Raw genomic sequence first — 56004 nt, forward strand, 5'->3', positions numbered from 1 at the left:
GACCGACCAGGTCAGGTGGGTGGCGCGATTGGAAATCACCGCGGCCCGCACCCCGCGCTCGTCGGGGGATGAGGCCTCCAGGATCCCCGTCGCGGCTACCAGTTGCTCGGACACGCGCCGGATCTGGTTCTCGCGGTCGGGATAGAGGCGACTGTTCTCGAACAGGATCGAACTGCCGATGAATTCCAGGGCCACGGCCAGCATCAGGACCAGGGTGACCTGGCCGACAAGACGCTGCGGCCATAGCCGCCAGGACTTCATCGGCGCTCGACGGCGGCGGTGAAGATATAGCCGACGCCGCGCACGGTGCGCAGCAGAGGTTCGGACTGGCCAACGACGGCCAGCTTCCTCCGTAGGCGGCTGACCAGCACGTCGATGCTGCGGTCCGAGGCGTCGGAAAGGCGGGCGCGGGACATCTCAAGCAGGCGCTCGCGGCCGATCACCCGCTGGGGCGAGCTGACGAAGGCCAGCAGCAGGTCGAACTCGGCGCCCGACAGGTCGACGAAGGCCCCGTCCGGCGACAGCAGCTCGCGACGGCCGGGATCCAGACTCCAGCCTGAGAACGTCATCCGCTGGTGGCCGCGCGGCTGGCTCGATTGCGAGCCGGCCTGAGTCCGGCGCAGGATGGCGCGGATACGGGCGATCAGCTCCTTCTTGCTGAAGGGCTTGCCGATATAGTCGTCGGCGCCGAGCTCCAGGCCGATCAGGCGGTCGGTCTCGTCATGGCGGGCGCTGAGCATGACGATCGGCACGTCGCTCTCGCGGCGCACCAGGCGGCAAAGATCGAAGCCGTTGCTGCCCGGCAGCATGACGTCCAGCAGAATAAGGTCGACCGCGTTGGTTTCCAGAACCCGGGCCATTTCCGCGCCGTGGGACGCGCTGAGCGGCTGGAAGCCTTCCTCGCGCAGCAGACGCATCAACAGCGTGCGAAGGGCCGGATCGTCCTCGACAACGAGCACCGTGGAGGCGAGCGGCGCGGTCGCCAAGTCGCGCGGCAGCGCGATCATTCCGTGGCCTGAAGTATCCATATGCTCGGGCTAATTAGGCGCCATGGCGCCGGGAACAAGGCCGGAGCCGACGATTTCTCGCCGGCTCCGCGCCTAAACTGGGGATACCCTGGCATCCCAGCGAAACTGGGCCCTCGCGCGCATTTTGCAGGTAGGGGAGCACGCGAGGGCGGGCCGCCGCCGACGATGAAGCTACGGCGACCGTTCTGTACGCCGCGCTAGCTGGCGCGGCAGGTGTCGGGGGGAACTTCTTCGGGCGCGACGTTGGCTGCGGGAGCCTTGGGCTTGGCGCAAGCGAGGGCCGTCTGGGCCTTGGCGGCGCGCTTCTGCAGGTTCTTCTTGGCGACCTCCTCGGTGAAGGTCAGGCCGGTGCCGGCGGGACCCGCAAGGGCCGGAGAGGCCAGCAGGCAGGCGGCGGCGAGGCCGAGGGACGCGAGGACTTTCATACGAAACAGACTCCGGGAACTTGAACGAGGAAACTCAGCCGCCAGCGGCGGTGTCGACTTGCGCCTGGATGGCGGGCAGGGCGCGGCGGTAGGTGTCGACGGCCTTCAGCAGGCCCTCGATCTCGGCGTGGGTAATGGCGGCGCGGTGCTCGTAGCCCTTGGCCGAGGTGAACTTGAAGGCCCAGGCGCCCGGCGTCGCGGCGGCGCGGCGCAGTTCGTTCTCGGCGACGCCGAACGAGACCTCCTCGCGGCAGACTTCCGGCGCTTCGAACAGGAAGCAGTGGCTGGCGTTGTCACGGATCTTGGTCAGTGGCGCCGCGACCGGCCATTGGCCCGTCTGGTGCGAGACTTCGCTGTAGCCGCGGATCGAGCCCGGATAGGTCAGGGTCTGACGCACCTCGAAGCGCGTGGCGCCCGAGCGCTTGTCGACGATCGCCCGCAGGTGGTTGTCGTTGCTGGGCGACTTGAAGACACCCTTGCCCGTCTGGAAGCCGCGCTCGGTGCTGATCACCGTCTCGATGTCCAACGGGTCGTCGATGACTTGAGCGCGGGCGTGAAAGTGGTCGGCGGTCAGGGCGGTCTGCTTGGCGGGCAGGCGGACGGTTTCGGCGCTCGCGGCGCCGGCGACGGCGAATCCCGCGACGGCGACCAGGGCCAACAGGCCGGTTGGGGTTTTGCGCATCCTTGTTCTCCCGAACAGGGGCCGCGCCATCGGGTGCGGCCTTTCAACGGTTCGAGAGTGGCGAGGCCGCCTTGCGGCTCTGCATCGCGATTGTGACAAAGCGTGACAGGCGAGGCCGGCTCGCCGAAAGGTCTGAGGCTATGCCGGCAGGCGCACCGCTCCGGCCTCGCGCAGGGCCTTGATCGTCGGGAAGCCGTCGACCGCCATCAGCAGGTCCGCCTCGGCCAGTAGCGAGCGCAGGACATGGACCGCGCCTTCGGTTCCGCCCAGGGCCAGGCCGTAGGAATAGGGACGCCCGACGCCCACGGCCGTCGCGCCGATCGCCAGGGCCTTGGCGACGTCGCTGCCCGAGCGGACGCCCGAGTCGAACAGCACTGGCGTGTCGCCCGCCGCCTCGACCACCCCCGGCAGCATATCGATCGCGGCGATGCCGCCATTGGCCTGCCGGCCGCCGTGGTTGGAGCAGTAGACTCCGTCGACGCCCTCGTCCTTGGCGCGGCGTACGTCGTCGGGATGGCAGATGCCCTTCAGCACGATCGGCAGCTTGGTCAGCGACCGCAGCCATGGCAGGTCGGCCCAGGTCAGCACCTTGCCGAAGGTCGCCGCCCAAGTCATCACCGAGGTCTGGAGGTCCGTCTTTGGATCCTTGCCGACCATGGCGCGAAAGCGCGGGTCCGAGAAATAGTTGGCCAGTACGGCGCCGCGCAGTTGTGGGAAGTTGGAGTCGTTGAGATCGCGCGGCCGCCAGCCGGTGACCCAGGTGTCGAGGGTGACGACGATGGCCTTGTAGCCGGCCGTCTCGGCGCGGCTGACAAGGCTGGCGGCCAGTTCGGGATCCTTGGGCGTGTAGAGCTGGAACATCCCGGGCGTGTCGCCCATGGCGGCGGCGACGTCCTCCAGCGGGTCGTTGGTCAGGGTCGAGACCATGAGCGGCACACCCGTGGTCGCGGCGGCCCTCGCGGCGGCTAGGTCGCCGTGACCGTCCTGGGTGCAGAGCCCGGTCACGCCGATCGGGGCCATGAATAGCGGGCTGGCCAGCTTCATGCCGAACAGGTCGATGGAGAGGTCACGCGCCGAGCAGTCGACCATCATCCGCGGGATCAGCCCCCAGTGCTTGAAGGCCGAGGCGTTGCTGTCCTGGGTGTGCTCGTCGCCGCAGCCGCCCTGCACATATTTCAGGGTCGAGGGCGGCATCGCCGCCTGGGCCCGCGCCAGGAGGCCGGCGAAGTCGACGGGATACTTCGGCAGCACGCCGTGCAGACCCTGAAAATAGATCTCGGTCTGATAGTCGCCGTAGTGCGGCATGGTTCGCTCCCCAGGGCTGCTCGACGGTCTGGGCGTCGATGCGTCGATCCGATTTGACGCGATCGCGCCGCCGACCGCTAGTCCCTCAAGCGCGTGATCGGCGCTCCAGCCACCAAAGAAGGCCAAGCACGGCCAGAAGGCCGACGGCCCAGGGCCAGGACGAACCCGGTGTCCGGCGGAGGACGCGGGCGTCGTGCGTGACGCTGGCCGCCACCGCGTCGAGCGTCGCCTGCCGGTCGGCGGCCCGCGCCAGCGAAGGCGCGGCGTCGGCGGCATGGACGTAGAAGCTCGCGCCGTCCGAGACCCTGCGCCATCCGGCCTGGCGAGGCCAGTAGGCGGCGCAGGCGGAGGGGCCGGTCGCCGGATCGACGACAGGCCGGCTTTCGACGCCATCCGGGTCGACGACTCGGATCGGTCCGATAACGCCGCAGAGCGCCGCGCGTTGGCCCGCCCGGGCGATGCCGTCCAGGCGCACGCCCGGGCCATCGCTGGGACGCGCCAGGGCCGAGAGCAGTTCGCTCCAAAGCTCTCCGTAGCGATCGGCGTGGCCGGTCAAGGCAAGACTGTAGCTGTCGGCCACGATCCAGAGGCCCACGCGGCCCTGGCCGCGCGGCCGCCAGATGGCCAGCGGCGCGCCGGCCTTGTCGCGGATCAACGGCACGCCCTCGCGTTCGGCTTGCGCCAGGTCGTAGCGGCTGAGTTCCAGGTCGGTCGGACCGCCGAGCCGGAAAGCCTGGACCTCGCCGTCGCCCGAGGTCGCCATGCCGAGATTCGTCCAGTCGCGTCGGGTGGCGGCCGAGAGCGGTCCAGTCGGACGCAGCAGCAGGCCGAGGCCGTCCTGCGTCGCCGCGGCCAGGGTGGCCCGAGCGCCGGGTGACAGGCTTTCCCAGCGCCGATCGTCGACCACCACGAGGTCGATCTCGGCCACGCTCGCGCGCGTGACCGGCGTCGGCGGATCGCCCAGGACCACGCCGCCGCCAACGTCGATGTCGAGGCTCAGGGCGATGCCGGCGTCCTGGGCCCAGCGGCGCAGATACTTGGTCTCGGCGCCCGGCGCGCCGGCCAGGACCAGTACGCGCGGCTGGCGCTGAGCGCGGGTCTCGACCGGGATGTCGATGTGCTCGACCAGACGACCGGCGCCGTCCCTCAGGCGCAGGTCGAACAGCGCCAGGCCGGGTGCGCGAGTGGCGGCCGACAGCCGGAAGCGGCCATTGGCGGCCACGGCGGTTTGGTCGACCACGGCGCCGGACGGATCGAGCAGTTCGACGGTTCCGGCGCCCTCGACCTGTCCGGTGACCATGAAGCGCGCCCCCGGGGCGACGGGCTTCGGCGGGGTCAGGTCGACAAGACCGCGCGGGGGTGGCGAGGGCGCGAACGTGGCGGGGCGATCCAACGGGATCTGGTCGCGCGGCGTCAGGCCGTCGCCCTCGATCAGAAGGCGGCCAGGCTCGGGATATAGCCGCAGGGCCGAGCCGAGGTCGGGCAGGCGGACCGCGCCCGGTAGCGGGCCGGCTTCAGGCAGGGCGACGAGCACGCCTCCCGAGGCGGGCGCCGGCTTCGCGCCATGGGTGGCGACCACGAGACGACCGGGCGTCGTACCGACCGAAGGCGGGAAGAGCGTCGGGTAGAGCAGCGCGCCGCCCAGGATCTGCAGAGCGATCAGCGCGGCGAACCGTCCGGCGGGACCGCGTGCGTCGGCGGACCGCCGCCGCAGAACCGTCCGCGCGATCCCGCCCAACGTGGCGACCGCGATCAGGATCGCCGTCCAGAGTTCGAAGCTCCCCGTCATCGCAGCGCGTCCAGATAGCGCCGGCCCCGCGCGTCAGCGGGACCGCGGCGGCTGACGGCGGCGGGCGGGCGCTCCAGCGCGGTCCACAGCAGGGCGCGCAGCTTGCGGCGGCAGTCCTGGCACTGGGGTTCGTTGCGGACCGTGTCGATCGCCGCCGACAGGGCCAGCGGATCGGCCAAGCGCTTCGGGTTGGCGTTCACCCAGCGGGCCAGGGCCTCGAGCTGCAGCGGTGCGTCGGGGCGGTCCCCCAGCGCGCGCCAGACCTCGACGGCCGGCGTGTCGGCGGGATCGCGCGTCGCTGGCGCCAAACGACCCGGCGCGATGCCCTCGCGCTTGCCGGACAGGCGGCGGGACAGGTCGACCGGCGGCAGCTTCGGCGGGGCGCGCGCCAGGAAGATACGCCCGGCCTGCTGCGCGGTCTTCAGCAGGTTCAGGGCCTTGTAGGCGTGGGGCAAGGCGTCCTTGGGCTTGCCCTGTCGCAGGGCGCGCTCGGAATCCCACATGGCGTCCAGCGCCTGGGCCAGGGTCGAGCGCGTGCCCGGGTCGAACAGCGTCGCCGCATCCCCCGTATCATGGGCGTGGCCGTACTTGGCGACGACGTCGGTCATGTCGTTGAGATTGGCCCCGCCGCCATGGTCGTGGCCGTCATCGTCGTCGTGGTGCTCGGCCTTGGCTGGCGCGGCAGGAGCGTCGTCGGTCGGCAGGGCGGGAGCGTCATTGGTCGGCAGGTCGAGGCCGCCGCCGCTGCTTTCGCCCTCGGCCTTCTCGCCCATGAACTGGCCGTAGCGCAGGCGCAACTGGGCCTGGTCGGCGCCGAGGCTGTTCGAGCGGTCCAGGAAGGCGTCGGGCGTGATCTTGCCGCGCTGGGCGATCAGGGCCTCGGCGTCGATGATGATCTGGCGCTGGCTGCGGAAATAGACGGGCATGACCTGCTTGGCCATGCCGTCCAGACCCTCGGCCAGGCCCATGGCGGCGGGCCAGCGCAGGATGACGCTAGGTCCCTCGACCGTCTGGCGGCGCGGGCTGCGATTGTCGCTGACCACCAGCTGCACGATCATGTCGCCACCCGGCGCCAGGCCTTCGCGCGCCAGGTCCAGCGCGGCGGTGAAGCGCTTGAGCCGCGCGGCGCCCTGGCCGGCGAGCGGCTGGATCCGCTGGGTGGTGGTGATGTTCTCACCCTCGCCCTTGGTGACGGTGATGCGTAGCTGGGCGGCGCCGTCGACGCCGTAGTCGTCGCGGACCTCGAACACCGGCGCCCACCGGCTCTGGCCGGGCGCAATGAGGGTCAGCGAACTGTCGGGCGTCACGACGCGGACGACCGGCGGAGCGTCGGGGACGATCTCCAGACGGTGCAGGCGCTGGCGGGCCAGTCCAGGGGCCTCGACGCGATAGAGCGCCGAGCGCTCGAACGCACGCCCGCCCAGCCAGCGTCCGCCGTCGCGGCGCAGCGACAGCGAGGCCTCGCCTGGGAAGTTGAGGCTGGCGGCGTCGGGATACGGCCGGAGGGTGATCGTCCACTCGATGCGCGACCCCTCCGGGGCCCGCGCGTCGAGGCCGCCTTGGTCGTAAGGGCGCTGGCCGGTATAGGCCGGCGGCGTGATCCGCAGCTTGGCGTTGGTGACCCTGGGCGCGCCGGGCGGCGATGCGGTCTCCGCCTCTTCGGGGCCGAGCGCGACGCCGGATGCGGGCGGCCAGAACAGGGCGGTGAGGATCACCAGCGCGCCGAAGCCGGCGGTCCAGGGGATCCAGCGACGGGACCAGTCTGGCCGCAGGTCCACGGCGGCGGCTTCGGCGAGGCGGGCCTCCAGGCGGGCGCGCTGCAGGGCGGCCAGGCCGTCGACGGTAGATTGGAACAGGAGGGCGCTGCTGTCCTCCAGGCCGGGCGCGTGGGCGTCGAGGGCGGCGATGAGCCAGGCCTGGTCGAAGCGTCGGCTGCGTCGGATGGCGATCCAGCCCAGCACGAGGACGCCGATCACGAGCGCGACAACCGCCCCCACGATCTCGAACCCGCGCAGACCCAGGGCGGCGATTGCCAGGACGACGGGCAGGCCGACGGCCAGCGTGTCGAGAACGCTTCGTTGCCGGGCCGCGCGGAGATGATGGGCGAGAGCGGCGATCATGCGGCCACCGGCCGGTCGCGCCGCGTCGCCAGCCAGCGCTCGACGGCGAAGATCAGAGCGATGATCAGGGCCAGCCAAGGCCTCAGGCCGACGGGATGCGGGTTGTAAGTCCCGCCGCCCGCCGCTGGGCGAACGCCGGGGGCATAGTCGACCGCCGCGACCCGGCTTGGCGCGGGCGGCGGGGCCAGCAGCGTCCAGAGCTGGATGGGGAAGTCCGGCTCGACCAAGACCGGCATGGCGCTAGGTTCGAGGGGGCGGGTCAGGCGCAGCACGCGGCCCTTGCCGAAGCGGCCGGCCGTGGCCTGGGGCGCGCCTTCGGCGTCGCGCCAGATCGTGGGCTGGGAACCTTCGACGGGCGAGGGCGCGTCGTGAGCCAGCAAGGCGACGCCGCCAGCCTCGATCCAGTCGAGCGTCGCCGTCGGCATGGGCGCGCCGGAGAGCCAGACGAGATACCGCGCACCGCGAGGCGTGGGGCTATCGGCAGGCGCGGCGTCGAAGGCGGGCGGCTTGCCGGCCTCGGCGTAGGCGGTCGCCGCCGCACGGAAATAACCGACGGCGCGTTCGTTGCCCGGGGCGTAGCGGACAGTCAGCGCCGGCGGCGCTGGTGCGGTGACAGTCTTCGCGCGCGCGGCCGCCGCGCCGATCCGCCAGTCGACCTTGCGTGACAGGTAAAGCCGTTCAGCGTCGCCGGTCAGTTCCGGCGGCGCGACGATCGTGATCGCCGTCCTGCCGGGCGTCTCGGCGTCCAGTTGGCGCACGAGGCTGGCGAAGTCCGCCGATGGCGCGGGCGCGGGTCGGTCGAGGCTAGGGAAACCGGGCGCGAGCCAGACGCGCCGCTCGCCATGGTCCGGGACGCTCCTGGCGTCGACGGCCGGCGAGACGGCGATCACGGCGCGGCCATCGCCGGTTGGCCGCAGCGCGGGCTCGGCCAGCGCCAGCACGATGGCGACCACCAGCGCGATCCGCACCGCCAGCAGCAGCCTCTCGTCGAGGCGCAGGCGACGGACCGGCCTGGGGTTCGGGTTCAGCCAGCGCAGGGCGGCGAAGTCGATGACTTGCGTCTCGGTGCGGCGGGCGATGTGGATCGCCAGCGGGACCAGGACCGCGAGCAGGGCGCCCAGCGCGGCGGGGGCGAGCAGGGCGGGGATCATCCGCGCGTCGCCGGGCGGGAGAGATCCTGGATCGGCTGGTCAGGATCCCGATCGCTGAAGTGCTCGACGAACCGCGCGCCACGCGCTTCCAGCTGGGCGCGCAGGGTGGCGCGCGCTTCGGCGAAGCGGGCCAGGAAGTCGGCGCGCAGCGCCCGGCCGTCGCCGGCGACCTTCGCGTCGCTCTCCGGATCGCGGAACAGCAGGCTCCGATCGAACGGGAAGTCGCGCTCGTCGCCGGTCAGGAGTTGGACGAACGAGACGTCGCGACCGGACGCGGCCAGCCGCTCGGCGGCCGCCACGCAAGCGTCGTCGAAGCCGTCGGAAATGAAGACCACCAGGTCGCCGGGTGCGATCCGTTCGCCCAGCACCTTCAGGTCCCGCTCCCACTGGGGGACGCCCTCGGGCCGCAGGGGACCCAGCGCCAGGCGGATGCGGTCGCGGTGGCGGGTGTCGCTGGACGGCGGCAGGATGATCGGCCCCTCGGCCCGAGCCACGACCACCCCGAAGCGGTCCCCCTGCTGCAGCGCCACCTCGATGATCGCGGCGGTCAAGCGGCGGGCGGCGTCGAAGCGTGTCCAGGCGGGCTTGCCAAGATCGGCCTGGCCCATCGAGGCGCTGGCGTCGAGGACGATCCAGATCGCCACCGGGCTCTCACGTTCGGCGTCGCGGACGAAGAACTTGTCCGACCGCGAATAAAGCTTCCAGTCGATGCGCCGCAGGTCGTCGCCGCGCTCGTAGGCGCGGTACTGGGCGAACTCCATGGCCCCGCCGCGATTGCGGCTGGCGTGGTGTCCGTCCCCGATCAGCACCGCGGCCGCGCGGGGCGTCAGCGACAGACGTCGCAGACGGCTACGCAGGTCCGGGGGCAGGTCGAACGGGGACATGGCCGCTCTTAGTCGCGCGCCGGCGCGGGCAGGGCGGCCAGCAGGGCGGCGACCACGTCGTCGGTCGACTTGCGTTCGGCCTCGGCGGCGAAGGACAGCAAGATGCGGTGGCGCATGACCGGCGCGGCCAGGGCCTTGACGTCGTCGCGCGTGGCGGCCAGGCGTCCGTGCAGCAGGGCGCGGGCCTTGGCGGCCAGCACCAGGGCCTGGCCGGCGCGGGGACCCGCGCCCCAACGGACATACTCCTGGACGGCGGCAGGGGCGTCAGGCCCGGGGCGGGTGCCGCGGACCAGCGCGGTGATCCAGGTCAGCAGGCCATCGCTGACATGCACCTGGCGCACCCACTTCTGAAGTTCGACGATGTCTTCGCCCGTCATCACCGCCGCCGGGGCGGCGATCGCGCCGCCGGTGGTCAGAGTCAGGATGGCGCGCTCTTCCTCCGCCGTCGGATAGCCGACGCGGATGTTGAGCAGGAAGCGATCGAGCTGGGCCTCGGGCAGGGGGTACGTGCCGGCCTGCTCCAGAGGGTTCTGGGTGGCCAGCACGAAGAACGGCTCGGACAGCCGATGGGTGACCCCGGCGTAGCTGACCTGGTGCTCCTGCATGGCCTCCAGCAGAGCGGCCTGGGTCTTGGGCGGCGTGCGGTTCAGTTCGTCGGCCAGCAGCAGGTGGGTGAAGACCGGGCCGGGCTGGAAGCGGAAGTGACGGTGGCCGGTGCCATGGTCCTCTTCCAGCACCTCGGTGCCGAGGATGTCGCTGGGCATCAGGTCGGGGGTGAACTGCACGCGGCGGAAGTCCAGCGACAGCGCCTGGCCCAGGGTGCGGACCAGCAGGGTCTTGCCCAGGCCCGGAACGCCCTCGATCAGGCAGTGACCGCCGGCCAGCAGGCCGATCAGCAGTTGCTCGACGACCTCGTCCTGGCCGACGATGGCCTGGCCGATCGCCGCGCGCAGCTGGCCCAGGCGCTCGAGCTTGGCCGCGATATCGGCTTCGGTGGGGGTGACGCTCATCGGAACTCCGGACAGGTCGTAAGGCGGATCAGGCCGTTAGGGCGTAGAGGACGATATTGACCGCGAACTTGGTGTTGTCCTCGGCCAGGAAGCGCTTGTTGCGCCAGTCGTAATCCCACTCGCAGCCGTAATCCTTGTTGCTGTAGAGCACCCCGAGGCGCCCGTTGATCTCGATGCCCTTGAGGTAGTCATGGACGAGATCGTCGCCCCATCCGTTCAGCTCGAAGCTGGTGGCGGGCGGGCCGTCGAACTTGAAGAAGCTGCGATAGATCGGATGGTCCTTGGCCAGCTTCTTCAGGGCGTCGCCGCCGAACAGCTTGGCCATCTGCCGCTCGAACGACTTGGCGAACAGGCCGTCGATGTCGTGGTTGCAGTCGTCGACCAGAACGAAGCCGCCATTGCGGACGTAGCGCTGGAAGTTCGCGGCCTCGGCGGGGCTGAACTCGACCAGCTTGTGGCCGGCCAGATAGCAGAACGGCGCGGTCAGCATGGCCGGGTCCGAGAGGCGCACGACGCGCTCCTCGGTGTCCACGCGCAGGTTGGTGTAGTCGACCAGCGAGGTCAGGATGTTGGACGGCATCCGCTGGTCGACGTCCCAGTCGCCGGAATCGTAGCGCAGGCGCGTGAACCAGAAGTCGTAGGTCGGCGCGGCCTGGACGGCCGACGGGCGGCTGGCGAGCCAGCTTCCCATCGCGCCGCCCGCCAGCAGACGCAGGCACTCGGTACGCGTTACGCTTCTACTCGGCATGTCGAACGTCAGACGGCGTCCGACAGCGAGGTGAAGGTGAAGTCCCGCAGGCGCATGGCGGGGATCATCATCTGCACGCGACCACCTTCGCTGACACGGACCGGACGGCCCAGGTCGTCGATGTTGTTCAGCATGATCACCGGCGACTCGTTGAAGCGGAAGTTCTTCACCGGGTGCTTCAGCTGGCCGTTCTCGATGTAGAAGGTGCCGTCGCGGGTCAGGCCGGTCAGCAGCACGGTCTGCGGGTCGACCATGCGGATATACCAGGTGCGGGTCACCAGGATGCCGCGCTCGGTCTCGCGCACCAGGTCGGCGGTCGATTTCGTACCGCCCGACATGACGATGTTGCCCGGCCGGCCGGTGACCTTCTTGCCCTGCTTCTGGGCCCAGTAGGGGCTGTAGAGCAGGTTGGCGATCTTGCCGTTCTCGACCAGAGGCATGCGCTCGCGCGGGCGGCCCTGTTCGTCCCACGGGAACACCGGCAGTTCCTTGTCCCACGGGTCGGCCATGAAGGTGACGCGCGGATCGAAGACTTGTTCGCCGAGCTTGTTGCCGCCGCCCTTCTTGGACAGGAAGCTGCGGCCTTCGTCGGCCTGGCGGGCGTCGAAGTAGTTGAACATGAACGAGATCAGGCCCGAGGCCGCGTTCGGCTCCAGGATCACCGTATACTTGCCCGGCTCCAGCGCCTGGGCCTCGGCCGAGGCGCTGGCCTTGCGCATGGCGATCTCGATGTCGCTGGCCGGCTTGAACCCGCTGGAGTCCTGCAGGTTGCGCGCGACCCAGCCCGAGCCGCGGCCGTCGGCGGTGCGCACGGTGCAGGTGTAGTCCATCGCCGTGGCGCGCTGATAGCCGAACGCGCCCTTGCTGTTGGCGAAGGCCACGAAGCTCTGCTCGTCCTGCAGAAAGCCGGCGGCGACCAGCTTCTGGGCGCGGCACGGGGCGATCGAGGCGCGGGCGACCTCGGCCCGCTGATCGGGCGTGATCGCCGCGGTCGCGGCGCTGAAGGTGTCGCTGGGCTTGTAGGTCGTGGCCTCGACGGCGGGGACGAACTCGGGGTTTTCCGGCGCCAGCTTGGCCAGCTCCTCGGCGCGCTTGACCACGCGGGCCAGCGCCGAGTCCGAGAATTCGTTGATCGTCGCCGTGCCGACGCGACGCCCGAAGGCGACGGTGACGGCAAGGTCGATGTTGCTGACGACGCCACTGGTGGAGACGTTGTTCAGGGCGAAGCGGATATTGCCCTCGATCGAACCGGTCAGCTGCGCGGTGCACTCATCGGCCGTCGACAGCTTGATGACTTTCGCGAGGATCGTCTTGGCCTCGGCTTCGGTCATGATGCTCATTGGATAATCTTCCCCGAACCGATCAACCGAGCGAACGCGCGGTGTTGATGACGTTGATGCCGTTGAACCGCGTGGTCGACGAGCCGTGGCTTACGGCCGAGACCTGGCTGGGCTGGCCCTTGCCGTCGAAGAAGGAACCGAACAGGCGATAGTCGCGCTCGTCGCAGATCGCCGAGCAGGCGTTCCAGAACTCGGGCGTGCGCATCTGGTAGGCGACGTCTTCCAGCGGCTGGGTGATCTTGCCGTTCTTGATCTCGTAGAACAGCGTGCCGCCGAACTGGGCGTTGTAGCGCTGCTGGTCGATCGAGAACGAGCCGCGGCCCAAGATGTAGATGCCGTCCTCGACGCCCGCGATCATGTCGTTGAGGCTAAGCGGCGTCTTGCCCGGCCGCAGCGAGACGTTGGGCATCCGCTGGAACTGCACGGTCGACCAGGAGTCGGCGTAGGAGCAGCCGTCGCTCTCGGTCTTGCCCAGGATGTGGGCCTGGTCGCGGGTGGCCTGGTAGTCGACCAGCTTGCCGTCCTGGATCAGCGGCCACTGCTTGGTCTTGACGCCCTCGTCGTCGAAGCCCACGGCCCCGAGGCTGCCCGGCTGCAGCTTGTCGGCCATGATGTTGACGAGGTCGCTGCCGTACTTGAAGTGCGCCGCGCGCTTGTCCAGCGTGGCGAAGCTGGTGCCGGCGTAGTTGGCCTCGTAGCCCAGCACGCGGTCCAGCTCGAGCGGGTGGCCGATCGACTCGTGGATGGTCAGGCCCAGGTGGTTGGGATCCAGAACCAGATCGTAGCGGCCCGGCTTGACCGACTTGGCGGTCAGCTTCTCGCGCGCCTGCACGGCGGCGGCCTGGGCGTCCTCGACCATGTCGTAGGAGCGGCCGTAGCTGATGATGCCGTTGGGCGAGAGGGTCTTATCCTTGGCCTGCGGGTCCAGGTATTCGTAGCCCATGCCCATCGGGGCCGAGAGGCCTTCGCGCGAGCGGAACTTGCCGGTGGTCTTGTCGACGGCCGTGACCGTGAACGGCGACCAGATGCGGTGAACGTCCTGGTCGATGTACGAGCCGTCGGTGCTGGCGAAGTACTTTTGCTCGTTGATCAGGAACAGGCTGGAATTGACGAAGTTGGCGCCGGCCTTCATCGCCGCGCCGTTGACGCGCATCAGAAGGTCGACCTTTTCCTGCAGCGAGACTTCCATGCCGTTGCGGCGCAGCGGCGTGGCCCACTTCACCTCGCCGACGCCCTTGGTCGGGGCTAACTGCACTGGCGCGGTCTGGTTCTTGGCGTTGGCCTTGGCGATGGCGACCGCCAGGCGGGCGGTGTCGGCCACGGCCTCCGCCGAGAGGCTGTTGGTCGCCGCGAAGCCCCAGGCCCCGCCGGCGATGACGCGCACGCCGACGCCGCTGGATTCGGTGTTGGTCACGCCCTGCACATTGGCTTCGCGCGTCTGGATGAACTGGCGCAGGTAGCGGCCCACGCGCACGTCGCAATAGCTGGCCCCGGCGGCCTTGGCGGCGCTCATGGCCGCGTCGGCCAGGCGCTTCTTGACGGCCACGTCGAGGGTCTCGACCAGCTGTTCGGCGGCGATGGCGCGGCCGAAGCCGGGCAGCAGCACGCCGCCGGCGCCGATCCCGCAGGCGGCAAGGAACTGACGTCTATCCAAGTTTCTTCTCCCCAACGGCCCAACAACACAGGCGCTCGCGTGACCCCCCTCACGGCGGGAATCTTGCGCGAACGAAGTTCTGTAGCGCCCCGCCGCCGAGGTCAAATCTTTCCCGTATATTGTAGTCGATATGATCAGATTGCGCGCATTGGCGACGAAGCGCGATGCAAAGCCTCCCGCCCGGATCCCGAAGCGGCGACCGGCCGCGAAGGCGTGGCCTAGGGTATCGTGTCCCGGATATAAGGCCTGAGACTCGGGAACAGGGGCGGACGATCATGGATCGCTGGCAGGCGATGAGAGTGTTCGTGAAGGTCGCCGAGACCAAGGGCTTCGCCGAGGCCGCGCGACACCTGCACATCAGTCCGCCCGCCGTGACCCGCGCGGTCGCGGCGCTGGAGGAGACGATCGGCGCGCGCCTGCTGGTCCGCACGACCCGCTCGGTGACCCTGACCGACGCCGGCGCGCGGTTCTTCGACGACTGCTCTCGGATCCTGGCCGAACTCTCCGAGGCCGAAGCCAGCGCCGCGGGCAGTTTCGCCACGCCCAGCGGCACGCTGACCATCACCGCCTCGGTGATGTTCGGCCAACAGTACATCCTGCCGATCATCATGGACTACCTGGCCGAATATCCGGGGGTCAGCATCCGCACCCTGTTCGTCGACCGGATGGTCAACCTTGTCGACGAGGGCGTGGATCTGGCCGTGCGGATCGGCAACCTTCCCAATTCAGGGTTCAGCGCCTTGCGGGTCGGCTCGGTGCGCCGGGTCGTTTGCGGTTCGCCCGACTATTTCGAGAAGAATGGCGTTCCGGCCACGCCGGCGGACCTCGCCAACCATTCGGTGATCGCGGCGACCAGCGCCTGGGCCTCGACGGAATGGCGCTTCGGCCAGGATCAGAAGACCATCGTCCACGTCCATCCTCGCCTCTACTGCAACACCAACGACGCGGCGCTGCAGGCGGCGATCAACGGGTTTGGCCTGACGCGCGTGCTGTCCTACCAGGCGGCGCCGTCGCTGGAGTCCGGCGCGCTGCGCACGGTGCTCCCGGCCTATGAGGAGCATCCACTGCCGGTCCACATCGTCCACCCCGAAGGCCGGCACGCGCCGGCCAAGGTCCGCACCTTCATCGACTTCGCGGCCGGGCGGCTGCGGGCGGATCGGCGGATCAACTAGACTAGAGCAGGCCCATCCAGGAGATTGCATCGACAGTCTGGCCCTCGCCGAGTTTCAGAAACATGTCGTGCAGCCTGGCCTTCGGCTTCCATGATCCGAGGCGGAAGCGAGAAGCCGGCTTCGTCTCGCCGATTGACCCGCGAAACCGGCCATTGAGTAGCGCGCTATTCATCGTCGCCTCCAGGCGGGGGAACTCCTCGGAGGATGGCGCTCGGCCATCGCCGCCAGAACGGCGAACCGGAGGAATGGATTGTTCCGGTTCTCGGAATGCCGACCATTCCGCTACGCGCAACGGTGCCTTTCTCCTGTCGCGGCTTCAGTCCGCCCGGCAGATGGAGTGTCCTTGGCTCATCGGATGGACGCCGTGTCCAGCCGTTCCGCAAAGGACACGACGATGCGCCTCTACTATCATCCGCTGTCGGGCCACGCTCACCGGGCCCACCTGTTCCTGTCGCTGATCGGCGCGGATTTCGAGCTGGTCGAGGTCGACCTGGCCTCGGGCGCGCACAAGACGCCGGAATTCCTGAAGCTGAACCCGTTCGGCCAGGTGCCCGTGCTGGACGACGACGGCGTCATCGTCTCGGATTCCAACGGCATCATGGTCTATCTGGCTCGCAAGTTCGGCAAGACGGACTGGCTGCCGGAGGGTGTCATCGAGGCCGCCCAGGTCCAGCGCTGGCTGTCGGTGGCCGCCGGCGAACTGGCCTACGGCGCCGCCGCCGCTCGCCTGATCACCGTGTTCGGGGCCAAGCGCGACGCCGACGAGGTCATCGGGCGCGGCGCCGCGCTGCTGACCATCCTGGAAGGTCTGCTGGCTGGGCAGGCCTGGCTGGTCGCCGGCCGCCCGACGCTCGCGGATGTGGCGCTCTACAGCTACACGGCCCGCGCTCCCGAGGGGAACGTCGACCTTCAGCCCTATCCGGCCGTCCGCGCGTGGCTGGCGCGCATCGAGGCCCTGCCGGGCTTCGTGCCGTTCCGCCAGACGCCCGTCGGCCTGGCCGCGTAACGTCGAGCGCCGGGGAGCGGGCCATGATCACCACCGAAAAGCCCTCTCCCTGGCATCGCGGCGAGGTCGAGATCCAGCGCAGCGTCGGCGTCGAGGCGCGGATGGAAGACGTCGGCCGTCGCGTGATCCGCGACTTCCTGCTGGACCAGCACCGCGCGTTCTTCCCGCAGCTGCCGTTCCTGGTGGTCGGCGGTGTCGATCCGGCGGGCGCGCCCTGGGCGACGATCGTCGCCGGCCAGCCGGGTTTCATCAGCTCGCCTGACATCCACACCCTGGCGATCAAGGCCGTGCGCCAACCCAGCGATCCGGCCGACGCGGGCTTGGAGGACGGCGATCCTGTCGGCCTGCTGGGCATCGAGCTGCATACGCGCCGCCGCAACCGCATGAACGGAACCACGCGCCGTCAGGCCTACGGCTTCGACGTCACGGTCGGTCAGAGCTACGGCAACTGCCCGCAATACATCCAGCTGCGCGACTTCGCGGTGGTGGGCGATCCGAACGCGCCCTTTGCCGGCCAGGTCGAGACCTTCGCGGACCTGGACGCCGATGCTCGCCGGGTGATTGGCGCGGCCGACGCCTTCTTCGTGGCGTCCTACAGCGACGAGAACGGCCGGCAGGTCGATGTCTCGCACAGGGGCGGCAAGCCCGGCTTCGTGCGGATCGGCGAGGATGGCGTCCTGACCATCCCGGACTTCGCCGGCAATCTGTTCTTCAACACGCTGGGCAACATCCGGCTGAACGGCAAGGCGGGTCTGGTGTTCGTCGATTTCGCGACGGGCGACATGCTGCAGCTGACCGGCGAGGCCGAGGTGGTGCTGGACTCGCCCGAGATCGCGGCGTTCCAGGGCGCGGAGCGTCTGTGGCGGGTGCGTCCGACTACGATCGTCCGTCGTCGGAGCGTCCTGCCGGTTCGCTGGGCGGACCGTGCGAACGGCGCCTCGCCCAACGCCCTGATCACCGGCGACTGGGACGCGACGGCGGCCCGGCTCAAGGCCGCCGAGCTGGCCGGTCGCTGGCGGCCGTTCCGGGTCAGGAAGATCACTCGCGAGAGCGCGACGATCCGTTCGTTCGAACTGGAGCCCGCCGACGGCGTGGCGGCCATTCCGCACCTGGCCGGCCAGCATCTGCCCATCCGCGTCCAACTTCCCGGCGATCAGCGGCCCGTCATCCGCACCTACTCCCTGTCGGTCGCGCCGTCGGATCCGTTCTACCGGATCAGCGTCAAGCGCGAGGGCGCGGTCTCCCGATACCTCCACGACCAGATCCGCGAGGGCGACCTGATCGAGGCCCGCGCCCCGGCCGGCGACTTCATCATCGACGCAAGCGAAAAGCGCCCGGCGGTGCTGTTGGCGGCCGGCGTCGGCATCACCCCGATGATCGCAATGGCCCGACACCTCCTGTTCGAGGGCTTCCGTACGCGCGGCGTGCGGCCGACCTGGATCTTCCAGACCGCGCGGACCAAGGCCGAGCGGGCGTTCGACGAGGAGCTCGCGGCCCTGGTCGAGGCGGGGCAGGGGGCGATCCGCCTGACGCGCATCCTCAGCGATGCGGAAGGCGCGGAGAGCGACGACTACGACCTGGTGGGTCGCCTCGACATGGACGTCCTGCGCGCCGAGTTGCCGTTCGACGACTACGACTTCTATCTGTGCGGGCCGCCGGGCTTCATGCAGGCGGTCTATGACGGCTTGCGCGGCCTGAACGTCGCCGACAGGCGCATCCACGCCGAGGCGTTCGGCCCCGCCTCGCTGCAACGCACGCCGGACCTTGGCGTCGCGCCCGCGACGGCCGGCCCGCCGCCGGCGACCAGCTCCAAGCCGGTGTTCTTCATGGAGTCGTCCAAGGAGGCCCGTTGGGAGCCCGGCTCGGGCACGTTGCTGGAGTTGGCCGAGGCGCGGGGTCTGCAGCCTGAGTTCAGCTGCCGAGCCGGAACTTGCGGTTCATGCAAGACCAGGGTGCTGCAAGGCGCTGTCTCCTATCTCACATCGCCGACCGCTTCGGTCGCCGAGGACGAGGCGCTGATCTGCTGCGCCGTTCCGGCCGCCGAAGGCGAGGCGCTGCATCTGGCCCTTTGAACCTCCAGGAGAGATCCGTGTCGCGTCCGCCGCCCTCGGGCGGGCGCGGGCGTGACCAACGACGCAACCGCGGGGGTGATCGCCCCGCCTAACGCCGCGCCTGCTTCTGGTCCTCGTGGATGTCGAGGAGCGCTTTCATCAGTTCCTCGTCTTCGCTGGACATGACGCCCAGCACCTCGGCCTCGTCGCAGCCTTCCGCGGCGAGGTAGGCGTGGCCCATGGCTGAGTCGAGATAGATCGACTGGCCGGCCTCCAGGATCACGGGGTCGTAGAACTCGGTGGTCACGACGATCCGACCCTTCAGGACGAAGATGTATTCCTCGCCGGCGTGACGCACGAGGTCGCCGAACTGCTCGGCGCTCTTGGCGCGGATCTTGGTGATCACCGGGATCATCCGTTTCCCGCGCAGTTCGGTGCACAGGTAGTAGTAGTCGTAGTTAGGGGTCTGGACGCGCACGGCGCGCTCGATATCGCCCAGGCTGCGGCGCGCCATGACCGCCGGCGGCGGGGCGGCCTGATCCTCGGCGAACAGCTCCGACATGCGCATGCCCAACCGCTGCGAAAGCTGCTGCAGCTTGTCGTAGGTCAGGGTCAGGCGGTCGTGCTCGACCTTGGAGAGCGTCGAGACGGGGATACCGCTCTTCTCGCTCATCTGCTTGAGGGTCCAGCCCTCGCGATCTCTCAGTCCACGAAGCAGGGTTCCAAGCGTGTGGACATTAGCAGGCACGCGCCGCGACTCCTCGAAGGCGGTTGACGAATTTTCCAATCAGGATAGCAATTGTCCTAATCAGGATTGTTGCTTCCAATTTATCGGCTTGGCCGTGCGGGGGCAATCCTGCCGTCAGGCGAGGGGAGAGAACGCATGCGGGCGATCAAGGGGGCAGCCGTCGCGATCGTCGCGCTGCTCGCGGGGCTGGGCTCCGCACAAGGGCAGACGCGACAGGAAACGGCGTCGCCGCCGGTCGCCAGGGCGATCGCGCCGGCGAAGGCCGCACCGTCCGCCTCGGTTCCGGTGGCGATGGCGACAGCGCCCGCCCTGACCAAGGCCGATGTCGACCTGTGGCTGGACGGCTACATGCCCTACGCCCTGCGCACCGGCGATATTCCCGGCGCGGTGGTCACGGTGGTCAAGGACGGCCAGATCCTGACGACGCGCGGCTTCGGCTACGCCGATCGCGACAAGCGCACGGCGGTCGATCCCTACAAGACCCTGTTCCGCCCCGGCTCGATCTCGAAGCTGTTCACCTGGACGGCGGTGATGCAGCAGGTCGAGGCCGGCAAGATCGACCTGGACGCCGACGTCAACCAGTACCTGGACTTCAAGATCCCACCTTGCCACGGCAAGCCGATCACCACGCGCCAGTTGATGACCCATACGGCCGGCTTCGAGGAAGTCGCCAAGGCGCTCATCTTCTATGGTCAGCCCGAGCCGGTGCTGGGCGACTATCTCAAGAAGCACCTGCCGCATCGTATCTTCGACGCGGGGACCACGCCGGCCTATTCGAACTACGGCACGGCCCTGGCGGCCTACATCGTCGAGCGCGTGACGGGCGAGACATTCAACGACTATCTCGACCGCCACGTCATCGGCCCGCTGAAGATGGCCAACACCACGTTCCGCCAGCCGCTGCCCGCCAGCCTGACCGGGACGGACGCCCAGGGCTATTCGAAGCCTGGCAAGCCCGCGAAGGGCTTCGAGATCGTCGGCCCGGCTCCGGCCGGCTCGGCCTCGTCAACGGGCGCGGACATGGGCCGCTTCATGATCGCCCATCTGCAGGGCGGCGAACTGGACGGCGCGCGCATCCTGTCGCCCGAGACGGCCCGCACGATGCACTACAGCCCCCTGGACAAGGTGGATCCCAAGTCGCTGATCCCGCCGCTGGACCGCATGGAGCTGGGTTTCTTCCAGACCTCGATCAACGGCCGCTACGTCATCGGTCACCTGGGCGACACCGAGGGCTTCCACTCCTCGCTGCACCTCTACATGGACGAGCATGTCGGCCTCTATCTGTCGCTGAACAGCGGCGGTCGAGAGGGCGCGGCGGGGACGTTGCGCACCGCCATCTTCCGTGACTTTTCAGACCGCTATCTGCCCTATGCCGGCGCCCCCGACGGCAAGGTCGACGCCAAGGTCTCGGCCGAGCACGCCAAGGCCATGGCCGGCGCATGGTGGGCCAGCCGGCGGGCCGACAGCAGCTTCCTGTCGCTGTTCTACGCCGTGGGTCAGGCCAAGATCGCCGTCGGCCCCAAGGGCGAGCTGATCATCCCCAGCGTGCTGGGGCCCAATGGCCGTCCCAAGGAATGGGTCGAGATCGCCCCGTACGTCTGGCGGGAGGTCGGCGGCCACGATCGCCTGGCCGCCCAGGTGGTGGACGGCAAGCCGGTCCGCTGGAGCTGGGATTTCGGCTCGCCGTTCATGGTGTTCGACCGCGCCCCGGCCGCCCGCGACATGACCTGGGCGCTGCCGGCGATGCTCGTCAGCATCGGCGTCCTGGTCCTGACCTTCCTCTACTGGCCGGTCGTGGCCCTGGTGCGTCGCCGCTACAAGGCCAGCCCGGACATCTCGGGCAAGGCCCTGACGGCCTCGCGCGCCTCGCGGATCGGCGCCGGCCTGCTGCTGGCCCTGCTGATCGGCTGGGTCGTGGGCATGATCCAGCTGACCTCCAGCGCCGCGGCCCTGGCCGGCGCCATGGACGGCGTGATGCTGCTCCTGCAGGGGCTGGGCTGGGTCATCTTCCCGGTGGCGCTTGTCACGGCCGGCTGGAACGCCTGGCTGACCTGGACCGACGGCCGTAGCTGGGCGCGCAAGCTGTGGAGCATGCTGCTGCTGCTCTCGGCCCTGCTGCTGTTCTACGTCGCCCTGGCTTTCCACCTCCTGGGCATGTCGGTGAACTACTGATGGGCCGGCTGACCCTGGACATCGCCGACGAGACGCTCCGGCTGGCTCAGCCCTTCCGCATCGCCGGCCACGTCTTCGACACGTCCGACATCATCGTCGTGACGCTGTCGGAGGCCGGCCAGAAGGGTAGGGGAGAAGCGGCCGGGGTCTTCTTTCTGAAGGAGACCGTCGACAGCATGCGGGCTCAGCTCGAGGCTGTCCGCGAGGCGATCGAGGCCGGGCCGACGCGGGAGGCGCTGCGTTTCATTCTGCCGCCCGGCGGGGCCCGTAACGCCGTCGACTGCGCCCTGTGGGAGCTGGAAGCCGCGCGGACCGGCTTGCCGGTCTGGCGGCTGGCGGGACTGGACGCGCCTCAGCCGTTGCGCACCACCTTCACCCTCGGCGCCGATACGCCGGAAGCCATGGCCAAGGGCGCGACGGCTTACGTCCAGGCCAGATCGATCAAGATCAAGCTGACCGGCGACCTGCCGTTGGATCAGGCGCGGGTGCGGGCCATCCGCGCCGCGCGACCGGACGCCTGGCTGGGCGTAGACGGCAACCAGGGCTTCGTCCGCGCCGACCTGGAGAGCTTGGTCGAAACGCTGGTCGAAGAACGCGTCTCTCTGCTGGAGCAACCCCTGGCGCGCGGCCACGAGCACGAGCTGGAAGGCTTCCACAGTCCGATCCCGATCGCCGCCGACGAGAGTTGCGTCTCGCTGACCGATGTCTCGGCCGCGGTGGGCCGCTTCCAGATCATCAACATCAAGCTCGACAAGTGCGGCGGGCTGACGGAAGGCCTGCTGATGGCCGCCAAGGCCCGGCGCCTGGGCCTGGGCGTCATGGTCGGGACCATGGTGGGCACCAGTCTGGCCACCGGGCCGGGCTTCGTGCTGGGCCAGGTCTGCGATCTGGTCGACCTGGATGGCCCGACCTTCCTGGCGAAGGATCGGCCGCCGAGCGTGGTCTATCGCGACGGCGCTGTCTGGGCTGGCGAAAGCGTCTGGGGCGCCCCGGCCGCGGCGGCGGCCGCATGAGCCGCAAGGCGCTCGACGCCTCGCCATGGTTCGGTCAGCCGCGCGGCCTGACCGTCCTGTTCCTGACGAACATGTGGGAGCAGTTCTCCTATTTCGGCATGCGCGCCCTGCTGGTCTACTACATGACCAAGGAGCTGCTGATCGCCCAGGGGACCTCGTCCCTGATCTACGGGACCTACACGGCCTGCGCCTATTTCACGCCCATCGTCGGCGGGGTGATCGCCGACCGGCTGCTGGGCAAGCGGCGGGCGATCATCATCGGGGCCAGCGTCATGGCGCTGGGCCATTTCATGATGGGTTTTCCGAACCTGTTCTATGTCGCCCTGGCCACCATCGCCCTGGGCAACGGCCTGTTCCTGCCGACCCTGCCCAGCCAGATCAACGACCTCTATGCGGAGGGGGATCCCCGGCGCGGCTGGGCCTACAACGTCTACTATCTGGGCATCAATATCGGCGGCTTTCTCGCGCCGCTGCTGTGCGGAACGCTCGGCGAGCTGTTCGGCTGGCACGTCGGCTTCGCCGTGGCGGGCTTCGGGATGCTGGCGGGCCTGTTGATCTATCTGTGGGGTCAGCGCTACCTGCCGGCCGAGCAGAAGAAGACCGACGTCGCGCCCGACGCCGCCAAGGGGCGCATGGGCTTGCCGACCGTGCTGGCCCTGGCCGGCGTCGCGCTGTCGGTCACCGTCTTCCGCGGCGCCTACGAGCAGGCCGGCAACACCGTGGCCTTGTGGGCCGACGCCGGCGTCGACCGGACGCTCGGATCCTGGCTCGTGCCGATGACCTGGTTCCAGTCCCTGAACCCTCTGCTGGTCATGGCGATGACGCCGATACTGCTGGCCGGCTGGAAGAGACGCGCCGACGGCGGACGGGATGCGTCGCCGGCCCAGCGGATGGCGACCGGCGCGCTGATCGTGGCGGGAGCCTTCCTGCTGCTGTGCGCCGTCGACGCGTTCAGCGGGGGCAGGGCGCACTGGCTGTGGCTGGTGGCGTTCTTCGGGATCTACACCTTCGGCGAACTTTTCATCCTGCCCACCGGACTGGGTCTGTTCGCCCGCCTGGCTCCGCCCGGGTTCGGCGCGACCACCGTAGCGGCCTGGTACCTGACCATCTTCGCGGGCAGCCTTAGCGCGGGTCTGGTCGGCACTCTGTGGAGCCGGGTGAGCCACACGGCCTATTTCGCGCTGCTGGCGGGGCTGGCCGTGACCGCGGCGATCCTCCTGCGTCTGATCGATCCCTGGGCGCGCAAGGCCGAGGCGGGCCGACCCCACGATTGCCGTTGACAATTCTCTGATTGGGATAACATTGTCCTAATCAGGATTATATTTGCGTAATGGCAAGCGGGCCGAGCACGGAAAAATCCGAGCGGCCGCAGCGCGCGGCGGAGGGGATGTCTCACCGGGGCCGCCGGCGCTTTAACGAGGGGGAATTTGGATGAAGCTCAATCGTGCGACCCTGCTGATCTCCAGCGCCGTCGGCGCCCTGATGATGCAGGCTCCGGCCTTCGCGGCCGACGAAGGTCCCAAGCCCGTCTCGACCGTCGAAGAGATCGTCGTCACCGCCCAGAAGCGGGAACAGACCCTGATCGACATTCCGCAGGCCATCTCGGTGGTGTCGGGGGACACGCTGGAAGCCCACCAGGCGAACAATTTCAGCGACTATCTGAAGCTGGTTCCGGGCCTGCAGCTGGACCAGAGCACGCCCGGCGAGGGTCGCCTGGTCATGCGGGGCGTCAACACAGGCGGCGTGGCCTCGACCGTGGCCGTCTATATGGACGAGACCCCGTTCGGCTCGAGCAGCGCCCTCGTCAACGGCGCGGTGCTGGCCGGCGACTTCGATACGTTCGACATCGCCCGCATCGAGGTGCTGCGCGGCCCACAGGGCACGCTGTATGGCGCGAGCTCGATGGGCGGCCTGTTGAAGTTCGTGACCAACACGCCTGACACCAAGGGCTTCATCGCTCGCGCCCGCGTCGCGCTCGAGGACACCAAGGGCGGCGCGATGTCGTATCGCACGACGGCGATGGTCAACATCCCGCTCGGCGAGACCGTCGCGGTCCGCGCCTCGGGCTTCTACCGCAAGGACGGCGGCTTCATCGACTCGATCGGAACCGGCGGTTCGGACGTCGAGCGGAACATCAACGACGCCAAGGTCTATGGCGGCCGCGCCTCGCTGCTGTTCAAGCCGACCGACAAATTCGACCTGCGCCTGACGGCGGTGCTGCAGGACATCAAGGCCGACGCCCCGACCGTGGTCGAGAGCGATCCCGACACCCTAAAGACCCTGCACGGCGGCCCGACCCTGTCGCAGTTCGCGCCGGCCTTCTCGGACGTCGAATACCGCATCTACAACGCGGTGGTGAACTACGACCTGGGCTTTGGCACGCTGACCGCGTCAAGCAGCTACAACAAGCAGAACCAGACCAAGCGCGACGACGCCTCTTTCAACCTCAGCGGCCTGATCGAGAGCGTGTTCGGTCCCGCCAACGACCTCTACCTGGGCCAGAAGACCAACAACCGGAAATATACCGAGGAAGTGCGCCTGGCCTCGAACGCCGGCGCGCCGTTCGAGTGGCTGGTCGGCGGCTATTTCACCGACGAGAAGGGCCTGATCCACCAGGAGTACATCGCCGTCCAGCCGGGCACGCTGACCCAGCTTACCGGTCTGCCGCTTCTGGCCAACCTCGACCTCAATTCGCGCTACAGGGAATATGCCGGCTTCGCCAACGCCACCGTGCATCTGGGCGAGCGGGTGGATGTCGATCTGGGCGGCCGCTACAGCCACAACAAGCAGGTCGCCGGGCAGTCGGCCACGGGCGTGCTGGCCGGCGGTACGCCGATCAACAGCGGCCTGAAGTCGTCGGACAACGTCTTTACCTACTCGCTGGCCCCGAAGTTCAAGATCGACGATCGCCGCGCGGTCTACGCCCGCGTCGCCAAGGGCTATCGTCCGGGCGGTCCGAACGTGATCCCGCCCAGCGCGCCGGCCGACACCCCGGCCACCTTCGCGCCGGACAAGGTCACCAGCTACGAGGCCGGCTTCAAGGGCGAGAGCGCCGACCGTCGCGTCAGCCTGGACGTCGCCGCCTTCCACATCGACTGGAAGGGCGTCCAACTGCTGACCGTGGTCAACAATTTCGGCATCAACACCAATGGCGCGGACGCGAAAAGCGACGGCGTCGAGTTCACCGCCATGGCCCGCCTCGCCAGCGGCCTGACCGTATCGGCCAACGGCGCCTATACCGACGCCAAGCTTTCGGGCGACACCAGCGCCCTGGTCGGCGGCAAGAAGGGCGATCAGCTGCCCTTCACCCCCAAGCTCAGCCTGGGCTTCAATGGCGACTATACTTGGATGATCGGCGACAAGCAGGCCTATGTCGGCGCCTCGCTACGGGTGATGGGCAAGCAGAGCGGCATGTTCGACGCCGAGTACCGCGCCGCGCACAGCCAGCAGCGCCAGCTTCCCTCGTACGAGGTCGTCGACCTGCGGGCCGGGGTCAGTTTCGGCAAGGTGGACCTGGAGGCGTACGTCAAGAACGCCTTCGACTCGGACGGCAAGATCTCGACCGGCGCGGTCACCGCCAATGGCCTGCCGGTCTCTCCGGGCGGCGCGATCGGCACGGGCGTGATCCGGCCGCGCACGATCGGCCTCAGCCTGACGGCCGGCTTCTGATCACATGACCGCTATCGCCAGAACCGCCCAGGACGATAAGGCCGATGAGGCTATGGAGGGCGCCTTGCCGTCGCCCTACCTCCTGTTCCTCGGCGACACGGTCGAGCCCGGCTACGCCAAGACCGCGTTCGGCCTGCGCGACTGGGTCGGCGAGCGCTGCGTCGGCGAGTTCGTCCTGCCGGGCGCCCGGGTCAGCACCGGCCTGCCAGCCCTGGCGCCGGCCCAGGCCGTGGCCGAGGGCGCGCGGGGCATGGTGATCGGCGTGGCCAACGCCGGCGGGATCATCCCGCCAGCCTGGATCGCCGGTCTGGTCGAGGCGCTGGAGGCGGGGCTCGACCTCATCTCCGGCATGCACGCCAAGCTGGGCGATATCCCGGAGTTGAAGGCCGCCGCCCAGCGGACCGGCCGCCGGCTGATCGACGTGCGCACTCCGCCGACAGGGATTCCCGTCGGCTCGGGCAAGCGCCGCTCGGGCCGCCGGATCCTGACCGTCGGCACCGATTGCGCTCTCGGCAAGAAGTACGCGGCCCTGGCCATCACCCGAGGACTGCGTGGACGTGGCGTCGATGTCGACTTCCGGGCCACCGGCCAGACCGGGATCATGATCGCCGGCGCCGGCATACCGATCGACGCGGTGGTCTCCGATTTCATCGCCGGGGCGGCCGAGATGCTCAGCCCCGCCGCGCCGGCCAGCCATGTCGACGTGATCGAAGGGCAGGGGTCCTTGATGCACCCCGCCTACGGCGCGGTGTCGCTGGGTCTGTTGCAAGGCAGCCAGCCCGACGTCTTCGTGGTCTGTCACGAGCCGGGCCGCACCCAGATCCTCGGCTATCCCGGTCACGCCGTGCCGTCGATCGAGGCGGTGATCGAGGCGACCGTCCTGATGGGGCGGGTGACCAATCCGAATATCCGCTGCGCGGGGATCAGCCTCAACACCGGCAAACTGTCGCCCGAGACCGCCCAGGCCGAAATCGCGGCCGTGGCTCAGCGCCTGGGCCTGCCGACCGCCGACCCGCTGCGGGGCGGCCCGGCCTTCGAGCGGCTGCTGGACGCCTGCCTCGCATGAGCGGGAAGGCGGCCCCAGGCTGGTTCAGCCGCTGGCTGCTGCCAGGCCTGGCGTTCAAGGCCGCCGTCATCGGCGGCGGCTACGCCACCGGCCGCGAGATCGCCGAGTTCTTCCTGCCCGCTGGTCCCTGGGGCGGCCTCGTCGGCCTGGCCTTGGCGACGCTGATCTGGAGCGGCATGTGCGTCCTGACCTTCCTGTTCGCGCGAGCGACCGGGGCGCGGGACTATCGGAGTTTCTTCCAGGCCCTGCTGGGGCGCGGCTGGATCGCCTTCGAGCTGGCCTACGCCTTCTTTGTCGTCCTGGTGCTGGCCGTGTTCGGCGCGGCGGCCGGCGAAATCGGCCATGCGGTGCTCGGCGCGCCGAAGTGGGCGGGGATGCTGGCCCTGCTGCTGGGCGTCACCGGCTTCGTCGCCTTCGGCAGCAAGGTGGTCGAGCAGTTATTCGCCTGGGTCTCGATCCTGCTCTACGGCGTCTATGGCTTGTTTCTCGTTCTGGCCCTGACGACCTTCGGCTCCGACATCGCCGCCGCCTTCGCGGTTCCGGTCCAGGTCGGGGCCGACGCCCTGATCGGCGGAACCACCTATGCCGGCTACAACATCATCGGCGCGGTGATCATCCTGCCAGTGACCCGGCGCCTGCTCAGTGACCGGGACGCGGTGACGGCCGGCCTGATCGCCGGGCCTCTGGCGATGATTCCGGCCTTCGTCTTCTTCGTCTGCATGTGCGCCTATGCGCCAGCCGTCACGGGCGCGGCCCTGCCATCGGACGTGCTGTTGGCCAAGCTGAACCTGCCGGTCTTCCGCGCGCTGTTCCAACTCATGGTCTTCGCGGCGCTGCTGGAGAGTGGCGCGGGCGCGGTCCACGCCATCAATGAGCGCGTCGCCGTAGCCTTCCAGGTCCGGATGGGACGGCCGTTCGGCGCCCGCGCCCGCGCCGCCTGCGCCCTGGCGCTGCTCGTGTTCTGCATGGTGCTGGCCGATCGGGTCGGGCTGGTGAGCCTGATCGCCGGCGGTTATCGCCTGCTGGCCTACGCCCTGATCGCGCTCTACGTCGCGCCGCTGGCGCTGGTCAGCCTTGTTCGTTTCGCCCGACGTCCCGTCTTCCAGCCGGAGGTCTCATGATCAGCCTCATTCTCGCCGCGGCGCTTGCCGCCGGCCCCGTCGTCCAGCCGCCCAAGGGCTTCGACGCCCATGTCGAGGCCCTGCGCCAAAAGGTCGGCGCGCCGGGCCTGTCGATCACCATCGTCGACGAGGGGCAAACCGTGCTCGCCAAGGGTTATGGCGTCCGCAAGCTGGGCGACCCGGCCAAGGTCGACGCCGATACGCTGTTCATGACCGGCTCGACCGGCAAGGCCTTCACCACGGCGGCCCTGGCCACCCTGGTCGACGCTGGCAAGCTGTCCTGGGACGACAAGGTCGCCGATCGCCTGCCGGGCTTCCAGATGTACGACCCGTGGGTGACGCGCGAGCTGACCGTGCGCGACCTGCTGGTCCACCGCAGCGGCCTCGGCCTGGGGCAGGGCGACCTGCTGTTCGTGCCACGCAGCAACATCCCGCGCGCCGAGGCCGTGCGCCGCTTGCGCTATCTGAAGCCCGCCACCAGTTTCCGCAGCGGCTATGCCTACGACAACGTCCTCTACATGGTGGCCGGCCAGCTGATCGAGGCGGTGACCGGTCAGACCTGGGAGGCCTATACGCGCGATCATGTGCTGGTCCCGGCCGGCATGAACGCCTCGACCACCGACGAGCGCCGCTTCGACAACCCCAACCGCGCCCAGCCACACGCGCGACTGAACGGAGGCCTGCGCGGGGCCGGCGATCAGGAGATCCTCGACGAGCGCGACGAGCTGGCGCGCAGCGCCGCCCCGGCCGGCGGCATGGCCGTCAGCGCCAACGACATGGCCAAGTGGCTGAAGCTGCAACTGGCCCGCGGCGCCCTGCCGGACGGCAAGCGGCTGTTCAGCGAGGCTCAGAGTCAGGCCATGTGGCAGCCGACGGTTATCGAGCCGATCGACCCCGCGCCCCCCGGCATGGAGGTCACCAAGCCCAACTTCCAGGCCTATGGCCTGGGCTGGGAGATTCAGGACTACCGCGGAACTCAGATCGTCTGGCACGGCGGCGCGGTGCTGGGCTTCAAGACGGTGGTGGTGCTGATTCCCGACCGCAACGCCGGCTTCTCGATCGAGCTGAACAGCGAGGACGGCGAGCTGCCGCGCGGCCTGATGCTGGAGCTGCTGGACCACTATCTGGGGGTCAAGCCCGAGCCGTGGACCGAGCGCTACATCGCCTACAAAAAGCAGTTGATCGCCGGCGCGCTGAAGACCCTGGGCGGCGTCGAGGTCAAGCCGGCCGGCGTCGGGCCTTCGCTGCCCGCGGCCAAGTACGCCGGGACCTATGCCGACCCCTGGTACGGGGACATCGCGGTAACCGAGGGCGACGGGGCCTTGCGCATCGACTTCAAGTCGACCCCGCGCATGGCCGGCAAGCTGGAGCACTGGCAGTACGACACCTTCGTCACCCGCTTCGACGACAAGACGCTGGAGCCGGCCTACGTCACCTTCAACCTCGACCCCGACGGCAAGATCACGCGGGTGACGATGAGGGCGGTGTCGCCGATCGCCGACTTCAGCTGGGATTATCACGACCTGCTGTTCACGCCGAAGGGCGCGCCGTGAACCACGTCAAACCCGCGTCGCTGCAATCTTCAAGGGTGACGCCCGGGCCGGGCGTCACCCTGGAGGCCGATCTGGCGATCATGGCCCGGCTGGAGGGCAAGCCGCTGCCGACCGTGGTCGAGCTGGCCCAGATGCTGGAGGTCTCGCAGACCACGGCCTTTAGGATCATCACCCGCTTCAAGCAGAGCGGCCTGCTGAAGCTGGTCGACCGCGTAAGGCTGCCGGCCGATGTCTGCCACTGCATCGCCGACCTGCGCACTCGGCTGACCGACGGCGGCGCGCTGGACCGACTGGAGGCGCGGCTGCGGGACGACCCATGCGTCTCGACCGCCGCCGCCGTGACCGGCAAGCACAGCTACCGGGTCATCGCCCTGCATCGCGGCATGGCCGAAGCCAATGCGTGGTTCAGAACCCTCCTGACCGAGGACGCTGTCATCGACGGCGCGCTGATCTTCTGTCGGCCGATCATCGACCGCCAGCACTACGCCCAAGCGCTGACCGGCGGTTCTCGCTAGGTTTCGGCGAGCAGAGCCAGGACGTTGGCCAGGGTGGGGGCGAGATCGTCGCGCCGCCAGGCCAAGCCGGTCTCCAGCATCGGCGCCGCGCCGGCCAGGGGGACATAGGCGACCCCCGCTCGCGCCAGGTTTCGCAGCGAAGCCGGCACGAGGGCGATCCCGAGACCGCTGGACACCAGGCTGATGATGGTCTGCATCTGGATGGCCTCCTGGATGATCCGAGCCGCCCCGCCCAGCGATGCGAAATAGCCGGTGACCAGGTCGTGGAAGGCCGGAGCCACGTGCTTGGGAAACAGGATCAGCGGCGAGGCCAGAACCTCGGCGCTGGAGAGCTCGGTCTCGCGGGCGATGCGGCCGTCCTCGATCCAGGCGCTGGGCACGGCGGCGACCAGCGGCTCGCGCAGCAGGCGGCGGTAGGCGAGGCCCGGCGGCAGGGGATGATCGGCCGGCGGGATGATGATGCCGGCATGGCGCTCGCCGCTGACGATGGCCGGGATCTGCACGTCGCTGGTGGCCTCGAACAGGCGGATCTCGACGTCCGGATAGGCCTGGGAGTAGCGCCGCACCAGCGACGGCAGGACGCTGTAGTCGGCCGTGCTGACGAACGACAGCGCCAGATAGCCGGTCTGTCCATCGCGCATCCGCTGGGCCAGGCCAGGCAGGCCGTCAAGCGCCGCCAGGACTTCCAGAACATGCGGCAGCCATTGCTCGCCCAGCGCGGTCAGGTGGACGCTGCGCTTGGTGCGTTCGAACAGCGGCGCGCCCAGGTCGCGCTCCAGGCTCATGATCGACTGGCTGAGCGGCGGCTGGGTCATGCCCAGGCGCTCGGCCGCGCGGCCGAAGTGCAGTGTCTGGGCCACGGCGATGAAGTGGCGGAGCGGGCGAGCGTCCATTGATATTCTCAGCGACCTAATTCGGCTGAACTAATATATTTTGAGAGCGAGCGAAACGGCCCTAAATAACCCCATCGCCGACATTGAGATTTGCCATGCCTCCCTATCGCTCACGCACCTCGACCCACGGCCGCAACATGGCGGGGGCCCGCGGCCTCTGGCGCGCGACGGGCATGAAGGACGAGGACTTCGGCAAGCCGATCATCGCGGTGGCCAACAGTTTCACCCAGTTCGTCCCGGGCCACGTGCACCTGAAAGACCTGGGCCAGCTGGTCGCCCGCGAGATCGAGGCCGCCGGCGGCGTGGCCAAGGAGTTCAACACCATCGCCGTCGATGACGGCATCGCCATGGGCCACGGCGGGATGCTGTACTCGCTGCCCAGCCGCGAGCTGATCGCCGACAGCGTCGAGTACATGGTCAACGCCCACTGCGCCGACGCCATCGTCTGCATCTCCAACTGCGACAAGATCACGCCCGGCATGCTGATGGCCGCCATGCGCCTCAACATCCCGGTCGTCTTCGTCTCGGGCGGCCCGATGGAGGCCGGCAAGGTGCGGGTGAAGGGCGAGATCCGCGCGCTGGATCTGGTCGACGCCATGGTCGTCGCCGCCGACGACAAATACACCGACGAAGAAGTCAACGCGATCGAGAAGGCCGCGTGCCCGACCTGCGGCTCGTGCTCGGGGATGTTCACCGCCAACTCGATGAACTGCCTGACCGAGGCCCTGGGCCTGTCGCTGCCGGGCAACGGCTCGGTCCTGGCCACCCACGCCGACCGCGAAGCGCTGTTCAAGGAAGCCGGCCGCCTGGTCGTCGACCTCTGCCAGCGCTGGTACGAGCAGGACGACGCCACGGCCCTGCCGCGCGGCATCGCCACGCGCGCGGCGTTCGAGAACGCCATGAGCCTGGACATCGCCATGGGCGGATCGACCAACACGGTGCTGCACCTGCTGGCCGCCGCCCAGGAGGGCGGGGTCGACTTCAAGATGGAGGACATCGACCGCCTGTCGCGCCGGGTGCCGTGCCTGTCCAAGGTGGCCCCGGCCAAGGCCGACGTGCACATGGAGGACGTCCACCGCGCCGGCGGCGTCATGGCCATCCTGGGCGAGCTGGAGCGCGGCGGTCTGATCGACACGACCCAGCCGACCGTCCACGCCACGACCATGGCCGAGGCCCTGGCGCGCTGGGACATCGGCCGCACCAACAGCGCCGTCGCTCATGAGCTGTTCCGCGCCGCGCCGGGCGGCAAGCCGACCCAGATCGCCTTCAGCCAGGCCGCCCGCTGGGAGAGCCTGGACCTGGACCGCGAGAAGGGCGTCATCCGCTCGGTCGAGCATCCGTTCTCGAAGGACGGCGGCTTGGCCGTGCTGTTCGGAAACCTGGCCCCCGAGGGTTGCATCGTGAAGACGGCTGGGGTCGACGACTCCATCCTGACCTTCCGGGGCACGGCGCGTGTCTTCGAGAGCCAGGAGGCGGCGGTCAGCGGCATCCTGGGCGGCAAGGTCGTGGCCGGCGAGGTCGTGGTCATCCGCTACGAAGGACCCAAGGGCGGTCCGGGCATGCAGGAGATGCTGTACCCGACCACCTATCTGAAATCGAAGGGCCTGGGCGCGGCCTGCGCCCTGATCACCGACGGTCGCTTCTCGGGCGGCACCTCGGGCCTGTCGATCGGCCACGTTTCGCCGGAAGCGGGCGAGGGCGGCCTGATCGCCCTGGTCGAGACCGGCGACTCGATCCTGATCGACATCCCCAATCGCGGCATCACGCTGGAGGTGTCGGACGCGGTGATCGCCGAGCGCCGCGAGGCGCAGTTGGCACGGGGCGCCAAGGCCTGGAAGCCCCTGGACCGCAAGCGCGAGGTTTCGCCCGCCTTGCGCGCCTACGCGGCCATGACCACCAACGCCGCCCGCGGCGCGGTGCGCGACGTCAGCCAGGTCGAATAGAGGGTTATAGCTGGGCCGCTGCTTCCCGGCAGAGGTCCAGCAGCCAGCCATTGGGCGAGTCAGCCGCGTCGCTGGCGCGTAGCACCGCGCCGAACGGCATGGGGGGCGGCGCGCTTGGCGGTTCGACCATGAACACCTTGCCGCGGTCGGCGGCCAGCTGGGCCAGGCGGCGCGGCAGGATGCAGGTCATGTCAGAGCGGCCGACCATGTTCATGGCGCTAAACGAGTCCTGCACCGTGAACGGCTGATAGGGAGTGTCGCCCAGGGCGTAGGTGTCTCCCCACGAGGTCGCGCGCCGCAGGCCCAGGTGCCCGGCCGAGGTGCGGTCGGGATCATCGTTGCCGCCACCCGAGACGCCCAGGCGCGGCAGGCGGGCCAGGGCGTCGTAGTCGACGCCGCTGGCGACCATCGGGTGGTCGGCGCGCAGCACCCACACCCCGGTCTCTTCGAACAGCGGACTATAGGAGAAGCGGCCGGGGATCGCCTCGAAGCAGCCGACGACCATGTCCAGCCGCCCGGTGTCGAGGTCCTCGGTCATGCCCGCATAGAGGTTGTGGAAATGGATCTGGACGTTCGGCGCGCTGGCGATCACGCGCTCGGCGATCAGCGGGCCCAGGACATAGGAAATATAGGTCCCGGCCGCGATGTTGAAGGTATGCGCGTCGACCGCCGGATCGAACCGCTGGCTGGTGACGGCGCTCTCCAGCAGCTTCAGGGCGGTGCGCGCGGTGTCGGCGATCTCCAGCGCGCGCGGCGTCGGCCGCAAGCCTGTCTGGCCTCTGACGAAGAGGTCGTCTCCGACCATTTCGCGTAGGCGCCGCAGCGAATGGCTCACAGCGGATTGCGAGAGCCCCAGCCGCTCGCCGGCGCGCGTGGCGTTCTTCTCTTCCAGCAGGGTGACGAACACCCGGAAGAGGTTGAGGTCGGCGGTTCTGAAATTCACGGCGTTCATGGCTGTCGTGAGTATATATCATTTCTCTCATGACAGGCCGAGCCCTATCTGAGGGCCAAGGTTCGCGACCCGAACGAACCCAACGATTCCCCAAAACCTATCGAGACGTGGAGCAGCGCGTGAGCGACGCTGAAGGTTACGAGGCTATAGCCGGCGCCGAGGCGAACGCGGCCAGCAGGCGGCGAGAGCGGAGCCTGGGCCAGCACCTGCGCTGGCCGCTGATGATCGGCGCGCCGCTGGTCGTTCTCGTGGGCATCGGCGCCTTCGTCGTGCTGACGGGCGGCAAGTCAGAGACCACCGACAACGCCTACGTTCAGTCCAGCCGCACGGGCATCAGCACCAGCATCGACGGCCGCGTGGTCGAGATCGACGTGCAGGAAAACCAGCGCGTGGCCAAGGGGCAGGTGCTGTTCCGCCTCGATCCGGCCGACTACCAGGTGGCGGTGTCTCAGGCCGAGGCCGCCCTGGCCCAGGCCCGCTTCGACGTCCAGGGCAAGCGCGCGGTCTATAACCAGCGCCTGGCCGATCTGGCCGCCGTGCAGGAGACCGCCGGCTATGCGCAGCGCGAGGCCGCCCGCCAGCGGGACCTCGCCGCCGCCGGCGTCGCCACCAAGGCCCAGGCCGACGAGGCCCGCCACGCCGCCGACCAGGCCCAGCGCCAGGTCGCCGTCGTCCGGCAACAGATCGCCACGGCCCTGGCCGACCTCGGCGGTCGCGCCGACATCGCCACCGAGCAGCAGCCCGGCGTGCTGGAAGCGTCCGCCAAGCTCGAGCGCGCCAAGCTGGATCGTTCCTACGCCGCCGTGGTCGCCCCGACCGACGGCGTTATCGCCAAGGTCGAGCAGTTGCAGGTCGGCCAGCGGGTCGAGGCGTCCAGGCCGCTGTTCTTCCTGATCTCGGGCAAGCCCTGGATCGAGGCCAACTTCAAGGAAGACCAGCTGGCCCATATGCGCGTCGGCCAGCCGGCCACGATCAAGGTCGACGCCTATGACAAGCCGCTGAAGGCCCATGTCGCCAGCTTCAGCCCCGGCACCGGCGCCAGCTTCGCCCTGCTGCCGGCCGAGAACGCCACCGGCAACTGGGTCAAGGTCGTGCAGCGCGTGCCCGTGCGCCTGACCCTGGACGACGCCGCGCCCAGCAACCTCTCGGCTGGACTCAGCGCCCAGGCGAAGGTGGATATCCGCTCGGGCAAGCACTGATGACCCCCAAGGCGCTCCAGGAGGGGCACGCCCGCGACGTCGCCAATCGCTTGCCGATCACCATCTCGGTGATGCTGGCGACGATCATGATCTCGCTGGACACCACGATCGCCAACGTCGCCCTGCCGCACATCCAGGGCAGCGTCTCGGCCTCGACCGACCAGATCACCTGGGTGCTGACCTCCTACATCGTGGCCTCGACGATTATGACGCCGCTGACCGGCTTCCTGACCGAGCGGATGGGCCGCAAGATGGTGCTGATCGTCTCGATCATCGGTTTCACCGCCGCCTCGATGCTGTGCGGCGCGGCGCAGAACCTGGTCGAGATCGTGCTGTTCCGCCTGCTGCAAGGTCTGTTTGGAGCCGCGCTGATCCCGCTGTCCCAGGCCGTGCTGCTGGACATCAATCCGCCCGAGCGCCACGGCCAGGCGATGGCCGTCTGGGGCGCGGGCGCGGTGCTCGGTCCGCTGCTAGGGCCCGGCCTGGGCGGCTGGCTGACCGATAATCTCGACTGGCGATGGGTGTTCTTCATCAACCTGCCGATCGGCATCCTGGCCTTCTGCGGCGTGTTCTTCTTCCTCTCCGAAAAGAGAAGCAGCGAGAAGCGCAAGTTCGACACCCTGGGCTTTCTGGCCCTGGCCATCGCCATCGGAGCCTTCCAGCTGATGCTGGACCGAGGCCCCAGCCAGGACTGGTTCGGCTCACGCGAGATCTGGGTCGAGCTGATCGTAGCCGTCATCGCCCTGTGGGTGTTCGGCGTGCAGTTGGCCACGGCCGAGAAGCCGTTCGTGGCGCGGGAACTGCTGGCCGATGGCAACTTCATCACCTGCTGCCTGTTCGGCTTCTTCATCGGCATCCTGCTCTATAGCACCCTGGCCTTGCTGCCGCCGCTGATGCAGACCCTGCTGGGCTATCCGGTCGCCTTCACGGGTCTGGTGTCGATGCCGCGCGGCCTTGGCTCGTTCATCGCCATGTTCGCGGTGGGCCAGCTGATGGGGCGGATGAACATCAAGCTGCTGCTCAGCATCGGCCTGGCGATCAGCGCGCTCTCGCTCTGGCAGATGAGCCACTACAATCTGGAGATGGACACGACCCTGCTCGTGGTTTCGGGCTTCCTGTCGGGCGTCGGCACCGGCCTGATCTTCGTGCCCCTCAGCACCATCGCCTTCGCCAAGGTCATGCCGCAGCATCGGGCGGAAGGGGCGGGGCTCTTCACCCTGATCCGCAACATCGGCTCGGCGGCGGGCATCTCGATCATGCAGGCCCTGTTCGTCAGCGGCATCGAGAAGCACCACGCGGTGCTGGTCGAGCACGCCCGGCCCGACAACCCGCTGTACCAGGCCTACGCTCCGAACGTGTTCTCGACGGAGGCCGCCATGGCCGCGTTCAACGGCGTGATCGGCCGGCAGGCGGCGATGCTGTCCTATCTCGACGACTTCCGGCTGATGCTGGTGATCACCATCGCCTGCGCGCCGCTCATCCTTCTCATGCGTACCCCGAAGCCCGGGGCGAAGGCCGCCAATGTCTCCGACCACTAAGCTCCTGACCGCCTTGCTGGCGGCGACTAGCCTGTCCGCCTGCGCGACCATGGGGCCGAACTTTCAGGCGCCGGACGCGCCCAAAGCCGCCTCGACCCTGGGCGCGGGCGAGACGGCCCCCGCCGCCGCGCGCCTTGACGCCGACACGGCCAACGCCGGTCCGTGGTGGACGGCGCTGAACTCGCCCGAACTGGACGCCGTCATCCGCCAGGCGCTGAAGGATAGCCCGACGCTCGCCGAAGCCGACGCCACCCTGGCCCAATCGCAATCGGCCTTGGCCCAGGCGCGCGGCGTGGCCGGACCTCAGGTCACAGGCAACGCCGGCGTCGCCCGCGAACGCGCCAACCTGCAGTCGTTCGGCTTCACGGGCTTTGGCGACATCAAGCTCAGCAATCCGACCTTCAGCCTCTATTCGGTCGGCGGCGCGGTCAGCTACGACCTCGACCTGTGGGGCGGCAATAGACGCCGCATCGAGGGCGCCGCCGCGCGCGTCGAAGCCCAGGGGCGCCGCGCCGAGGCGGCCTATCTCAGTCTCACCGCCAATGTCGCTCTTCAGGCGGCGACCATCGCCACGCTGCGGGCCCAGATCGCCAGTGTCGAGCGGATGATCGCCGACGACCAGGCCAATATCGAGCTGATCCGCAAGGCCAACGCCTTGGGCGGCTCGACCAGCCTGGCCAAGGTCTCGGCCGCAAGCCAGCTGGAAGAGGACCGCGCCCAACTGCCGGCCCTGCAGGGCGAACTGGCCGCCGCCCGTCACGCCCTGGCCGTGCTGATCGGCAAGGCCCCGGCCGACTGGAGCGCCCCGGCCTTCGATCTGTCGACCATGGCGCTCGACGCCCCCGTGCCGGTGGCCCTGCCGTCGCAACTGGTTCGCAAGCGTCCCGACATCCTGGCCGCCGAGGCCGAGTTGCACGCCGCCACCGCCGACATCGGCGTCACGACGGCCGACCTCTATCCGAACCTGAAGCTGACAGCCTCGCTGACCCAGGGCGCGCTGAAGCCGGGCGACCTCTTCTCGTACGACGCCAGCGGCTGGGACATCGGGGCCGGCCTGACCGCGCCGATCTTCGACGGCGGCGCCCTGAAGGCCCGTCGCCAGCAGGCCCGCGAGGCGGCCCGCGCCGCCAGCGCCCGCTACCAGCAGACCGTGTTGACCGCCTTCGGCCAGGTCGCCGACGCCCTTTCGGCCCTGTCGGCCGATGAAGCGGCACTGACAGCCCACGCCCGCACCGAGCAGCAGGCGACCGAACGCCTGCGTCTGGCCAGGGTCGCCTTCGACAAGGGCGGTGGCACGCTGCTGGAGGTCGTCGACGCTCAGCGCACGCTCAACGCCGCGCGCTCGGCCCAGGCCCGCGCGCAGGGCCAACGTCTGGTCGACGCCATCCGCCTGTTCGCGGCGACCGGGGCCGATTGGCGCACCGGCTGACCCGGGATGGGGCCCGCCTCAATTCTGACGGCTTCACCTCGTCTTTCCGAGCGGCTAGCTTCGCGCCCCGATGGGGTACGGGTTGGCGTAGCCGCTGAGAGAAGGACGGCCGTGATGAGCCGAAGCATGTCGCGTGGACTGGCTGTGGCGTTAGCGCTGTGGGTCGGGGGCGGAGCCGCCTTCGCCCAGACCGGCGCCGCGCCGCGTCCGGGGGACATCTACGGCGTCTGGCGTAATCCCAAGGGCAGCGTCCATATCGAGATCAAGCCGTGCGAGGCCCGCACCTGCGGCGTCGTCGTCTGGGCCAATGACCACGCACGCGCCGACGTGAAGAAGAAGAACAACCAGGATCTGGTCGGCATGCAGCTGCTGCGCGACTTTTCCGCCGCCGATCCCAACGAGTGGAAGGGCCGGGTCTATGTACCCGACCTGGACATGACCTTCTCGGGCCAGGTCAAGCTGCTGGACCGCGCCTCGCTGAAGGCCAAGGGTTGTCTGCTGCCCAACTTCCTCTGCAAGTCGCAGACCTGGACGCGGGTCGACACCGCCACGGCGAGTACGTCCAAGGCGTCCTGATCCTCAGGCGTGGCGACCCGAGCCGCCGGGTTTCTTGCCGCCGCCGTCCTGCTTGTTGACCGTGGCCCAGGCCCGGCGCTCGGCTTCCTTGTCCGAGACGCCCTTGGCCTCGTAGCCTTCGGCGATGTGGTCGGCCTTGCGTTCCTGCTTGTCGGTGTACTTGCTCTTGTCGCCCTGGGGCATGGCGCAACTCCTCTGCTGAGGACCTAACCGGCCATGTCCGTCCGGGTTCCTCGGGCTAAGCTTCGAACGAGAGCAGGGCCAGCAGCGCCCCTTCGGTGTCCGACAGCCGCCAGCCGCGATAGGCGAAGATCGCGCCTTTGCGGAAATCGGCGGCGGCCTGATCGCGCAGGCGGGGCAGGGCGGCGAGGCCGCGTCCGGCCGGGAACAGGCGCTTGGCCAGCACGGCGGCAGTGACGTTCGGATGCAGTTCGCGCCAGGCCTTGCCGATCCGCTGCACGGCGGCGGCGTCGAGGCCGGCGACGACGTCGGGTGTGGCGGAGCGGGCCATAGTCGGTGTGACGGCAAGCGCCACCAGGGCGGCCAGGAGGTCGCGGCGGCTGGTCATTGTGCAGTCTCGCTTTTCAGGTGGTCGGCCAGCCGCATGCACAGCGCCAGGATGGTCAGGGTCGGGTTGACGATGCCGGAGGTCGGGAAGACCGAGCTGCCGGCGACATAGAGGTTCCTGGCCTCATGCAGACGCAGATCGGCGTCGACCACGCCCTTGCTCGGATCAGTGTGCATCCGTGTCGTTCCCATGTGGTGGCGCGAGGCGCTGGAGGTCGCCAGCAACTTGTCGCGTGGGATCGACCAGCACAGCCGGCCCTGACCCGCGGCCCCGAACGCGTCGGCCAGGCCCGCCACCGACCGCTCCAGGTCGGCATAGTCCTTCTCGCCATAGGTCCAGGTCAGGCGCACGCGCGGCATGCCCAAAGGATCCTTGTGCTCGGGATCCAGGGTCACGCGGCTGTCGGGATTGGGAAAGTGCTCGGCCATGGCGAAGTAGCCCAGCAGTTGGGCCTCGTCCTGGCCGGCGACGCGGCCGCTGGTCTTGCGGATCGCCTGCGTGTCGGCGCCGACCTTGGTGTCGGTCCCGGAGGGCGTGGCCTTGTAGAGCGTGGCGGTGAAATTGCCGGTCTTCATCCGCGCCTGGGCCTTCAGGCCCGAGCCGATCACGCAGTGGGGCGACAGCCGCTTGGTCGGCGCATAGAGCTCCAGCGGCGCGGCGCGCGTGACGGCCACGACCGTGCCTTCGGTCTCGGCGTCGCCGTCGTTCGAATAGGTGACGTGGCCCTGGAAGAACCGCCCGACCAGGTCGTGGCCGTTGCCCAGGTTCTCGGAGGCCAGTAGCAGGCGGACATTCTCGATGCCGCCGGTCGCCAGCACGTAACGCCTGGCCTTTGCGGTGTGATGCGAGCCCTTGAGGCAGGCGACGTCCAGGCCAACGATTTCAGCGCCTTGCCGGCGAATTTTCACGACGTTGGCGTAGAGATAGACGGTGATGTTCGGCGCGTCGGCGAACTTCGTGCGCCAGGCGTCGAAAGCCGCCTTGTCGCCGCCGCCGGAGAATTTCGAGAACACCCGCGGGGCCGGGAAGAAGCCGTCGGCCGGGTCCAGCGCCAGGGGCTGGCGATCGGGTTCGGTCGGTTTGGCCATCTCCAGCGGGAAGCGCGGGATCTCCAGCAGGTCGCAGGCCCGGTCGTAGTAGGCCTGCATCTGGGGGCGGGTGACGGGCCAGCCGCTGTAGGGGATCCAAGGCCGCTCGGCGAAGTCGGCGGGGTCCAGCGGTCCGCACTTGCCGCCCCACACGTGGCCCGAGCCGCCCAGAGCCCTGATGCGGGACTGGACCGGATAGTTGTCGAACGGCCGGTCGGGATTGCCGGGCGCTTTCTGGACGCCGGAGCCGGCGTAGAGGGCCTGGTTCTCCATGTCGATTTCCAGGCCGCCGCTCTCCAGGATGGCGACCTTCAGCGGGCCGCCGGCCAGCTCCTTGGCCAGGGTGATGCCGGCCAGGCCGCCGCCGATGATCACCAGATCGGCCTCGATCCGGCTGGCGTCAGGCAAAGTCCGAGCGTCGATGATCGCCATCGTTGAAAAACTCGCTGATTTTATTGGAGAAGTTTGGGGCGGTCCCTTAGGACCGCGCGCCCCGGCTCTTCAGGTAGTCGACGACGGCGCCGTGGCCGTTCTTGCGGGCCTGACCGAGCGGCGAGCGCATCTCGCCTTCATTGGCCTCGACCGCGCGGTTCACGTCGGCGCCGTGCTCGACCAGGTAGGCGACGATGGGCAGGCTTCCCGCCTGGGCGGCGTTGATCAGCGGAGTCTCGTCGCCGGGGACGAAGATCTCGACATTGGCGCCGCGCGCCACCAGGGCCTGGACGATGTCGAGGTGGCCGGACAGCGAGGCCTGGATCAGCGGGGCGCCGTCGCCGCGCACGGCCAGGTTCGGATCGGCGCCGGCGGTCAGCAGGGCCTGGACGATGTCCATGCGGCCGCGACGGGCGGCTTCGATCAGCGGCGAGCCGTCGCCGACGATCACCGTGTTCACATCGGCCCCCAGGGCGATCAGTTCCCGCACGGCGCCGATGTCTCTGGCGCGGACGGCCTCGAACAGCGGCTGGCCCAGGTGGCGAGCGGCGGCGGACTTGGCGCGGGCGGGGGGCTGCTGGACGACCTGCGCGGGTTGGGCGGCCCAGGCGGCGACGCCGGCCGAGAGGCTCAGGATCGCGACGGCGGCCGCGCCGGCCAGGTGGCGGCCGCGATGGGCATGGTGACGGGTGAGCAAGGTGAAGCGCTCCTTCAGTTGGTTGTTGGCCGAGGCGGGCCAATGGCAGCCCAGCGGCGGGGCGAAGGCGGCCAGCTGGGTCTTCAGCATGGCTTCGCCATAGGCGCGGCGGGTCTTGGGATGACGGGCCAGCACGGCGGCGTCGCAGGCAATCTCCTGATCGATCCGCAGCACGGCCGCGCCCAGATGGATGAACGGGTTGAACCAGAACAGGCACCGCAGGCCGGTGACCACGGCGTTGATCTGCGCGTCGCCGACGGCCAGGTGGTTGCGCTCGTGGGCCAGGATCAAGGCCTGCTCCTCGGGCGTGAAGCGCTCGGCGAAGTCGGCGGGCAGAACCACGCATGGGGCCAGGGCTCCGATCACGGCTGGACCGACGCCGGGGCGTTCGGCGAGCACCAGGCTGGCGTCGTCGGTGACGCTGAGCCGGCCTAGCGAGCGGACAAAGCGGCGCTGACGCTCGGCCTGGACGATCAGGCCGGCGATAGCGACGAACCCCCAGAGGCCCAGGACGATCTCGGTGATCGGCAGGGCGCGGACTTGGTTCGGGACAGACGGCGCGACGGTGCGCCGCGACGGCGCCTCCGCCCTGGCGGTCGCGACGGCCGTTTCGGCGACGACGGGTGCGGGCAGGACGACGGTGCGGGCCGGGATCAGCAGGGCCAGGATCGACAGCGGTACGATCAGCCACAGCGCATAGGCGCTGCGGGCCCCGAACGCGGCGCGGACCGGTTTGCGCAGGGCCAGCGCCAGCAGCACGGCCGCCGCCAGGGCCAGGTTGGCCTTGGCCAGGAAGAGGATCAGGTCACTGGTCATCGTCGATCTCGTCCAGCAGGCGGCGCAGTTCCGCGATGTCCTCGGGGTTCAGCTTCTCGCGCTTGGAGAAGTGGCTGACCAAGGGCGCCAGGCGTCCATCGAACAGGCGGTCCAGCAGGCCCTGGCTCTCGGAATCCACGTAGTCCTCGCGGCCGACCAGCGGACGGTAGAGGAAGCGGCGGCCATCCTTGTCGGCGGCGATCGCGCCCTTCTTCAGCAGGCGGTTCAGCAGGGTCTTCACCGTGCCCTCGGCCCAGCCGTGGTCCTTGGCCAGGATGGCCAGCACGTCCTCGGCGGGCTTGGGGCTGTCGGCCCAAAGCACCTTCATGACTTCGCTTTCGGCGGCGCTGATGCGTTGCGGGTTCGTATCCATGACCCAACGATTACGCACGTAAACGTTCCAGTCAAGCCATCGATTACGCGTGTAAACGAATTGTAATGCGGCGGTTGGACGCGAAGCCGAAGCGGCTTAACCCTGGCGGGCGAGACAGGAGGGCCGGATGGTCGAGACATTGCAGATGGGCCTGCCGGGCTTCGACCCGCCGACGCCGACCGACCGGCTGATGTTCCTGCTGTATCCGGACCCCGCGACGGCCGAGCGGATCGCGACCGAGGCGCGCCTACTGAAAGAGGCCCTGGGCCTGCGCGGCCAGCCGCTGCTGACCGATCGCTTCCACATCACCCTGCATCACCTGGGCGACTATGTGGGCCTGCCCAACGATGTGGTGGCGAAGGGCAAGGACGCCGGGGCGGCTCTGAAGGCCGCGCCGTTCGAGGTCACGTTCGATCAGGCCGTCAGCTTCGCCAACCGGCCGGGCGCCAACCCCTTCACGCTGCAGGGCGGGGAGGACGTGCAGGATCTGATCAAGTTTCAGAAGGCGCTCGGCGAGGCCATGGCTTGGGTGAAGCTGAAGCCCGACAGCAGCTTCACCCCGCATATCACGCTGCTTTACGACGGCCAGGTGGTCCCGGCCCAGGCCATCGCCCCGATCCGCTGGACGGTCGATCGCTTCGTGCTGGTGCAAAGCAAGCTGGGCCAGACCCTGCACATCGTGCTCCAGGCCTGGGATCTGACCGGCTAGGATCACGGAGATTCGCTGCAAGAGGCCCGGCCATGACCCCGACGATGTACGGCATCAAGAACTGCGACACGGTCGCCAAGGCGCGCAAGTGGCTGGAGGCGCGCGGCCAGGCCTATGACTTCCACGACTACAAGGCGGTTGGGATCGATCGCGCGACGTTGGAAGGCTGGGTTCAGGAGCACGGCTGGGAGACGATCCTGAACCGCGCCGGCACGACCTTCCGCAAGCTGGACGAGGCCGATCGCCAGAACCTGAACGCCGACAAGGCCATCGCCCTGATGCTGGCCCAGCCTTCGATGATCAAACGCCCGGTGCTCGACCTGGGCGACCGCCGGCTGGTCGGCTTCAAGCCTGAGATCTACGAAGCCGCGATCGGCTAGTCCGCGTTTCCCTCGCGCCGTGAGCGAAGTTTAAGACGACAATTTCCAGGAGATCGGTCTATCACTGGACGGAAGGTCTCGCGTCGTCGCGAGCCATGAGGGGGTTTTTGACGCGTGGGGGACGCTGTCTCGCGATACGAGCTGGTCATCTTTGACTTCGACGGCACGCTGGCCGACAGCGCGGCCTGGATGATGCGGGCTGTCAATCCGATGGCGCGCCGGTACGGCTTCAAGACCGTCACCAACGAAGAGATCGAGATGCTGCGCGGCCGCAGCACCCGCGAGGTCATCCGCTATCTGGGCGTTTCCCCCTGGAAGCTCCCCTTGATCGCCCGCGCCGGCAAGAAGCTGATGGCCGCCGACGCTCACACCATCCCGCTGTTCCCCGAGACCGCCCGGATGCTGCGCGCCCTGCACGCGGCCGGCGTGAAGATCGCCGTGGTCAGCTCCAATAGCGAGGCGGTGATCCGTCGCGTACTGGGCGAGGAGCTGGGCGAACTGATCAGTCTCTATGCCTGCGGGGCTTCGCTGTTCGGCAAGGCCCGCAAGTTCAAGCAGGTCACGGCCCGAGGCGTCAGCCGTGACAAGGTCCTCTGCATCGGCGACGAAACCCGCGATATCGAGGCCGCCCGCGCGGTGGGCCTGGACTGCGGCGCCGTCGGCTGGGGCTACGCCAAGCCCGCGATCCTGGCCCAGCACCAGCCCACGGTGTCGTTCGCCACGATGTCCGAAATTATCTCGTACGTCGGCGCGTCCAGACCGGCGGTCGGCGGCGACTAGCCTTCGAGGGCGTCTGCCGTAGCTCTTGGGGTTTCGTTGCGCCGCGGTCCTGATGGTCGGCGGCCCTTCGGTATGGCGTCGTCCGGCCCTCGCGATCGTCTAGCTTTTGTTGGCCTTACGAAAGTTTCATCCCGGCGGGCGCCTCCAATCAGGACCGTGAACGCCTCTTACTAGTGAAGGCGGCGCGGGGGCGTCGTCCAAACAACTCGTTGGAGGATTTAAAATGGGTCCTGAAATCATCGTTCCGATCGGCGCCTTCGCCATGATCGTCGCCATCGTCTGCCTGCCGTTCTACTTCAAGAGCCGCGAGCGCCGCGAAATGCAGCGCACCCTGCGTGTCGCCATCGAAAAGGGCCAGCCGATCCCGCCCGAGGTGATCGAGGCGATGAGCCGCAGCGTGAAGACCCCGCCGACCCGCCTGCGCGACCTGCGCACCGGCGTGATCTGGCTGGCGATCGGCATCGGCATCGCCGGCGCCACCTATTTCGGCGACTTCATTCACGGCGGCGACGACTTCGACGGCTTCGGCATCGCCTGCATCCCGGTGGTGATCGGCGTGGCCTTCATCGTGCTCAGCTTCTTCAATCCGAACAAGGAAGAGCGGGTCTAGGCGGCTCGCGAGCCTTGGGAGGGGCTTGATCCAATGGGCATGGAACGCCCACCAACTGGCCACGACGTCGAGCTCGCCGCGCAAGCGGCGGCGGGCGACCGCCGGGCCTACGGGGAGCTGGTGCGCAGGCACGGCTCGGCTGTCCGGGGTCTCTTGAGACGCATGGGCGCCGACTCGGCCACCGCCGACGACCTGGCCCAGGACGCCTTCATGACGGGCTTCGAACAGGCCGCCGAGTTCCGCGGTGAGGGGACCTTCGGGGCCTGGATCAGAAAGATCGCCGCGCGGCTCTACCTGAAGAAGGTCAAGCGCGAGGCGCGGCTGATCTTCTCGGACACCGTCGAGCCGGTCGAGGATGTCATGGTGCGCGACGCGTCGAAGGACGCGGCCAGCCGCATCGACCTCGACGAGGCCCTGAAGTCGCTGTCACGCGGGGAGCGCCTGTGCGTTTCCCTGTGCTACGGCGCCGACTGGTCTCACGCCGAAGCGGCCGAGGCCTTGAATATCCCGATCGGCACGGTCAAATCCCATGTCAAACGTGGTTTGGATAAACTCCGGGCGAGGCTCGCCCGGCCAGAGGAAGGGGCGAGGAGGGAAGCACATGGCTGAACCCGATTTCGAAGCCCAACTAAGCCGCATGTTCGCCGAGCCGCCGTCGTTTCCCGACGCGGCCCTGTTCAACGCCGAGGTCGCGGCCAAGCTGGACCGCGGATGGGCGATGCGGCGCATGTTCATCGCCGTGGCCGGTGGCGCGGCGGGCCTGATCGCGGCCTTCCAGCTGCTGTCGACCCGCTTCTCCAACGAAGTCGCGCAACTGTCGAAGAATGGCAGCCACACGCTGGAGAACGAGATCAACGCCGGCGTGGCCAAGTTCAACGCGGTGCTGGCGACTCCGTCCAGCGCCGAGGCGGTCTGGCTGGCGGCCGGCCTGGCGGTGGTGGCGCTGGCGTTCTTCGTGACGCGCGCGGTCGAGGACTTCTGACGCCACGGGCCGAAGGTCCGGTGCGCCGTACCGCCTGGATGGTGTTATCGCCGTTCATGTTGCGGTGCGGCGCGATCCGGCCCACAAACGGCGCCCTAAAAGAAGCCGCTTAGGGAGCGCTCGCCGTGTCCGCCCATCGTGAAGAGACGGTCCTCCGTCTGGCCGCCCCCGACATCACCGCCCGCAAAGGCGGCGTCCCCATCGTCTGCCTGACGGCCTACACCGCCCCAGTCGCCGCCGCGCTCGACGACGCCTGCGATCTGCTGCTGGTGGGAGATTCGCTGGGCATGGTGGTCCACGGCTTGCCCAACACCGTCGGCGTGACCCTGGACATGATGATCCTGCATGGTCAGGCGGTCATGCGCGGCTCCAAGAAGGCCATGGTCGTCGTCGACATGCCGTTCGGCTCCTACGAGAACTCGCACGAAGAGGCCTACGCCAACGCCGTGCGGATCATGAAGGAGACCGGCGCCCAGGCCGTGAAGGTCGAGAGCGGCCTGACCGTGCCGGCGACCATCGCCTACCTGACCCAGCGCGGCGTGCCGGTCATGGGCCATGTCGGCCTGCGCCCCCAGGCCGTGCTGCTGGAGGGCGGTTTCAAGGCCAAGGGCCGGGACGAGGCCGGCCGCGCCAAGGTGCTGGAAGAGGCCCGCCTGACGGCGGAGGCCGGCGCCTTCGCCATCGTCGTCGAGGGCGTGGCCGAGAGCCTGGCCCGCGAGGTTACGGAAGCGGTCTCTGTCCCCACCATCGGCATCGGCGCCTCGGCCGGCTGCGACGGCCAGGTGCTGGTCGTCGACGACATGCTGGGCCTGTTCGACTGGACCCCGAAGTTCGTCCGCCGCTACGCCGACCTGAAGGGCGAGATCGAGCGCGCCGCGGCCGAATTCGCCCGTGACGTGAAGGATCGCAGCTTCCCAGGCGACGCCGAGACCTATTACGCCAAGAAGCCCTGAAAGCGCTTTCGCGGCGAACCTGGAACGACGATCGAAATCGCCGTTCCAGCGGGCGTTGCGGCCCGGCGCGGCACGCTATAGGTTCGCCGCCTCGGCGAGCGGCCCTCCGCCCGCCACAATCTGTCTTCAACCCAGCGGCGTCGCTCCAGTGCGGGCGGCGTGCCTGGGCTAGCGCCTGTTTCGGAGCCTCGTTTCGTGGTCGATGTTTTTGACGAAGTCGAAGAACAGCTTCGCTCCGAGCGCTATCGTACGCTGGCGGTGAAATCGCTGCCGTTCGTGGCGGCGGCCGTGGTGGCCGTGGTGATCGGCGTAGGCGGCTACTGGGGCTGGACCTCGTACCAGACGACCCAGGCCAACAAGGCCTCGGAAGGCTATCAGTCCGCGCTGGAAACCGCTCAGAAGCAGGGGCCTGCGGCTGCCTTCGGCCAGTTCAAGACCGTCGCCGACGGCGGCGCCGCGGGCTACAAGGCCCTGGCCTTGCTGCAAATGGGCGACATCCGCCTGGAAGAAAACAAGACCAAGGAGGCCGTCGGCTATTTCGACGAGGCCGCCAAGGCCGCGCCGAACGCCCTGCTGGGCGACCTAGCCCGCCTCAAATCCGCCTTCGCCCTGATGGACACGGCTCCCTACAAGGATCTTGAGTCGAGGTTGACGCCTTTGGCGGGGGAAAAGAGTCCGTACCGCGTGTACGCCAAGGAAGCGCTGGCCTTCGCCAAGCTGCAGGCCGGCGACCTGAAGGGCGCGCGCGCCGACTTCGTGATCCTGGCCAATTCGCTGGACAGCAGCACCTCGGAAGAGGTGCGCCAGCGCGCCCAGGCGGCCATGCAACTGATCGACTCGGGCACCGCCAAGGACCTGGCCGCCGCCGTGAAGGCCGCCGCCGCTCTGCCGCCCATGCCGCCGATGAGCCAACTGCCCGCGGGCCTCGCTCCGCAAGCCGCCCCTAACGCCCAATGAGCCGCCTGATGATCTCCAAGCGTTCCGTCGCCCTGGTCGCGCTGATGTCGGCGTCCATGGCCGTCACCGGCTGTTCGACGGTTTCGAAGCTCAACCCGTTCCACGGCAAGGACAAGAACAAGTCCACGGCCAGCCAGGGGCAGCGCATCTCGATCATCGCCTTCGACCAGAAGGTCGAGGCCAACGAGACGCTGAAGGGCGCGGACTTCTTCCTGCCCGAGCCGGTCGTCCAGACCGAATGGCGCCTGCCGGGCGGCAACGCCGAGCAGTCGATCGAACACGTCGACGCCGGCAAGGGCTTCCAGATCGCCTGGAAGAAGGGTTTCGGCAAGAAGAGCGGCAAGACCTTCCACGTCACCGCGCCGCCGGTCTCGGCCGAGGGCCGCATCTTCGTGATGGACGGCGAGGCCGACGTCGTGGCGATCGACGCCAAGTCGGGCTCGCAGATCTGGCGCAAGGACCTGCGTCCGGCCGCCGGTTCGATCAAGAAGGCCGGCTTCATGGGCCTGCTGCCCAAGAAGAACGACCGCACGGGCTTCGGTGGCGGCCTCGCCGTCGGCGCCGACAACAAGCTCTATGTCGCCTCGGGCTTCCGCTTCGTGGCCCAGATCGACGCCGCCTCGGGCAATCTGAGCTGGACGCAGCCGGTCACCACTCCGATCCACGCCGCCCCCACCGTCGCCGACGGCCGCGTGTTCGTGGTCTCGACCGACAATGAACTGCTGACCTTCGACGCCGCCACCGGCGCGCCGGGCTGGACCTACCAGGCCCTCAGCGAACCGGCCCGCATCCTGGCCGCCTCGACCCCCGCCGTCAGCGGTGACACCGTCGTGGCCGGCTTCGCCTCGGGCGAACTGGTGGCCCTGCGCGCGACTAACGGCAACGACCTGTGGAGCGAGGCCCTCAGCCGCGCCAGCCGCACCAACGCGCTGTCGGAAATCCGCGACATCCCGGGCCGCCCGGTGATCTACAAGGGCGACGTCTTCGCCGTCAGCCACTCGGGCGTCTTCGCCGCCACCGATCTGCGCTCGGGCCAGGCCCGCTGGAGCCTGCCGGTCACCGCCATCACCACCCCGTGGGTCGCCGGCGACGTGGTCTATGTCGTCGACAAGGCCGGCCAGGTCATCTGCGTCTCGCGCGAAAACGGCTCGGTCTATTGGATCCAGGACCTCAACAACACCGAGGCCCTGTCCAAGAAGCAGAAGAAGAAGCGGGCCAAGCATCCTATCCTGTGGTCGACCCCGATCCTGGCCAATGGCCGCCTGATCACGGTGTCCAGCGCCGGCGAGGCCGTCGCCTTGAACGCCAAGACCGGCGCCAAGGAAAAGACCCTCAAGGTCGGTTCCTCGGTGCTGATCAATCCGATCGCGGTCGGCGACATGATCTACGTCGTCACGGATGACGCGGAACTGATCGCCATCCGCTAAGCCAAGAAGGCGCGCCTTCGGGCTCGCTCGACAACTTGAAACGCTCTTGAGCCCGGGTCCGCGAAAGCTGGCCCGGGCGTTCGCTTTTCCAACGCCTTTTGCGGGAAACGTGAAAATCGACTACTGGACGCCCTATGCCTTTGAAACTCGCCATCGTCGGCCGCCCCAATGTGGGCAAGTCCACGCTGTTCAACCGTCTGGCCGGCAAGAAGCTGGCCATCGTCGACGACCAGCCGGGGGTCACCCGTGACCGCCGCTACGCCGACGGCCGCCTGGGCGACCTCGACCTGCACCTGATCGACACCGCCGGCTTCGAGGACGTCGCCGACGAGAGCCTGGAAGCGCGCATGCGCGCCCAGACCGAACTGGCGATCGAGGAAGCCGACCTCTCGCTGTTCATCTACGACGCTCGCGAAGGCGTCACGCCGCTGGACGAGGTGTTCGCCGCCCTGCTGCGCCGTCGTGGCAAGCCGGTGATCATCGCCGCCAACAAGGCCGAGGGCAAAGCCGGCCAGTCGGGCATCGGCGAGGCCTACAAGCTGGGCCTGGGCGAGCCGATCCCGATCTCGGGCGAGCACGGCGAAGGCATGGCCGAGCTGTACGCCGCCATGCTGGAAGCCGTTCCCGAGGACCAGTATTCCGACGACGAGGATGACGAGGACAAGCCGATCCGGCTGGCCATCGTCGGCCGTCCGAACGCCGGCAAGTCCACCTTGATCAACCGCCTGATCGGCGAGCAGCGCCTGCTGACCGGCCCCGAGGCCGGCATCACCCGCGACTCGATCTCGGTCGACTGGATCTGGGGCGACAAGAAGGTCCGCCTGGTCGACACCGCCGGCCTGCGCAAGAAGGCCAAGGTGCAGGAGAAGCTGGAGAAGCTCTCCACCCAGGACACCATCCGCGCCATCACCTTCGCCGAGGTGGTGGTGCTGGTGATGGACGCCACCCACCCCTTCGAGATCCAGGACCTGCAGATCGCCGACCTGACCGAGCGGGAAGGGCGGGCCCTGGTGTTCGTGCTGGCCAAATGGGATCTGGTCGAGGACCAGGCCGCGACCCTGGCCGCCTTCCGCGAGCACGCCGAGCGCATGCTGCCCCAGGTGCGCGGCGCGCCGGTGGTGGCGCTGTCGGGCGAGACGGGCAGCGGGGTCAACAAGCTGATGCCCGCCGTGCTGAAGATCCACAAGGACTGGTCGACCAAGGTCAAGACGCGCGACCTGAACGACTGGCTGCAGATGGCCATGCAGCGCCACCCGCCGCCCGCCGTCAGCGGCCGCCGTGTGAAGCCCAAGTACATGGCCCAGACCAAGGCCCGTCCGCCGACCTTCGTGCTGTTCTCCAGCCGCGCCGACCAGATGCCCGACCACTATCGGCGCTATCTGATCAATTCCTTGCGTGAGAGCTTCGACCTGCCGGGGGTGCCGCTGCGCATCACCATCAAGTCGGGCGCCAACCCCTATGCCGACGGCGAGGCCAAGGGCCACAGCGGCCGGGGCAAGCGCGAGTTCGAACGCCGCGAACGCGAGGAGGAACGCATCCGCGCCTCGCGCAACACGGTCAAGAAGTCCAAGCGCCTGGCCGACGAAGCCGCCGCCAAGGCCGCGATCGAGGCGGGCCTGCCCGACCCCCGCGAGGCCAAGCCGGTCAAGAAGAAGGCGCCCGCCGCCAAGGCGGCTCCGGCGGTCGAAAGCGCCGTGGCCGCCGAACCGGGCAAGGCCGCGGTCAAGTCGGTCAAGAAGCTGGGTCCCAAGGTCCAGAAGAAGGTCTCGACCGCCCCCAGCTACAAGGTCGGCGCCAAGTCGGCCGGCGGCAAGGCGGCGGGACCCAAGCGTCCGGTGTCCGGCGCGCGCACCGTGCGTGGCAACACCGGTCCGGGCAAGTCGAAGGGGCGCTGAGCCTAAACTTCGCCATACGCGTTCAGCCTTGTGGGCTGAACGTGGAGGGACGGCGATGCGAGGCTTGGGGCTGGCTTTGATCTTGATGGCGCTGCCGTCGGCGGCGTCGGCGGCCGACTACAAGCCCGTGGTCTGCACCAGCGCGGTGACCTATGCCGGCCCGCCGCTGCATCCGGCCGTCGCGCCGCCGCTGCTGGCCGAGGTTCCCAAGGCCGCGCTTGATCCGGAAGCGGTCGCGCGGCTGGAGGCGGCGTTCGTCCAGGCCAAGGCCGCGACCAAGGCGCCGGCCATGACCGCCGCCGTGCTGATCCCCGGCAAGGGCGCCTGGAGCCGCACCGACAGTGGCGAGCAACCGCCGATGCTGTTCTGGGCCAGCGCCGGCAAGAGCCTGGTCGCTATCGTCGTCCTGCAGCTGGCCGAGGCCGGCAAGCTCAAGCTGGAAGATCCGATCTCGAAGTACGTGGCCGGCGTGCCCAACGGCGACGTGGTGACCCTCCGCGACCTGCTGGCCCACACCGGCGGCCTGTTCAGCGCCAACGAAGATCTCAAGGCCCGCGCCGAGCGCCGCGCCCATACCCTGGACGAGGACGTGAAGATCATCGCTCGCCATGGGGCCATGTCATGTCCCGGCGAACGCTGGCGGTATTCCAACACCGGCTACGCGCTGCTGGGCAAGGTGATCGAGACGGTCGATGGTCAGACGTGGCAGACCACGATCGAGGCGCGGATCGTCAAGCCGCTGGGCCTGAAGTCGCTGCGGATGCTGGCTGACGGCGACAGGGCCGAGGACGTCGCCAAGCTGGTCTCGGCCAAGGAAGCCCCGATCGAGCCCGCCTGGGCCGGCGCGGCGGGCGGCGCCGTGGGCTCCGCCGAGGACATGGCTCGGGTCTGGGCGGCGCTGCTGGGCGGTAAGCTGCTGAAGCAGGAGACGCTGACGGCGATGTTCGGCCAGCTCTATCCGATGTTCGACGCCGGCAGCTTCTACGGCCTGGGCGCGATGGTCATCGAAGTTCCGGAGGCCGACGGCTCGAAAAGCCTTTGGCTAGGACATCTGGGCGGTACGCCGGGCGCGAGCGCCGTCGTGGCCTATTCGGTCAGGGACAAGGCGATCGTGGCCGCCGCCCTGACCGGAGATGGCTCGGCGACGGCCACGGCGAACCTGCTGCTGAAGCAGCTTCGCCGTTAGAAAGCTTTCCGTTCGGCCTGCCGGTCTCGGATTTCTAGGCGTCGATGCTGGGCGCTTCCTGGCCCCGATCCTTGAAGCGAACCACGCCCTTGGGCGGTTCGCGATCGGGGCGGACCAGGTCGATGATGAACGGCACGATGGTTTCTGGCGCGGGAACGGTCTGGGGATCCTCGCCCGGGAACGCGCCCGAGCGCATCCGGGTGCGCATGGCGCCGGGATCGACGCACAGAGCGCGGACGGCGGTGTTCTCCATTTCGTCGGCATAGACGTCGACGATGGCCTCGAGGGCCGCCTTGGTGGCCGCGTAGGCGCCCCAGAAGGCCGGCCGGGTCTTGGCGACGCTGCTGGAGAAGAACAGGGCCCGGCCGGCGTCCGAGGCGCGCAGCAGCGGATCCATGGCGCGGATCAGGCGCCAGTTGGCCGTCAGGTTGGTGGACAGGATCATGTCCCAGCCCTTGGGCTCCAGGTGGCTCACCGGGGTGAGGGGACCCAGCAGGCCGGCCGCGCCGACCAGGATGTCCAGCTTGCCCCAACGCTGATGGATGGCCGCGCCCAGATGGTCCAGGCCGTCAGGCTCACGCAGGTCCAGTGGGACCAGGGTGGCGCGCTCGCCGGTGGCCTCCAGGATAGCGTCGTCCAGGGCCTCGAGGGCGCCTTGCGTGCGGCCCACCGCGATCACGTGGGCGCCGGCCTGGGCCAGGCCCAGGGCGACCGCCCCGCCGATGCCGCGCGTGGCGCCGGTGACGAGGGCGATGCGGCCGGCCAGCGGCTTTTGGGAGTCGGAAGTCATGGGCGGGTTCTAGAACAGGCGAGGGCGGACGGAAACCTGGGCAAGCCCTTAAGCTTCCATCTCCTGTTCGGCGGCCTTACGGGCGTAGTGCTGGGCGATGACCGAACAGGCCATCAGCTGGATCTGGTGGAAGATCATCAGCGGCAGCACGATGATGCCGGCCGTCGGACCGGGGAACAGGATGCCCGCCATCGGCACGCCGGTGGCCAGGCTCTTCTTGGAGCCGCAGAAGGTGATGGCCCTTTCGTCCTCGGGCGAGAAGCCCAGCGCCCGCGCCCCGAAGGTGGTGGCGGCCAGCACGACGGCCAGCAGCGCGCCGCAGACCGCCAGCAGGATCGCCAGCTGCAGCGGCGAGATCTTGTGCCAGATGCCGCCGACCACGGCCTCGCTGAAGGCGGCGTAGACGACCAGCAGGATCGAGCCGCGATCGACATAGCCGATCAGCGACTTGTGCCGCTGGATCCACCCGGCGACCAGCGGCCGGGCCAACTGGCCGGCGATGAACGGCAGCAGCAGCTGGACGACGATGTCCCGCACCGATGTCCAGCCGCCCGCCGCGCCGCCCTGGGTGTGCATCAGCAGGCCGACCAGGACCGGGGTGATAAAGATGCCGAACAGGTTGGAGGCGCTGGCCGCCACGACGGCGGCCGCGACATTGCCACGCGCGATCGAGGTGAAGGCGATCGACGACTGCACGGTGGAGGGCAGGCAGCACAGGAATAGGATCCCCGCCGCCAGGGTCGGCGGCAACAAATTGAGCTTGCTAGTCAGCAGACCCAGGATCGGGAACATCACGAAGGTGAAGGCCAGAATCAGCAGGTGCAGCCGCCAGTGGGTCAGGCCCGCCACCACATTGTCGCGCGACAGCTTGGCCCCGTGCAGGAAGAACAGCAGCGCGATGGCCAGCTTGACGATGATGTTCAGGCCGTGCGCCGCCTCGCCGCGCACGGGCAGGATCGAGGCCAGCACGACCATGCCGAACAGGGCGAGGACGTACGGCTCGAGCTTCAGCTTCTCGAGAACGCTCTTCAGGGTCACGGAAAGACTTAGGCGCTGAGCAGCGAAAGCTGCTTGTCGTTGGTCTCGTTGCGACCCTCGGCGATCTCGCGGTCCGTCAGGCGGGTCGGATAGTCGCCGGTGAAGTAGTGGTCGGTGAACTGCGGGGCGGCCGGATCGCGTGGGCCGGCTTCCAGGGCGTCGTACAGGCCCTCGACCGACAGGAAGCCCAGGCTGTCCACTTCCAGGAACTTGGCCATCTCTTCCAGCGACTTGTTGGCCGCCAGCAGCTGTTCGCGCTCGGGCATGTCGATGCCGTAGAAGTCAGGCCACTTGATCGGCGGGCTGGCCGAGCGGAGGTGGACTTCCGTGGCGCCGGCCTCGCGGACCATGCGGACGATCTTCAGCGAGGTGGTGCCGCGCACGATCGAGTCGTCGATCAGGACGACGCGCTTGCCGGCCAGGATGGCGCGGTTGGGGCTGTGCTTCATGCGCACGCCCAGCTCGCGGACGCCCTGGGTCGGCTGGATGAAGGTGCGGCCCACATAGTGGTTGCGGATGATGCCCATCTCGAACGGGATGCCGCTCTCCTGGGCGAAGCCCAGGGCAGCGGGCACGCCCGAGTCCGGCACCGGCACCACCACGTCGGCCTCGACGCCGGTTTCCTTGGCCAGGTTCCGGCCCATGCGCTTGCGCACGCCATAGACCGAGCGGCCGTTCACCACGCTGTCGGGGCGGGCGAAATAGACATATTCGAACACGCAGGGGCGCGCGGCCTGGGTTTGGAACGGCTTGGTCGAGGTGATGCCGGTTTCCTCGATCACCACCATCTCGCCGTGCTCGATGTCGCGCACGAAGCGGGCGCCGATCATGTCGAGGGCGCAGGTCTCGGACGCCAGAACAGGCTTGCCCTCCAGGTCGCCCAGCACCAGCGGGCGGATGCCCAGCGGGTCGCGCAGGCCGATCATCTTCTTGTTGGTGATGGCCACCAGGGCGTAGCCGCCCTCGATCTGGCCGACCGCGTCGATGAAGCGGTCGACGATCTTGGCCTTCCGCGAACGGGCGATCAGGTGAAGGATCACTTCGGAGTCCGAGGTCGACTGGAAGATCGCCCCTTCCTGCACCAGGCGTTCGCGCAGGGTCAGGAAGTTGGTCAGGTTGCCGTTGTGGGCGATGGCCACGCCGCCGGTTTCCAGATCGGCGAACATCGGCTGGACGTTGCGGATGCCGCTGCCGCCGGCCGTGGAGTAGCGGGTGTGGCCGATGGCCAGGGCGCCCGGCAGGCGCTGGACGAGGTCGGCCCCGGTGAAGGCGTCGCCGACGTGGCCCATGTGGCGTTCGGTATGGAAGCGATTGCCGTCGAAGGCGGCGATGCCGCAGGCCTCCTGGCCGCGGTGCTGCAGGGCGTGCAGGCCCAGCGCCGCGATGGCGGCGGCGTCACGGACGCCGAAGACGCCGAACACGCCGCACTCCAGGCGCAGGGTGTCGTCCTCGGGATCGCGCCACGGCGACGAGGAATAGCGGTCGGTCGACTGGCCCAGGAAGGTCATCGTGATTTCTCCACCAGGTCGTCGAGCTTCCGACGCTGGTCATCATCATAGCCTTTATCCGAC

General features: G+C 68.8%; 53 protein-coding genes (2 of these 53 cut by a window edge). 27 read left to right on the forward strand and 26 right to left on the reverse strand.

All coding sequences use genetic code 11. The features are described from left to right. The 13 genes from AC1RNC_RS06800 to AC1RNC_RS06860 form a co-directional block, all read right to left on the reverse strand. Nucleotides 1-261, reverse strand: partial view of an ATP-binding protein gene (locus tag AC1RNC_RS06800; RefSeq protein ID WP_492884815.1) — the beginning only. The gene continues 1062 nt to the left of window position 1, outside the view; 261 of the gene's 1323 nt are visible here — the first part of the coding sequence; it begins with the start codon at nt 259-261; its stop codon lies off the left edge, out of view. Then, the gene (locus tag AC1RNC_RS06805; protein ID WP_492884817.1) at nt 258-1007 is read right to left on the reverse strand and encodes a response regulator; all 750 of its coding nucleotides are present in this window, start codon (nt 1005-1007) and stop codon (nt 258-260) included. The genes AC1RNC_RS06800 and AC1RNC_RS06805 overlap by 4 nt, the downstream gene beginning before the upstream one ends. A gap of 218 nt (nt 1008-1225) precedes the next feature. Further along, on the reverse strand, nt 1226-1453 hold the full coding sequence (locus AC1RNC_RS06810) for a hypothetical protein (protein WP_492884819.1): 228 nt from the start codon (nt 1451-1453) through the stop codon (nt 1226-1228). 34 nt (nt 1454-1487) lie between these two features. Beyond that, on the reverse strand, nt 1488-2135 hold the full coding sequence (locus AC1RNC_RS06815; RefSeq protein WP_492884821.1) for a hypothetical protein: 648 nt from the start codon (nt 2133-2135) through the stop codon (nt 1488-1490). Nucleotides 2136-2273: 138 nt separating this feature from the next. Continuing rightward, on the reverse strand, nt 2274-3440 hold the full coding sequence (locus AC1RNC_RS06820; RefSeq protein WP_492884822.1) for an alpha-hydroxy-acid oxidizing protein: 1167 nt from the start codon (nt 3438-3440) through the stop codon (nt 2274-2276). Nucleotides 3441-3525: 85 nt separating this feature from the next. Continuing rightward, nucleotides 3526-5229, reverse strand: coding sequence for a hypothetical protein (locus tag AC1RNC_RS06825; RefSeq protein ID WP_492884824.1), 1704 nt, complete (start codon nt 5227-5229; stop codon nt 3526-3528). Beyond that, nucleotides 5226-7349, reverse strand: a complete 2124-nt coding sequence (locus AC1RNC_RS06830; RefSeq protein WP_492884826.1) for a DUF4175 family protein — start codon at nt 7347-7349, stop codon at nt 5226-5228. The genes AC1RNC_RS06825 and AC1RNC_RS06830 overlap by 4 nt, the downstream gene beginning before the upstream one ends. Then, nucleotides 7346-8500 (reverse strand): BatA domain-containing protein, encoded by a 1155-nt coding sequence (locus AC1RNC_RS06835; protein WP_492884828.1) that lies wholly within the window; start codon nt 8498-8500, stop codon nt 7346-7348. The genes AC1RNC_RS06830 and AC1RNC_RS06835 overlap by 4 nt, the downstream gene beginning before the upstream one ends. Continuing rightward, nucleotides 8497-9384, reverse strand: a complete 888-nt coding sequence (locus AC1RNC_RS06840) for a DUF58 domain-containing protein (RefSeq protein ID WP_492884830.1) — start codon at nt 9382-9384, stop codon at nt 8497-8499. The genes AC1RNC_RS06835 and AC1RNC_RS06840 overlap by 4 nt, the downstream gene beginning before the upstream one ends. An 8-nt stretch (nt 9385-9392) precedes the next feature. After that, on the reverse strand, nt 9393-10394 hold the full coding sequence (locus AC1RNC_RS06845; RefSeq protein WP_492838186.1) for an AAA family ATPase: 1002 nt from the start codon (nt 10392-10394) through the stop codon (nt 9393-9395). Between the two features lie 28 nt (nt 10395-10422). Next, entirely contained in the window at nt 10423-11142 is a 720-nt protein-coding gene (locus tag AC1RNC_RS06850) for a DUF4159 domain-containing protein (RefSeq protein WP_492884832.1), read from the reverse strand. A gap of 8 nt (nt 11143-11150) precedes the next feature. Further along, nucleotides 11151-12482: a TldD/PmbA family protein gene (locus AC1RNC_RS06855; protein WP_492884833.1), complete on the reverse strand. Its 1332-nt coding sequence runs from the start codon at nt 12480-12482 to the stop codon at nt 11151-11153. A gap of 22 nt (nt 12483-12504) precedes the next feature. Next, nucleotides 12505-14136 carry a TldD/PmbA family protein gene (locus AC1RNC_RS06860; RefSeq protein ID WP_492884834.1) on the reverse strand — a complete coding sequence of 544 codons (1632 nt, stop codon included), beginning with the start codon at nt 14134-14136 and terminating at the stop codon, nt 12505-12507. A 275-nt stretch (nt 14137-14411) separates the two neighbouring features. Here AC1RNC_RS06860 and AC1RNC_RS06865 point away from each other — a divergent pair, with 275 nt between their 5' ends. Next, a complete protein-coding gene (locus AC1RNC_RS06865) occupies nt 14412-15308 on the forward strand; it encodes a LysR family transcriptional regulator (protein ID WP_492884836.1) in 897 nt (298 codons plus the stop codon). Nucleotide 15309: 1 nt separating this feature from the next. Here AC1RNC_RS06865 and AC1RNC_RS06870 read toward each other — a convergent pair whose 3' ends face one another. After that, nucleotides 15310-15480 carry a hypothetical protein gene (locus AC1RNC_RS06870; RefSeq protein WP_492884838.1) on the reverse strand — a complete coding sequence of 57 codons (171 nt, stop codon included), beginning with the start codon at nt 15478-15480 and terminating at the stop codon, nt 15310-15312. Between the two features lie 222 nt (nt 15481-15702). On the opposite strand from AC1RNC_RS06870, the gene AC1RNC_RS06875 reads away from it, so the two are divergent. Continuing rightward, nucleotides 15703-16314 carry a glutathione S-transferase family protein gene (locus AC1RNC_RS06875; protein ID WP_492884840.1) on the forward strand — a complete coding sequence of 204 codons (612 nt, stop codon included), beginning with the start codon at nt 15703-15705 and terminating at the stop codon, nt 16312-16314. 23 nt (nt 16315-16337) lie between these two features. Further along, on the forward strand, nt 16338-18386 hold the full coding sequence (locus AC1RNC_RS06880) for a 2Fe-2S iron-sulfur cluster-binding protein (protein WP_492884842.1): 2049 nt from the start codon (nt 16338-16340) through the stop codon (nt 18384-18386). 88 nt (nt 18387-18474) lie between these two features. Here AC1RNC_RS06880 and AC1RNC_RS06885 read toward each other — a convergent pair whose 3' ends face one another. Further along, on the reverse strand, nt 18475-19113 hold the full coding sequence (locus AC1RNC_RS06885; RefSeq protein WP_492884844.1) for a helix-turn-helix domain-containing protein: 639 nt from the start codon (nt 19111-19113) through the stop codon (nt 18475-18477). Nucleotides 19114-19248: 135 nt separating this feature from the next. Between AC1RNC_RS06885 and AC1RNC_RS06890 the strand changes: the two genes are divergently transcribed. From AC1RNC_RS06890 to AC1RNC_RS06925, 8 genes are all read left to right on the forward strand, one after another. Next, complete coding sequence (locus AC1RNC_RS06890) at nt 19249-21285, forward strand: serine hydrolase domain-containing protein (RefSeq protein ID WP_492884846.1); 2037 nt, start codon at nt 19249-19251, stop codon at nt 21283-21285. Then, complete coding sequence (locus AC1RNC_RS06895; protein WP_492884848.1) at nt 21285-22298, forward strand: dipeptide epimerase; 1014 nt, start codon at nt 21285-21287, stop codon at nt 22296-22298. The genes AC1RNC_RS06890 and AC1RNC_RS06895 overlap by 1 nt, the downstream gene beginning before the upstream one ends. Continuing rightward, nucleotides 22295-23578: a peptide MFS transporter gene (locus tag AC1RNC_RS06900; protein ID WP_492884850.1), complete on the forward strand. Its 1284-nt coding sequence runs from the start codon at nt 22295-22297 to the stop codon at nt 23576-23578. The genes AC1RNC_RS06895 and AC1RNC_RS06900 overlap by 4 nt, the downstream gene beginning before the upstream one ends. Nucleotides 23579-23729: 151 nt before the next feature. Then, entirely contained in the window at nt 23730-25967 is a 2238-nt protein-coding gene (locus AC1RNC_RS06905) for a TonB-dependent receptor (protein ID WP_492884852.1), read from the forward strand. A gap of 4 nt (nt 25968-25971) precedes the next feature. Continuing rightward, nucleotides 25972-27033: an N-acetyltransferase DgcN family protein gene (locus AC1RNC_RS06910; RefSeq protein ID WP_492884854.1), complete on the forward strand. Its 1062-nt coding sequence runs from the start codon at nt 25972-25974 to the stop codon at nt 27031-27033. Further along, the gene (locus AC1RNC_RS06915; protein ID WP_492884856.1) at nt 27030-28154 is read left to right on the forward strand and encodes a YkvI family membrane protein; all 1125 of its coding nucleotides are present in this window, start codon (nt 27030-27032) and stop codon (nt 28152-28154) included. The genes AC1RNC_RS06910 and AC1RNC_RS06915 overlap by 4 nt, the downstream gene beginning before the upstream one ends. Then, nucleotides 28151-29707, forward strand: coding sequence for a serine hydrolase (locus tag AC1RNC_RS06920; protein ID WP_492884858.1), 1557 nt, complete (start codon nt 28151-28153; stop codon nt 29705-29707). Before AC1RNC_RS06915 ends, AC1RNC_RS06920 begins: the two co-directional genes overlap by 4 nt. Continuing rightward, entirely contained in the window at nt 29704-30222 is a 519-nt protein-coding gene (locus AC1RNC_RS06925) for a MarR family transcriptional regulator (protein WP_492884859.1), read from the forward strand. The genes AC1RNC_RS06920 and AC1RNC_RS06925 overlap by 4 nt, the downstream gene beginning before the upstream one ends. Here the strand turns inward: AC1RNC_RS06925 and AC1RNC_RS06930 are convergent. Beyond that, nucleotides 30219-31115 carry a LysR family transcriptional regulator gene (locus AC1RNC_RS06930; protein WP_492884861.1) on the reverse strand — a complete coding sequence of 299 codons (897 nt, stop codon included), beginning with the start codon at nt 31113-31115 and terminating at the stop codon, nt 30219-30221. The two genes, AC1RNC_RS06925 and AC1RNC_RS06930, sit on opposite strands and share 4 nt — an antisense overlap. 95 nt (nt 31116-31210) lie before the next feature. On the opposite strand from AC1RNC_RS06930, the gene ilvD reads away from it, so the two are divergent. Then, a complete protein-coding gene (ilvD, locus tag AC1RNC_RS06935) occupies nt 31211-33058 on the forward strand; it encodes a dihydroxy-acid dehydratase (protein WP_492884863.1) in 1848 nt (615 codons plus the stop codon). 4 nt (nt 33059-33062) lie between these two features. Here the strand turns inward: ilvD and AC1RNC_RS06940 are convergent, their stop codons facing one another. After that, the gene (locus AC1RNC_RS06940; RefSeq protein ID WP_492884864.1) at nt 33063-34010 is read right to left on the reverse strand and encodes a LysR family transcriptional regulator; all 948 of its coding nucleotides are present in this window, start codon (nt 34008-34010) and stop codon (nt 33063-33065) included. 119 nt (nt 34011-34129) lie between these two features. On the opposite strand from AC1RNC_RS06940, the gene AC1RNC_RS06945 reads away from it, so the two are divergent. The 4 genes from AC1RNC_RS06945 to AC1RNC_RS06960 all read left to right on the forward strand — a co-directional run bounded on the left by AC1RNC_RS06945 (nt 34130) and on the right by AC1RNC_RS06960 (nt 38752). Further along, entirely contained in the window at nt 34130-35209 is a 1080-nt protein-coding gene (locus AC1RNC_RS06945; protein ID WP_492884866.1) for an HlyD family secretion protein, read from the forward strand. After that, entirely contained in the window at nt 35209-36747 is a 1539-nt protein-coding gene (locus AC1RNC_RS06950; protein ID WP_492884868.1) for a DHA2 family efflux MFS transporter permease subunit, read from the forward strand. The genes AC1RNC_RS06945 and AC1RNC_RS06950 overlap by 1 nt, the downstream gene beginning before the upstream one ends. Continuing rightward, nucleotides 36731-38176 carry an efflux transporter outer membrane subunit gene (locus AC1RNC_RS06955; RefSeq protein WP_492884870.1) on the forward strand — a complete coding sequence of 482 codons (1446 nt, stop codon included), beginning with the start codon at nt 36731-36733 and terminating at the stop codon, nt 38174-38176. Before AC1RNC_RS06950 ends, AC1RNC_RS06955 begins: the two co-directional genes overlap by 17 nt. A gap of 126 nt (nt 38177-38302) precedes the next feature. Continuing rightward, on the forward strand, nt 38303-38752 hold the full coding sequence (locus AC1RNC_RS06960; RefSeq protein WP_492884872.1) for a DUF2147 domain-containing protein: 450 nt from the start codon (nt 38303-38305) through the stop codon (nt 38750-38752). 3 nt (nt 38753-38755) lie between these two features. Here the strand turns inward: AC1RNC_RS06960 and AC1RNC_RS06965 are convergent, their stop codons facing one another. The 5 genes from AC1RNC_RS06965 to AC1RNC_RS06985 are packed head-to-tail and all read right to left on the reverse strand — an operon-like array spanning nt 38756 to nt 42726. Continuing rightward, nucleotides 38756-38935, reverse strand: coding sequence for a hypothetical protein (locus AC1RNC_RS06965; RefSeq protein WP_125157822.1), 180 nt, complete (start codon nt 38933-38935; stop codon nt 38756-38758). Nucleotides 38936-38990: 55 nt separating this feature from the next. Further along, nucleotides 38991-39320: a hypothetical protein gene (locus AC1RNC_RS06970; RefSeq protein ID WP_492884874.1), complete on the reverse strand. Its 330-nt coding sequence runs from the start codon at nt 39318-39320 to the stop codon at nt 38991-38993. After that, nucleotides 39317-40840: an FAD-dependent oxidoreductase gene (locus AC1RNC_RS06975; RefSeq protein ID WP_492884876.1), complete on the reverse strand. Its 1524-nt coding sequence runs from the start codon at nt 40838-40840 to the stop codon at nt 39317-39319. The genes AC1RNC_RS06970 and AC1RNC_RS06975 overlap by 4 nt, the downstream gene beginning before the upstream one ends. Before the next feature lie 46 nt (nt 40841-40886). Next, nucleotides 40887-42353 (reverse strand): M56 family metallopeptidase, encoded by a 1467-nt coding sequence (locus tag AC1RNC_RS06980; protein ID WP_492884878.1) that lies wholly within the window; start codon nt 42351-42353, stop codon nt 40887-40889. Further along, on the reverse strand, nt 42343-42726 hold the full coding sequence (locus tag AC1RNC_RS06985; protein ID WP_492885500.1) for a BlaI/MecI/CopY family transcriptional regulator: 384 nt from the start codon (nt 42724-42726) through the stop codon (nt 42343-42345). The genes AC1RNC_RS06980 and AC1RNC_RS06985 overlap by 11 nt, the downstream gene beginning before the upstream one ends. A gap of 127 nt (nt 42727-42853) precedes the next feature. On the opposite strand from AC1RNC_RS06985, the gene AC1RNC_RS06990 reads away from it, so the two are divergent. From AC1RNC_RS06990 to AC1RNC_RS07040, 11 genes are all read left to right on the forward strand, one after another. Continuing rightward, the gene (locus AC1RNC_RS06990; protein ID WP_492884880.1) at nt 42854-43435 is read left to right on the forward strand and encodes a 2'-5' RNA ligase family protein; all 582 of its coding nucleotides are present in this window, start codon (nt 42854-42856) and stop codon (nt 43433-43435) included. A gap of 32 nt (nt 43436-43467) precedes the next feature. Next, complete coding sequence (locus AC1RNC_RS06995) at nt 43468-43815, forward strand: ArsC family reductase (RefSeq protein ID WP_492884881.1); 348 nt, start codon at nt 43468-43470, stop codon at nt 43813-43815. Nucleotides 43816-43929: 114 nt separating this feature from the next. Continuing rightward, nucleotides 43930-44595 carry an HAD family hydrolase gene (locus AC1RNC_RS07000; protein ID WP_492884883.1) on the forward strand — a complete coding sequence of 222 codons (666 nt, stop codon included), beginning with the start codon at nt 43930-43932 and terminating at the stop codon, nt 44593-44595. A 223-nt stretch (nt 44596-44818) separates the two neighbouring features. Beyond that, nucleotides 44819-45205, forward strand: coding sequence for a DUF6249 domain-containing protein (locus tag AC1RNC_RS07005; RefSeq protein WP_492838126.1), 387 nt, complete (start codon nt 44819-44821; stop codon nt 45203-45205). A 33-nt stretch (nt 45206-45238) separates the two neighbouring features. Then, nucleotides 45239-45814, forward strand: coding sequence for an RNA polymerase sigma factor (locus AC1RNC_RS07010; protein ID WP_492838124.1), 576 nt, complete (start codon nt 45239-45241; stop codon nt 45812-45814). After that, nucleotides 45807-46187, forward strand: a complete 381-nt coding sequence (locus AC1RNC_RS07015) for a hypothetical protein (protein WP_492884886.1) — start codon at nt 45807-45809, stop codon at nt 46185-46187. Before AC1RNC_RS07010 ends, AC1RNC_RS07015 begins: the two co-directional genes overlap by 8 nt. Before the next feature lie 125 nt (nt 46188-46312). Next, a complete protein-coding gene (gene panB / locus AC1RNC_RS07020; RefSeq protein WP_492884888.1) occupies nt 46313-47140 on the forward strand; it encodes a 3-methyl-2-oxobutanoate hydroxymethyltransferase in 828 nt (275 codons plus the stop codon). 195 nt (nt 47141-47335) lie between these two features. Then, the gene (locus tag AC1RNC_RS07025) at nt 47336-48097 is read left to right on the forward strand and encodes a tetratricopeptide repeat protein (RefSeq protein ID WP_492884890.1); all 762 of its coding nucleotides are present in this window, start codon (nt 47336-47338) and stop codon (nt 48095-48097) included. Beyond that, on the forward strand, nt 48094-49524 hold the full coding sequence (locus tag AC1RNC_RS07030) for a PQQ-like beta-propeller repeat protein (protein WP_492884891.1): 1431 nt from the start codon (nt 48094-48096) through the stop codon (nt 49522-49524). Before AC1RNC_RS07025 ends, AC1RNC_RS07030 begins: the two co-directional genes overlap by 4 nt. A gap of 134 nt (nt 49525-49658) precedes the next feature. Further along, on the forward strand, nt 49659-51419 hold the full coding sequence (der, locus tag AC1RNC_RS07035; protein ID WP_492838114.1) for a ribosome biogenesis GTPase Der: 1761 nt from the start codon (nt 49659-49661) through the stop codon (nt 51417-51419). 85 nt (nt 51420-51504) lie between these two features. Then, complete coding sequence (locus tag AC1RNC_RS07040; RefSeq protein WP_492884893.1) at nt 51505-52605, forward strand: serine hydrolase domain-containing protein; 1101 nt, start codon at nt 51505-51507, stop codon at nt 52603-52605. Nucleotides 52606-52639: 34 nt separating this feature from the next. On the opposite strand, the gene AC1RNC_RS07045 is transcribed toward AC1RNC_RS07040, so the two are convergent. The 4 genes in view from AC1RNC_RS07045 to AC1RNC_RS07060 are tightly spaced (at most 48 nt apart) and all read right to left on the reverse strand, a layout consistent with a single transcriptional unit that may run on beyond the window. Further along, the gene (locus AC1RNC_RS07045; RefSeq protein WP_492884895.1) at nt 52640-53395 is read right to left on the reverse strand and encodes an SDR family NAD(P)-dependent oxidoreductase; all 756 of its coding nucleotides are present in this window, start codon (nt 53393-53395) and stop codon (nt 52640-52642) included. 48 nt (nt 53396-53443) lie between these two features. Next, nucleotides 53444-54433, reverse strand: a complete 990-nt coding sequence (locus AC1RNC_RS07050) for a bile acid:sodium symporter family protein (protein WP_492884897.1) — start codon at nt 54431-54433, stop codon at nt 53444-53446. 8 nt (nt 54434-54441) lie between these two features. Further along, the gene (gene purF, locus AC1RNC_RS07055) at nt 54442-55941 is read right to left on the reverse strand and encodes an amidophosphoribosyltransferase (RefSeq protein ID WP_492884898.1); all 1500 of its coding nucleotides are present in this window, start codon (nt 55939-55941) and stop codon (nt 54442-54444) included. Beyond that, nucleotides 55938-56004, reverse strand: the 3' portion of a protein-coding gene (locus tag AC1RNC_RS07060; RefSeq protein WP_492884900.1) for a CvpA family protein. 551 nt of this gene lie beyond the right edge of the window; the window shows 67 of its 618 coding nt (coding positions 552-618); the start codon falls outside the window, past its right edge; its stop codon occupies nt 55938-55940. Before AC1RNC_RS07060 ends, purF begins: the two co-directional genes overlap by 4 nt.

The organism is Caulobacter sp. GW822-FHT01G02 (assembly GCF_058802865.1).

Bases quoted from the DNA above. Each gene is read 5' to 3' on its own strand.
- AC1RNC_RS06805 (WP_492884817.1), bottom strand. From the start codon at position 1,007: ATGATCGCGCTGCCGCGCGACTTGGCGACCGCGCCGCTCGCCTCCACG.
- AC1RNC_RS06810 (WP_492884819.1), bottom strand. From the start codon at position 1,453: ATGAAAGTCCTCGCGTCCCTCGGCCTCGCCGCCGCCTGCCTGCTGGCC.
- AC1RNC_RS06815 (WP_492884821.1), bottom strand. From the start codon at position 2,135: ATGCGCAAAACCCCAACCGGCCTGTTGGCCCTGGTCGCCGTCGCGGGA.
- AC1RNC_RS06820 (WP_492884822.1), bottom strand. From the start codon at position 3,440: ATGCCGCACTACGGCGACTATCAGACCGAGATCTATTTTCAGGGTCTG.
- AC1RNC_RS06825 (WP_492884824.1), bottom strand. From the start codon at position 5,229: ATGACGGGGAGCTTCGAACTCTGGACGGCGATCCTGATCGCGGTCGCC.
- AC1RNC_RS06830 (WP_492884826.1), bottom strand. From the start codon at position 7,349: ATGATCGCCGCTCTCGCCCATCATCTCCGCGCGGCCCGGCAACGAAGC.
- AC1RNC_RS06835 (WP_492884828.1), bottom strand. From the start codon at position 8,500: ATGATCCCCGCCCTGCTCGCCCCCGCCGCGCTGGGCGCCCTGCTCGCG.
- AC1RNC_RS06840 (WP_492884830.1), bottom strand. From the start codon at position 9,384: ATGTCCCCGTTCGACCTGCCCCCGGACCTGCGTAGCCGTCTGCGACGT.
- AC1RNC_RS06845 (WP_492838186.1), bottom strand. From the start codon at position 10,394: ATGAGCGTCACCCCCACCGAAGCCGATATCGCGGCCAAGCTCGAGCGC.
- AC1RNC_RS06850 (WP_492884832.1), bottom strand. From the start codon at position 11,142: ATGCCGAGTAGAAGCGTAACGCGTACCGAGTGCCTGCGTCTGCTGGCG.
- AC1RNC_RS06855 (WP_492884833.1), bottom strand. From the start codon at position 12,482: ATGAGCATCATGACCGAAGCCGAGGCCAAGACGATCCTCGCGAAAGTC.
- AC1RNC_RS06865 (WP_492884836.1), top strand. From the start codon at position 14,412: ATGGATCGCTGGCAGGCGATGAGAGTGTTCGTGAAGGTCGCCGAGACC.
- AC1RNC_RS06870 (WP_492884838.1), bottom strand. From the start codon at position 15,480: ATGAATAGCGCGCTACTCAATGGCCGGTTTCGCGGGTCAATCGGCGAG.
- AC1RNC_RS06875 (WP_492884840.1), top strand. From the start codon at position 15,703: ATGCGCCTCTACTATCATCCGCTGTCGGGCCACGCTCACCGGGCCCAC.
- AC1RNC_RS06880 (WP_492884842.1), top strand. From the start codon at position 16,338: ATGATCACCACCGAAAAGCCCTCTCCCTGGCATCGCGGCGAGGTCGAG.
- AC1RNC_RS06890 (WP_492884846.1), top strand. From the start codon at position 19,249: ATGCGGGCGATCAAGGGGGCAGCCGTCGCGATCGTCGCGCTGCTCGCG.
- AC1RNC_RS06895 (WP_492884848.1), top strand. From the start codon at position 21,285: ATGGGCCGGCTGACCCTGGACATCGCCGACGAGACGCTCCGGCTGGCT.
- AC1RNC_RS06900 (WP_492884850.1), top strand. From the start codon at position 22,295: ATGAGCCGCAAGGCGCTCGACGCCTCGCCATGGTTCGGTCAGCCGCGC.
- AC1RNC_RS06905 (WP_492884852.1), top strand. From the start codon at position 23,730: ATGAAGCTCAATCGTGCGACCCTGCTGATCTCCAGCGCCGTCGGCGCC.
- AC1RNC_RS06910 (WP_492884854.1), top strand. From the start codon at position 25,972: ATGACCGCTATCGCCAGAACCGCCCAGGACGATAAGGCCGATGAGGCT.
- AC1RNC_RS06915 (WP_492884856.1), top strand. From the start codon at position 27,030: ATGAGCGGGAAGGCGGCCCCAGGCTGGTTCAGCCGCTGGCTGCTGCCA.
- AC1RNC_RS06920 (WP_492884858.1), top strand. From the start codon at position 28,151: ATGATCAGCCTCATTCTCGCCGCGGCGCTTGCCGCCGGCCCCGTCGTC.
- AC1RNC_RS06930 (WP_492884861.1), bottom strand. From the start codon at position 31,115: ATGGACGCTCGCCCGCTCCGCCACTTCATCGCCGTGGCCCAGACACTG.
- ilvD (WP_492884863.1), top strand. From the start codon at position 31,211: ATGCCTCCCTATCGCTCACGCACCTCGACCCACGGCCGCAACATGGCG.
- AC1RNC_RS06940 (WP_492884864.1), bottom strand. From the start codon at position 34,010: ATGAACGCCGTGAATTTCAGAACCGCCGACCTCAACCTCTTCCGGGTG.
- AC1RNC_RS06950 (WP_492884868.1), top strand. From the start codon at position 35,209: ATGACCCCCAAGGCGCTCCAGGAGGGGCACGCCCGCGACGTCGCCAAT.
- AC1RNC_RS06955 (WP_492884870.1), top strand. From the start codon at position 36,731: ATGTCTCCGACCACTAAGCTCCTGACCGCCTTGCTGGCGGCGACTAGC.
- AC1RNC_RS06960 (WP_492884872.1), top strand. From the start codon at position 38,303: ATGTCGCGTGGACTGGCTGTGGCGTTAGCGCTGTGGGTCGGGGGCGGA.
- AC1RNC_RS06965 (WP_125157822.1), bottom strand. From the start codon at position 38,935: ATGCCCCAGGGCGACAAGAGCAAGTACACCGACAAGCAGGAACGCAAG.
- AC1RNC_RS06970 (WP_492884874.1), bottom strand. From the start codon at position 39,320: ATGACCAGCCGCCGCGACCTCCTGGCCGCCCTGGTGGCGCTTGCCGTC.
- AC1RNC_RS06975 (WP_492884876.1), bottom strand. From the start codon at position 40,840: ATGGCGATCATCGACGCTCGGACTTTGCCTGACGCCAGCCGGATCGAG.
- AC1RNC_RS06980 (WP_492884878.1), bottom strand. From the start codon at position 42,353: ATGACCAGTGACCTGATCCTCTTCCTGGCCAAGGCCAACCTGGCCCTG.
- AC1RNC_RS06985 (WP_492885500.1), bottom strand. From the start codon at position 42,726: ATGGATACGAACCCGCAACGCATCAGCGCCGCCGAAAGCGAAGTCATG.
- AC1RNC_RS06990 (WP_492884880.1), top strand. From the start codon at position 42,854: ATGGTCGAGACATTGCAGATGGGCCTGCCGGGCTTCGACCCGCCGACG.
- AC1RNC_RS06995 (WP_492884881.1), top strand. From the start codon at position 43,468: ATGACCCCGACGATGTACGGCATCAAGAACTGCGACACGGTCGCCAAG.
- AC1RNC_RS07005 (WP_492838126.1), top strand. From the start codon at position 44,819: ATGGGTCCTGAAATCATCGTTCCGATCGGCGCCTTCGCCATGATCGTC.
- AC1RNC_RS07010 (WP_492838124.1), top strand. From the start codon at position 45,239: ATGGGCATGGAACGCCCACCAACTGGCCACGACGTCGAGCTCGCCGCG.
- AC1RNC_RS07015 (WP_492884886.1), top strand. From the start codon at position 45,807: ATGGCTGAACCCGATTTCGAAGCCCAACTAAGCCGCATGTTCGCCGAG.
- AC1RNC_RS07030 (WP_492884891.1), top strand. From the start codon at position 48,094: ATGAGCCGCCTGATGATCTCCAAGCGTTCCGTCGCCCTGGTCGCGCTG.
- der (WP_492838114.1), top strand. From the start codon at position 49,659: ATGCCTTTGAAACTCGCCATCGTCGGCCGCCCCAATGTGGGCAAGTCC.
- AC1RNC_RS07040 (WP_492884893.1), top strand. From the start codon at position 51,505: ATGGCGCTGCCGTCGGCGGCGTCGGCGGCCGACTACAAGCCCGTGGTC.
- AC1RNC_RS07045 (WP_492884895.1), bottom strand. From the start codon at position 53,395: ATGACTTCCGACTCCCAAAAGCCGCTGGCCGGCCGCATCGCCCTCGTC.
- purF (WP_492884898.1), bottom strand. From the start codon at position 55,941: ATGACCTTCCTGGGCCAGTCGACCGACCGCTATTCCTCGTCGCCGTGG.